At 71.6% G+C, this 56,861-nt stretch carries 50 protein-coding genes (2 of these 50 only partly in view); 18 read left to right on the plus strand and 32 right to left on the minus strand.

The annotated features are described in order from the left end of the window. The 4 genes from OG254_RS21690 to OG254_RS21705 form a co-directional block, all read right to left on the minus strand. Positions 1-90: the start of a GNAT family N-acetyltransferase gene (locus OG254_RS21690; protein WP_405584215.1), read on the minus strand. Its footprint begins 783 nt before the window's first position; 90 of the gene's 873 nt are visible here — the first part of the coding sequence; it begins with the start codon at positions 88-90; the stop codon falls past the left edge of the window. Between the two features lie 87 nt (positions 91-177). After that, complete coding sequence (locus OG254_RS21695) at positions 178-792, minus strand: GNAT family N-acetyltransferase (protein WP_405584217.1); 615 nt, start codon at positions 790-792, stop codon at positions 178-180. 24 nt (positions 793-816) lie between these two features. Then, positions 817-1,224, minus strand: coding sequence for a Zn-ribbon domain-containing OB-fold protein (locus tag OG254_RS21700; protein WP_405584220.1), 408 nt, complete (start codon positions 1,222-1,224; stop codon positions 817-819). Between the two features lie 16 nt (positions 1,225-1,240). Continuing rightward, positions 1,241-1,690 (minus strand): DoxX family protein, encoded by a 450-nt coding sequence (locus tag OG254_RS21705; RefSeq protein ID WP_351191032.1) that lies wholly within the window; start codon positions 1,688-1,690, stop codon positions 1,241-1,243. Between the two features lie 179 nt (positions 1,691-1,869). Here OG254_RS21705 and OG254_RS21710 point away from each other — a divergent pair, with 179 nt between their 5' ends. Then, positions 1,870-3,483, plus strand: a complete 1,614-nt coding sequence (locus OG254_RS21710; RefSeq protein ID WP_405584224.1) for a subtype B tannase — start codon at positions 1,870-1,872, stop codon at positions 3,481-3,483. A 49-nt stretch (positions 3,484-3,532) separates the two neighbouring features. On the opposite strand, the gene OG254_RS21715 is transcribed toward OG254_RS21710, so the two are convergent. The 3 genes from OG254_RS21715 to sigJ form a co-directional block, all read right to left on the minus strand. Further along, positions 3,533-4,216 carry an HNH endonuclease family protein gene (locus tag OG254_RS21715; protein WP_405584227.1) on the minus strand — a complete coding sequence of 228 codons (684 nt, stop codon included), beginning with the start codon at positions 4,214-4,216 and terminating at the stop codon, positions 3,533-3,535. A 167-nt stretch (positions 4,217-4,383) separates the two neighbouring features. Beyond that, positions 4,384-5,598 carry an NAD(P)/FAD-dependent oxidoreductase gene (locus OG254_RS21720; RefSeq protein WP_405584230.1) on the minus strand — a complete coding sequence of 405 codons (1,215 nt, stop codon included), beginning with the start codon at positions 5,596-5,598 and terminating at the stop codon, positions 4,384-4,386. Between the two features lie 136 nt (positions 5,599-5,734). Then, on the minus strand, positions 5,735-6,682 hold the full coding sequence (gene sigJ / locus OG254_RS21725; protein WP_405584232.1) for an RNA polymerase sigma factor SigJ: 948 nt from the start codon (positions 6,680-6,682) through the stop codon (positions 5,735-5,737). Between the two features lie 198 nt (positions 6,683-6,880). Here sigJ and OG254_RS21730 point away from each other — a divergent pair, with 198 nt between their 5' ends. From OG254_RS21730 to OG254_RS21750, 5 genes are all read left to right on the plus strand, one after another. Continuing rightward, the gene (locus OG254_RS21730) at positions 6,881-8,293 is read left to right on the plus strand and encodes an NAD(P)-binding domain-containing protein (RefSeq protein ID WP_405584235.1); all 1,413 of its coding nucleotides are present in this window, start codon (positions 6,881-6,883) and stop codon (positions 8,291-8,293) included. A 159-nt stretch (positions 8,294-8,452) separates the two neighbouring features. Further along, the gene (locus OG254_RS21735) at positions 8,453-9,940 is read left to right on the plus strand and encodes a flavin monoamine oxidase family protein (protein ID WP_405584237.1); all 1,488 of its coding nucleotides are present in this window, start codon (positions 8,453-8,455) and stop codon (positions 9,938-9,940) included. Between the two features lie 132 nt (positions 9,941-10,072). Then, complete coding sequence (locus OG254_RS21740; RefSeq protein WP_405584240.1) at positions 10,073-12,298, plus strand: acetate--CoA ligase family protein; 2,226 nt, start codon at positions 10,073-10,075, stop codon at positions 12,296-12,298. A gap of 1 nt (position 12,299) precedes the next feature. After that, the gene (locus OG254_RS21745) at positions 12,300-13,130 is read left to right on the plus strand and encodes an enoyl-CoA hydratase/isomerase family protein (protein WP_405584243.1); all 831 of its coding nucleotides are present in this window, start codon (positions 12,300-12,302) and stop codon (positions 13,128-13,130) included. Positions 13,131-13,185: 55 nt separating this feature from the next. After that, positions 13,186-13,788, plus strand: a complete 603-nt coding sequence (locus tag OG254_RS21750; protein WP_405584246.1) for a flavin reductase family protein — start codon at positions 13,186-13,188, stop codon at positions 13,786-13,788. A gap of 29 nt (positions 13,789-13,817) precedes the next feature. On the opposite strand, the gene OG254_RS21755 is transcribed toward OG254_RS21750, so the two are convergent. Beyond that, positions 13,818-15,128 carry an MFS transporter gene (locus tag OG254_RS21755; protein ID WP_405584249.1) on the minus strand — a complete coding sequence of 437 codons (1,311 nt, stop codon included), beginning with the start codon at positions 15,126-15,128 and terminating at the stop codon, positions 13,818-13,820. Between the two features lie 71 nt (positions 15,129-15,199). Here OG254_RS21755 and OG254_RS21760 point away from each other — a divergent pair, with 71 nt between their 5' ends. Beyond that, positions 15,200-16,285, plus strand: coding sequence for a GlxA family transcriptional regulator (locus OG254_RS21760; RefSeq protein ID WP_405584252.1), 1,086 nt, complete (start codon positions 15,200-15,202; stop codon positions 16,283-16,285). Here OG254_RS21760 and OG254_RS21765 read toward each other — a convergent pair. The 4 genes from OG254_RS21765 to OG254_RS21780 form a co-directional block, all read right to left on the minus strand. Next, complete coding sequence (locus tag OG254_RS21765; protein ID WP_405584255.1) at positions 16,193-17,446, minus strand: MFS transporter; 1,254 nt, start codon at positions 17,444-17,446, stop codon at positions 16,193-16,195. The two genes, OG254_RS21760 and OG254_RS21765, sit on opposite strands and share 93 nt — an antisense overlap. Positions 17,447-17,589: 143 nt before the next feature. Then, positions 17,590-18,639, minus strand: coding sequence for a Zn-dependent alcohol dehydrogenase (locus tag OG254_RS21770; protein ID WP_405584258.1), 1,050 nt, complete (start codon positions 18,637-18,639; stop codon positions 17,590-17,592). Beyond that, positions 18,639-19,784, minus strand: coding sequence for an acyl-CoA dehydrogenase family protein (locus OG254_RS21775; RefSeq protein ID WP_405584260.1), 1,146 nt, complete (start codon positions 19,782-19,784; stop codon positions 18,639-18,641). Before OG254_RS21775 ends, OG254_RS21770 begins: the two co-directional genes overlap by 1 nt. Positions 19,785-19,916: 132 nt before the next feature. Then, complete coding sequence (locus OG254_RS21780) at positions 19,917-20,831, minus strand: SDR family NAD(P)-dependent oxidoreductase (RefSeq protein WP_405584263.1); 915 nt, start codon at positions 20,829-20,831, stop codon at positions 19,917-19,919. A 97-nt stretch (positions 20,832-20,928) separates the two neighbouring features. Between OG254_RS21780 and OG254_RS21785 the strand changes: the two genes are divergently transcribed. Then, a complete protein-coding gene (locus OG254_RS21785; RefSeq protein ID WP_405584266.1) occupies positions 20,929-21,855 on the plus strand; it encodes a cyclase family protein in 927 nt (308 codons plus the stop codon). A gap of 412 nt (positions 21,856-22,267) precedes the next feature. Here OG254_RS21785 and OG254_RS21790 read toward each other — a convergent pair whose 3' ends face one another. From OG254_RS21790 to OG254_RS21800, 3 genes are all read right to left on the minus strand, one after another. Further along, positions 22,268-22,729 (minus strand): ATP-binding protein, encoded by a 462-nt coding sequence (locus OG254_RS21790; protein ID WP_405595117.1) that lies wholly within the window; start codon positions 22,727-22,729, stop codon positions 22,268-22,270. Between the two features lie 508 nt (positions 22,730-23,237). Further along, positions 23,238-24,116 (minus strand): acyl-CoA dehydrogenase family protein, encoded by an 879-nt coding sequence (locus OG254_RS21795; protein WP_405584269.1) that lies wholly within the window; start codon positions 24,114-24,116, stop codon positions 23,238-23,240. A 3-nt stretch (positions 24,117-24,119) separates the two neighbouring features. Next, positions 24,120-25,253 carry an acyl-CoA dehydrogenase family protein gene (locus OG254_RS21800; protein ID WP_405584272.1) on the minus strand — a complete coding sequence of 378 codons (1,134 nt, stop codon included), beginning with the start codon at positions 25,251-25,253 and terminating at the stop codon, positions 24,120-24,122. Between the two features lie 124 nt (positions 25,254-25,377). On the opposite strand from OG254_RS21800, the gene OG254_RS21805 reads away from it, so the two are divergent. Then, positions 25,378-26,883: a class I adenylate-forming enzyme family protein gene (locus tag OG254_RS21805; RefSeq protein WP_405584274.1), complete on the plus strand. Its 1,506-nt coding sequence runs from the start codon at positions 25,378-25,380 to the stop codon at positions 26,881-26,883. Between the two features lie 21 nt (positions 26,884-26,904). Here the strand turns inward: OG254_RS21805 and OG254_RS21810 are convergent, their stop codons facing one another. After that, positions 26,905-27,417 carry an EF-hand domain-containing protein gene (locus OG254_RS21810; protein WP_405584277.1) on the minus strand — a complete coding sequence of 171 codons (513 nt, stop codon included), beginning with the start codon at positions 27,415-27,417 and terminating at the stop codon, positions 26,905-26,907. Positions 27,418-27,589: 172 nt separating this feature from the next. Further along, the gene (locus tag OG254_RS21815; protein ID WP_351190996.1) at positions 27,590-27,970 is read right to left on the minus strand and encodes an STAS domain-containing protein; all 381 of its coding nucleotides are present in this window, start codon (positions 27,968-27,970) and stop codon (positions 27,590-27,592) included. Between the two features lie 358 nt (positions 27,971-28,328). Here OG254_RS21815 and OG254_RS21820 point away from each other — a divergent pair, with 358 nt between their 5' ends. Further along, positions 28,329-28,913 (plus strand): sigma-70 family RNA polymerase sigma factor, encoded by a 585-nt coding sequence (locus OG254_RS21820; protein WP_405584281.1) that lies wholly within the window; start codon positions 28,329-28,331, stop codon positions 28,911-28,913. Positions 28,914-29,047: 134 nt separating this feature from the next. Further along, entirely contained in the window at positions 29,048-30,301 is a 1,254-nt protein-coding gene (locus tag OG254_RS21825) for a maleylpyruvate isomerase N-terminal domain-containing protein (protein ID WP_405595119.1), read from the plus strand. Positions 30,302-30,409: 108 nt separating this feature from the next. Here the strand turns inward: OG254_RS21825 and purU are convergent, their stop codons facing one another. Together purU and OG254_RS21835 are read right to left on the minus strand one after the other, a co-directional pair. After that, on the minus strand, positions 30,410-31,291 hold the full coding sequence (gene purU, locus OG254_RS21830; RefSeq protein WP_147999917.1) for a formyltetrahydrofolate deformylase: 882 nt from the start codon (positions 31,289-31,291) through the stop codon (positions 30,410-30,412). A gap of 90 nt (positions 31,292-31,381) precedes the next feature. Next, complete coding sequence (locus OG254_RS21835; protein ID WP_351190990.1) at positions 31,382-31,882, minus strand: SCO4402 family protein; 501 nt, start codon at positions 31,880-31,882, stop codon at positions 31,382-31,384. A gap of 117 nt (positions 31,883-31,999) precedes the next feature. Here OG254_RS21835 and OG254_RS21840 point away from each other — a divergent pair, with 117 nt between their 5' ends. Beyond that, the gene (locus OG254_RS21840; RefSeq protein WP_405584284.1) at positions 32,000-33,307 is read left to right on the plus strand and encodes an ABC transporter substrate-binding protein; all 1,308 of its coding nucleotides are present in this window, start codon (positions 32,000-32,002) and stop codon (positions 33,305-33,307) included. A 6-nt stretch (positions 33,308-33,313) separates the two neighbouring features. Here OG254_RS21840 and OG254_RS21845 read toward each other — a convergent pair whose 3' ends face one another. Both OG254_RS21845 and OG254_RS21850 read right to left on the minus strand, forming a co-directional pair. After that, the gene (locus OG254_RS21845; protein ID WP_405584286.1) at positions 33,314-35,059 is read right to left on the minus strand and encodes a hypothetical protein; all 1,746 of its coding nucleotides are present in this window, start codon (positions 35,057-35,059) and stop codon (positions 33,314-33,316) included. A gap of 201 nt (positions 35,060-35,260) precedes the next feature. Then, positions 35,261-36,646: a transcriptional regulator gene (locus tag OG254_RS21850; RefSeq protein WP_351190986.1), complete on the minus strand. Its 1,386-nt coding sequence runs from the start codon at positions 36,644-36,646 to the stop codon at positions 35,261-35,263. Between the two features lie 317 nt (positions 36,647-36,963). Here OG254_RS21850 and OG254_RS21855 point away from each other — a divergent pair, with 317 nt between their 5' ends. From OG254_RS21855 to OG254_RS21865, 3 genes are all read left to right on the plus strand, one after another. After that, entirely contained in the window at positions 36,964-37,626 is a 663-nt protein-coding gene (locus OG254_RS21855) for a bifunctional DNA primase/polymerase (protein WP_351190984.1), read from the plus strand. A gap of 106 nt (positions 37,627-37,732) precedes the next feature. After that, a complete protein-coding gene (locus tag OG254_RS21860; RefSeq protein WP_405584290.1) occupies positions 37,733-38,506 on the plus strand; it encodes an ABC transporter ATP-binding protein in 774 nt (257 codons plus the stop codon). Next, positions 38,503-40,095: a transporter gene (locus OG254_RS21865; RefSeq protein ID WP_405584293.1), complete on the plus strand. Its 1,593-nt coding sequence runs from the start codon at positions 38,503-38,505 to the stop codon at positions 40,093-40,095. The genes OG254_RS21860 and OG254_RS21865 overlap by 4 nt, the downstream gene beginning before the upstream one ends. Positions 40,096-40,265: 170 nt before the next feature. Here OG254_RS21865 and OG254_RS21870 read toward each other — a convergent pair whose 3' ends face one another. Next, the gene (locus OG254_RS21870) at positions 40,266-41,153 is read right to left on the minus strand and encodes an alpha/beta fold hydrolase (protein ID WP_405584296.1); all 888 of its coding nucleotides are present in this window, start codon (positions 41,151-41,153) and stop codon (positions 40,266-40,268) included. A gap of 687 nt (positions 41,154-41,840) precedes the next feature. Further along, the gene (locus tag OG254_RS21875) at positions 41,841-42,533 is read right to left on the minus strand and encodes a metal-dependent transcriptional regulator (protein WP_055635287.1); all 693 of its coding nucleotides are present in this window, start codon (positions 42,531-42,533) and stop codon (positions 41,841-41,843) included. A gap of 251 nt (positions 42,534-42,784) precedes the next feature. On the opposite strand from OG254_RS21875, the gene OG254_RS21880 reads away from it, so the two are divergent. Beyond that, positions 42,785-43,540, plus strand: a complete 756-nt coding sequence (locus OG254_RS21880) for an SIS domain-containing protein (RefSeq protein ID WP_405584300.1) — start codon at positions 42,785-42,787, stop codon at positions 43,538-43,540. Between the two features lie 111 nt (positions 43,541-43,651). On the opposite strand, the gene OG254_RS21885 is transcribed toward OG254_RS21880, so the two are convergent. The 3 genes from OG254_RS21885 to pdxH all read right to left on the minus strand — a co-directional run bounded on the left by OG254_RS21885 (position 43,652) and on the right by pdxH (position 46,698). After that, on the minus strand, positions 43,652-45,097 hold the full coding sequence (locus OG254_RS21885) for a PAS domain-containing protein (RefSeq protein ID WP_405584303.1): 1,446 nt from the start codon (positions 45,095-45,097) through the stop codon (positions 43,652-43,654). Positions 45,098-45,265: 168 nt separating this feature from the next. Further along, positions 45,266-45,676, minus strand: coding sequence for a RidA family protein (locus OG254_RS21890; protein ID WP_405584305.1), 411 nt, complete (start codon positions 45,674-45,676; stop codon positions 45,266-45,268). 332 nt (positions 45,677-46,008) lie between these two features. Beyond that, entirely contained in the window at positions 46,009-46,698 is a 690-nt protein-coding gene (gene pdxH / locus OG254_RS21895) for a pyridoxamine 5'-phosphate oxidase (RefSeq protein ID WP_351190970.1), read from the minus strand. Between the two features lie 324 nt (positions 46,699-47,022). Between pdxH and OG254_RS21900 the strand changes: the two genes are divergently transcribed. Together OG254_RS21900 and OG254_RS21905 are read left to right on the plus strand one after the other, a co-directional pair. Continuing rightward, entirely contained in the window at positions 47,023-48,123 is a 1,101-nt protein-coding gene (locus OG254_RS21900) for a citrate synthase 2 (protein WP_405584308.1), read from the plus strand. 313 nt (positions 48,124-48,436) lie between these two features. Then, complete coding sequence (locus OG254_RS21905; protein WP_405595121.1) at positions 48,437-49,828, plus strand: serine/threonine-protein kinase; 1,392 nt, start codon at positions 48,437-48,439, stop codon at positions 49,826-49,828. A gap of 38 nt (positions 49,829-49,866) precedes the next feature. Here OG254_RS21905 and OG254_RS21910 read toward each other — a convergent pair whose 3' ends face one another. The 6 genes in view from OG254_RS21910 to OG254_RS21935 are tightly spaced (at most 55 nt apart) and all read right to left on the minus strand, a layout consistent with a single transcriptional unit that may run on beyond the window. Next, a complete protein-coding gene (locus OG254_RS21910; RefSeq protein WP_405584311.1) occupies positions 49,867-50,490 on the minus strand; it encodes a TetR/AcrR family transcriptional regulator in 624 nt (207 codons plus the stop codon). Beyond that, positions 50,478-51,212, minus strand: coding sequence for an enoyl-CoA hydratase family protein (locus OG254_RS21915; protein WP_405584313.1), 735 nt, complete (start codon positions 51,210-51,212; stop codon positions 50,478-50,480). Before OG254_RS21915 ends, OG254_RS21910 begins: the two co-directional genes overlap by 13 nt. After that, the gene (locus OG254_RS21920; protein ID WP_405584316.1) at positions 51,209-52,807 is read right to left on the minus strand and encodes a 4-coumarate--CoA ligase family protein; all 1,599 of its coding nucleotides are present in this window, start codon (positions 52,805-52,807) and stop codon (positions 51,209-51,211) included. Before OG254_RS21920 ends, OG254_RS21915 begins: the two co-directional genes overlap by 4 nt. A 40-nt stretch (positions 52,808-52,847) precedes the next feature. Continuing rightward, positions 52,848-53,981 (minus strand): acyl-CoA dehydrogenase family protein, encoded by a 1,134-nt coding sequence (locus tag OG254_RS21925; protein ID WP_405584318.1) that lies wholly within the window; start codon positions 53,979-53,981, stop codon positions 52,848-52,850. Positions 53,982-54,036: 55 nt separating this feature from the next. Beyond that, positions 54,037-55,878: an acetyl/propionyl/methylcrotonyl-CoA carboxylase subunit alpha gene (locus OG254_RS21930; RefSeq protein ID WP_405584320.1), complete on the minus strand. Its 1,842-nt coding sequence runs from the start codon at positions 55,876-55,878 to the stop codon at positions 54,037-54,039. A gap of 5 nt (positions 55,879-55,883) precedes the next feature. Next, positions 55,884-56,861: the 3' portion of an acyl-CoA carboxylase subunit beta gene (locus OG254_RS21935; RefSeq protein WP_405584323.1), read on the minus strand. Its footprint extends 621 nt past the window's final position; the window shows 978 of its 1,599 coding nt (coding positions 622-1,599); the start codon falls outside the window, past its right edge; it ends in the stop codon at positions 55,884-55,886.

Genomic DNA, 56,861 nt, shown 5'->3' on the forward strand with positions numbered 1-56,861 from the left:
GTGCAGATCGGGGCGTGAGCGCAGGAAGCCACCGGCGTGGGCGAGGAAGCCGCTGAGGTCGTGGGTGCATTGCCAGTCGTCCGGGCGCATACCCCATGATCCCGCGCTCGGGCGGGAGTTGTGCACGCTTTTCCGCCGCGGACACCAAGCCGATACAAGAGCGCACGCTCAAGGCGGCTACGGGTTGACGTCCGGATCCGTCGCCAGCCGCGCGTGCAGGTGCATGTCCCGGTACGCGTCGTGCCGCCCCGCCTCCCACATCGCGTCCCGCAGGGTCCCCTCGTAGCGGAATCCGCAGTGCTCGGCGACGCGGCAGGAGGAGTCGTGCCCGACGGCGTGGTCGAGTTCGAGGCGGTGCAGGCCGAGGCCGTCCGGCTCGGCGAGGGCCCAGCGGGTGGCGAGCGCGAGGGCGTGGGTGGCGACGCGGCGGCCGCGGGCCTCGGGGAGCACCCAATAGCCGACGCGGGCGGAGCTCATGACCCGGTTGACGACGTTGACGCCGACGTGTCCGAGGGGTGCACCGGTCGCCGCGTCGGTGACGCAGTACGCCGCCGAGGTGCCGTTCGCCGTGTTCTCGGCCGCGATGCGCAGGGAGTCACGTGCGCTGTCGAGGTCGGTGGTGATCTTCAATGGGGTGTTCCAGCGCCGGAATTCCGGATCCGTGCGCCCTTGGAACCAGGTCTCGACGTCGGCCTCGGAATCCGCGTCCCAGGGACGCAGACGCAGGCCGTGACCGTACAGGTCGGGCAGGGGGTGGGGGTGGAAACGGTGCGGGCCGCCGGCGAGGGTCATGGGCCCATTGAAGCCACCTGACGATCAGCTCGGAACCGGTTCGGCCCGGAACACCGGCACCCCGCCCCGGAAGGCGACCTCCAGCTCCATCCCGGCCCGCAGCCGCCCAGCGTCCGCGCACTCCACGATCTCGGTCATCATGCGGGGCCCTTCGGCGAGATCGACGACGGCGGCCACGTACGGGGTGCGCTGCCCGAAGGGCGGCAGGTCGTTGCGGTGCACGACGGACCAGGTGTAGAGGGTGGCCCGGCCGCTCGCGGGCTCCCAGGTCACGTCCTCGCTCCAGCAGTGGGGGCAGAACTCGCGGGGGTAGTGGTGGGCGCGCCCGCAGGTGCCGCACCGCCGGACGAGCAGCCGCCCGTCCGCCGCCGCGTCCCAGTACGTCCGCGTGAAGGCGTCGGCCTCCGGAACGTCGTACCGCTGCTCGGTCATCGGATCCGCACCGCCCTCATCGGAAGAGCCCCAGCGCGCTGTCCACCGACCACGACTGCCAGGACATCCCGAACAGCGCGACGACCGAGATCAGCGCCATCATCGAGTTCTGCCCCTGCTCGGCCCAGTCGTGGATCATCAGGACGAGGTAGAGGACGTTGAGCAGCAGCCCGCCGACGAGGGCGACCGGGGTCAGGAACCCGAGCACGAGCCCGAGTCCCAGGGCCAGTTCCGCGTACAGGACGACGTATGCCATGGTCCGCGGCCGGGGCGTGACGACGACCTCGAAGCCGGACCGTACGGCGTTCCAGCGGTGCTTGCCCGCGACGTCCGCCGCCCAGGCGATGCCCGCTCCCTCGAACCAGCTCTTCTTGTCCTTGTGCCGCCAGCTCTCCAGCCACCACAGCCCGAGGCCTATGCGGAGCACGGCCAGCCATTCCGCACCTGTGAGCCAGATCGCGTCCATGGATCTGACGGTACGTCAGATAAAGGGGACCTGACAATCGCCTGGCAGTCGTCTGGCCATCGCCTGTGCATCCGCGATGAGTCCACGATGAGTCCACAGAATTGTTGGCAATCTTGTCCGCACTCCGGCTAGGTTCGCAGACGCAAGCCGAGGACGCCGAGGAGCCGAGGGAGCCGGACGTGAAGCACAGGCAGGTCAAGCGCAGGAGCGTGGTCCTGGGGATCGGGGCGAGCGCCGGGGTCGCGGCGGTCGGGGGCATCGCCTTGACGGCCCGGGCGTCGAGCGACACGAGCGCTTCGGGATCCTCGTCGGCGGCCTCGTCGACGTCCTCGTGGGACGCGCTGGTCTTCGACAAGGACGCCTACTCGACGCTGACGACGGCCATCACCGACGCCGACGGCACCGACCACGAGGTGGAGTACCGCTTCTACAAGGCGGTCACCTATGTCGCCAAGCCGGTCGACGAGACGTACCAGAGCCTGAACGTCAGCGTCCCGGTGAAGATCGACGGCACGGCGGTGGACGCGACGCGCGCGCCGATCCTGTTCGCCAACTCGGTCGGCGGCTACATGCCGTCGTCGGTTGCGGACGCGACGGGTGTCGGCGGGGGCGGGGCGACGGGGATGCCGGGTGGAGGAGCGCCGAGCGCGTCGCCGTCGAGCAGTACGGGAACTACGGGAACCGGCATGGTCAGCCTCCCGAAGCTGGGGCTCGCGGCCGGCTACGTGGTCGTCGAGCCCGGCGCCCGCGGCCGTTCGCTGGTCGACTCCGGCGGCACGTACTACGGCGTGGCCCCGGCCGCGATCGTCGACCTCAAGGCGGCGGTCCGCTACGTGAGGTCCAACAAGGGCCGCATACCCGGCAACGTGGACCGCATCGTCTCCTCCGGCACCAGCGCGGGTGGCGCCCTGTCCTCCCTGCTCGGCGCGTCCGGCGGCAGCCCGCTCTACGACACGCTCCTCAAGGAGATCGGCGCGGCCGACGCGAGCGACGCCATCTTCGCGACCGGCGCCGGGTGCCCGATCACCGACCTGGAGCACGCGGACGGCGCCTACGAGTGGAACTGGGGTGCCAGCAAGACGAGTTCCGGCTCGCTGGTGGACCGGACGGTGTCGAAGGAGTTGCAGTCGCAGTTCGCGCAGTACCAGGCATCGCTGCGGCTGAAGGGTCTGAACGGCTTCGGCGCCCTGACGGCCCGCAACTACGACGAGTACCTGGTCAAGCAGTACATGGAGCCGTCGGCGACGCGCTACCTGGCGGCCCTGTCAGACTCGGACCGCGAGTCGTACCTGGCCGCGAACACCTTCATCACCTGGTCCGGCGGCAGGGCGGCCTTCGCCTGGGCGGACTTCCTCACGCACGTCGGCGCCCGCAAGAAGTCGATGCCGGCCTTCGACGCGTTCGACCTGTCCGCGGGCGAGAACAACCTCTTCGGCAAGGGCACCACCAAGGCCCGCCACTTCACCCTCTACAGCCTCCGCCACGAAGGCGGCAGCAGCGCCCGCCTCGACAGCGACCTCCCCGAGACGCTGCACCTGATGAACCCGATGCCCTTCCTTACGCACAAGCCCAACCCCCACCGCACCAAGCACTGGTGGATCCGCCTCGGCACGAAGGACTCCGACACGTCCCACACGGTCTCCGCCAACCTCGCGGCCGCCGCCCACACCCTCGGCGACGAGGTCAACCACCTCTACTACTGGGACGAGGGCCACGGCGCGAACTCGGACCCCGGCGACTTCATCAGGTGGATCGCAAGCATCAGCAACTACAAGCCCAGGAAGACGACCTGACCCACCCCCCTCAAGGTGGGGCGGGCCGGCTGCCGGCGGGGTCGCAGGCCTACGGTGCGGGCTCGTAGGTGACGGTGGTGGTGGGGCAGGCCTCCGCGAGTTGGGTGAGGGCCTCGCGCTCGGCGGCGTCGGCGGTCAGGCCCCAGCGGAGTTTCGTCGAGATCCACTCCGCGGCGTAGTGGCAGGCGACCTCGACGGTCGGGGGCAGCCACTCGGCCGGGTCCTGGTCGGCCTTGCTGCGGTTCGAGGCCGCGGAGACGGCGACCAGGGACGGATTGACGGCGAGGTCGTTGGCGTACGACTCACGTCGCTGCGCGGTCCATTGGGACGCTCCGGAGTCCCACGCCTCGGCGAGCGGCACCATGTGGTCGACGTCCAGGGCGGATGCCGAGGTCAGCCACTTGGAGTCGTAGTACGACCACCAGCGCCCGCCCGAGAGCTTGCAGCCGGGCAGGACCTCGGGTCGGTCGACCGCCTCGGCGAGCAGCACCTCCGCTCGGGTGTTGCAGCCGTCGCTGGGGATCCGGCCGGCGTTCCAGTGCTTGAAGCTCGTGCGCTCGTAGCCGTCCCTCACCTCCGCGGCGACGGGGAGGAGCTGGACCGAGGTCGTCATCGGGACCGTGTACGTGTCGAGGGAACGATCCTGCGCGTGGGCGGAGGCGGGGGCGGGTGCCGCGAAGGGCACGAGAAGGAGTGCGGCCGTCATCGCGGCTCGCCTGATGTTCTTGATCACACATCGTAGGATTGACCGCCTATAACTCGTTCGAGGGATTCAACTCGAACGAATGAGCCATGTGGATGCGTGAGTTCACCGGACAGGTGAGCCACGAGACGCCCGACCGGCGTTCGGGCGCCCGGCCCGCCCCCTTGCCCGCCCGGGCGCCCGCTCCCCCGCGATGGTCACGCCGCCGTCCTGACCTCCGAACCCTTGCGCACCGGCTCGGTCACGACACGGCGCCGCCGGGCCAGGGTGCCGACCGCCGGGTTGGCCACGCCCCATGCCGCGCCCTTGCAGATGAGTTCCTTGTAGGCGGCGGCGAGTCGTCCCGTCAGCGCGGCGCTGACGGCGCGGTCGTCTGCGGTGACGTACTGGATGAGACCTTCCTTGCGGCCCAGCGAGATGCACTGGTTGAAGTAACGCACCGGCGTGGTCGGCACCTTCGCGCCGGTCAGCCGGGCCGCGATCGCGTCGGCGGCCTGCCACGCGGTCGGGACGCCCGAAGCGCACGACATCCGCAGCGGCTTGTCGCCGGGGCCCATCACCATGGCCGCGTCGCCGATGGCGTACACCTCGGGGTGCGAGACCGAGCGCATGCTCCGGTCGACGACGATCTGGCCGGTGCCGGTGACCTCCAGGGTCGTGGCCTGCGCGACCGGGTGGACGGCGAAGCCGGCGGTCCAGACGGTCACCGCGGCCGGGACCGACGTGCCGTCGGCGGTGGTGACGTGGTCGGCCTCGACTGCTGCGACGGCGGTCTCCTCGTGCACCGTGATGCCGAGGTTGTCGACGACCTTCCGCAGGTGCCGGCGCCCCTTGGGCGAGAGCCAGTCGCCGAGGCCGCCGCGCACGGCGAGGGCGACGTCGAGGTCCGGGCGGGCCTCGGCGAGCTCGGTGGCGGCCTCCACGCCGGTGAGACCACCGCCGACCACGACCACGGGCTGTCCGGCGTCCAGCCCGGCCAGGCGTTCGCGCAGGCGCAGTGCTCCCGGGCGACTGGCGATCTCGTAGGCATGCTCGGCCGTGCCGGGCACGCCGTGGTCGTTCCAGCCGCTGCCGAGGGCGTACACGAGGGTGTCGTACTCCAGCTCCTCGGCCTCGGCGGCGTCGGCGGCCTCGTTCGCGGCGCCCACGGTGACCGTCCGGCGGTCGGCGTCGACGCCCGTGACCTTGCCGAGCTTCAGTGCGACGCCGGTCCCCGCGAACATGTCGCTGAACGGCCGGGGCTTGAGCGACTGGCCGACCGCGAGCTGGTGCAACCGGACGCGCTCGACGAAGTCGGGCTCGGCGTTGACGAGGGTGATGGCGACATCGTCACCGTGCAGTCGCTTGGCGAGGCGTCCGGCGGCGGTGGCTCCGGTGTAACCGGCCCCGAGGACGACGATGCGGTGCTGCATGTCCGTGCTCCTGTCTTGAGCTCTTCAGCGGATTCGCCCCTTGAACCGGGCAGCCCACCGATCCCTGACAGGTAGGGGATGTGAAGCACGTCACATCACAGGGCTCACCGCACGCCGGCACCCCTCGACCTGACGATCAGAACGCGCTGAGCAGCAACGGCTCCCCGTGGTCCTCCGCCGCCCAGACCCTGGTCGCCCGTTCGAGCTTGTCGGGGTTGACCTGGTTACGGAACCCGGCGATGCCCTCGGCCGTGACCTCCAGGCACATGACGCCGATGACCCGGCCGTCGAGCACCGCCAGGATGGCAGGGTCGCCGTTGGCGAACGAGCCGTAGATCTGCGGCGAACCGCCGGTCAGCGCACGCTTGGCCTCGCTCGGCTTGAACAGGCCCCGCATGAACTTCGCGACCGCGACAGCACCCTCGAACGCCTTCGCGCGGGCCGGGATCTTCCCGCCGCCGTCGCCGATCGCGATGGCGTCCTGGGTGAGCAGCCGGACGAGCGGCTCGGTCCTGCCGCTGGTGGCGGCCGCGAGGAACTCGTCGACGATCCGCCGGGCGGCGGCCTCGTCCACCTCGGTGCGGGCCCTGCCCTCCGCGACATGCTTCTTGGCGCGATGGAAGATCTGCTGGCTGGCGGCCTCGGTGAGGTCGAGGATCTCGGCGATCTCCCGGTGCGGGTACTCGAATGCCTCCCGCAGCACGTACACCGCCCGCTCGCTGGGGGACAGCCGCTCCAGCAGGGCGAGTACGGCGTACGAGACCGACTCACGCTGTTCGACGGTGTCCGCCGGACCGAGCATCGGGTCCCCGGCGAGCAGCGGCTCGGGGAGCCACTGGCCGACGTAGGTCTCGCGCCGCACGCGGGCCGAAGTGAGCTGGTTGAGGCACAGGTTGGTGAGAACCTTCGTCAGCCATGCCTCGGGGACCTCGACCCGGTCGACGTCGGCGGCCTGCCAGCGCAGGAACGTCTCCTGCACGGCGTCCTCCGCCTCGCTCGCGGAGCCGAGGAGGCGATAGGCGATGGCCTCCAGGCGGGGCCTGGACGCCTCGAACCGGTCCACGTCGCTCATGGTCAGGGCCATGAGGCCGGATCCTAACTCCCGCGGCACCCGTCGCATCAGGGCGGCATGTCCGGACTCGCGCCAAGTCCACGCCACTCCCACAACCAGGAGACCTACGTCACACATCTCACCCACCCCTCCCACAGCCGTGATCGATCCGCAACCAATTCCGGGCTTGACCGAGACCCATCAACCGACCACGTGATTACGCTCCGAACCATGGCCGACACCCCCCAACACCCGCACCAGAACGCCGCGGACGAGACGGCCGCGAACGAGCCGACCCCGGACCGGGCGGACCCACACCAGCCGACTGCGGAGCGGTCCGTCGTGGACGCGTCGGCCCCGGGGCGGCCCGTCGCAGACCAGCCCGTCGCGGAGCCGCCCGTCACGGGCGAGCCCCTTGCTGAGCAGCCCGACGCGGACCAGCCGACCGCGGAGCGCCCCGCCACCGGCCACCCCTCCACCGACCGCCCCGTCTACGTCATAGGCGGCGGCCCCGGCGGACTCTCCGTCGCGTACGCACTGCGCGCCCAAGGGCTGCGCGCAGTCGTGCTGGAGAAGTCGGACCGGGTCGGGGCCTCCTGGCGGCGGCACTACGACCGCCTCCATCTGCACACCACCCGGCGGCTGTCGGCCCTGCCCGGCCTGCCGATGCCGCGCCGGTTCGGGCGCTGGGTGGCCCGCGACGACGTCGTGCGGTACCTGGAGAAGTACGCCGAGCACCACGACCTGGAGATCGTCCCCGGCGTCGAGGTCTCCCGCGTCGAGCCCGCGCCCGACGGCACCGGCTGGCTGCTGCGTGCCACCGGCGGACGTGAACTGACCGGCGCCGCCGTCGTCGTGGCGACCGGCCACAACCACACCCCACGCATACCGGACTGGCCCGGACGGGACACCTACACCGGCGAGTTCCTGCACGCGGGCGCCTACCGCAACCCGGCGCCGTACGCCGGCCGCGACGTCCTCGTCATCGGCGTCGGCAACACCGGCGCCGAGATAGCCGTGGACCTGGCCGAGGGCGGCGCCTCCCGGGTGCGGCTGGCGGTGCGGACCGTGCCGCACATCGTGCGCCGCTCCACCGCCGGGTGGGCCGCCCAGTTCACCAGCGTTCTCGTACGGCGGCTGCCGGTCCGCCTCGTCGACCGGCTCGCCCGGCCCATGGCGAAGCTGAGCGTGCCGGACCTGTCGGAGCAGGGGCTGCCGCGCCCCGACACCGGGCTCTACAGCAGGGTCAGGGAAGGGGCGATCCCGGTTCTCGACGTCGGTCTGATCGACGCCGTGCGCAAGGGGCGGGTCGAGATCGTGGCCGCCGTCGACGGCTTCGAGGACGAGAAGGTCGCCCTCGCCGACGGCACCCGCGTCTCCCCGGACGTTGTCATCGCGGCCACCGGATACGTCCGTGGACTCGAAGGCCTCGTCGGCCATCTCGACGTACTGGACGCCCGAGGCAGACCTGTCGTCCACGGCGCCCACACCACGAAGCATGCGCAAGGCCTCTACTTCCAGGGCTACGTCAACCCCATCAGCGGCAACCTCCGCGAGATGGCGATCGACGCGCAGAAGATCGCCAAGGCCATAGCCGGTGACCGCGACGGCAACCGACAGGTCTCCCGGCTGCCGATGACGTAGACCCCCTCAACTCTCTTACATAGATCTCCTGTTACTTACGAGTCAGAAGTTGCGGGAGAGCTGTACCGCGCCGCCGCACGGAGCCAGAATGTGAGCCCTGTTCAACTTTTCGGCTCCACTTTCCGGCTCCACTCCCTCTCGCTACGACGGAGGACGCACGTGGCACGCGAAAGACACCTCTCCCGCCGCTCCCTTCTCGGCGGCGCCGCCGGCGCCGCGGCCCTTACCGCCACCACCGCCGGTGCCGCCTCGGCCGCCGCCACCCGCGAGGTCGAGGCCGACGTCGCGATCGTCGGCGCCGGCCTCGCCGGACTCACCGCGGCCCGCGACCTGGTGGCCGCCGGCAGGTCGGTCGTCGTCCTGGAGGCCCGCGACCGCGTGGGCGGCCGGGTGGTGGGCCTGAACCTCGTGGGCGGCGGCGTCACCGAGGGCGGCGGCGAGTTCATCGGCCCCACCCAGGACCGCATCAGGGCGCTCGCCGACTCCCTCGGCGTGCAGACCTTCACCACCTACAACACCGGCAACAACCTCCTCCACAAGGACGGCAGGAAGACCCCCTACGCCACCGACGGCATCCTCGGCTCCGTCCCGCCCATCGACGCGGCCGGGCTCGCCAACGCCGCGATCGTGCAGGCCAAGCTCGACGACCTGGCCAAGGAGATCCCGGTCGACGCGCCCTGGACCGCGGCGAAGGCCGACGAATGGGACCGGCAGACCTTCGAGACCTGGCTGCGGGCCAACGCCGTCATCCCCTCCGCCAAGTTCCTCTTCGACGTGGCCTGCACGTCGATCTTCTCGGCCGAACCCCGCGAACTCTCCTTCCTGTTCGTCCTCTTCTACATCGCCGCCGCCGGCAACACGTCCCACCCCGGCACCCTGGAACGCCTCACCGAGACCGCGGGCGGCGCCCAGGAACTGCGCTTCGTCGGCGGCTCCCAGCTGGTGCCGGTCAAACTCGCCGCCACACTCGGCGACCGCGTCGTGCCGAACGCCCCGGTGCGCACGATCGCCAGGTCCGGCGCCGAGTACGTCGTGACGGCCGACGGCATCACGGTCACCGCCAAGAGGGTCGTCGTGGCCGTACCCCCGCCCCTCGCCGCCCGCATCACCTACGACCCCGTCCTCCCGGCCGCCCGCGACCAGCTCACCCAGCGTCTGCCGATGGCCTCGGTCGGCAAGGCCATCGCGGTCTACGACACCCCCTTCTGGCGCGCCGACGGACTCAACGGCCAGGTCGTCAGCGACACCGGCGTGATCAGCTCCACCTTCGACAACTCCCCTCCTGACGCCTCCTACGGCGCACTGATGGGCTTCATCGAGGCCGACGAGGCCCGGCGGCTCGACGCGGCGAGCGAGGCCGAGGTCAGGGCGGCCGTGCTGAAGGACTACGTGACGTACTTCGGCGAGAAAGCGGCCTCCCCCACCTCCTTCGTGCTGCAACGCTGGAACAACGAGGCCTACACCCGCGGCGGCCCCGTCTCCATCGCCGCCCCCGGAGTCCTGACCCAGTACGGCCCCGCCCTGCGCGAGCCGGTCGGCGGCATCCACTGGGCCGGGACGGAGACCTCCACGTACTGGATGGGCTTCATGGACGGGGCGGTGCGGTCGGGTGAGCGGGTGGCGAAGGAGGTGCTGGCGGTGCTGTGAGCGCGCGCCGCGGCATCATCCCTGCACGGCTCCCGTTCAACTTTGCGTGCACAACCGTTCCTGACTTGGCGTCAGTTCGCTTAATCTGACACTGCGTCAGTTAATCGCTGTCACACAGGAGCGGGCGGACCGATGCTTGGATCAACCCACGGCACCCTCACCACCGACTCCCGCCGGGCCCGGGTCATCGCCTGTGGCGAGCAGCCCGGGCCCGCCGTCCACGGCCGGCCTGCCGAGCCCGACGATCTCGACGTCAGCGGCCGTCCCCTCTATGCGGACGTGCCCGATCTGGACCGCCTCTTCCGGCCCGAGTCGGTCGCCGTGATCGGCGCCTCCGACGCCGAGGGCCGGCCGAACACCGGTGTCACCCGCCAGTTGATCGCCTGGTCCGAGCGGGTCGGCGCCCGGCTCCACCCGGTGCACCCGAGCCGGCCGTCGGTCTTCGGCATCCTGTGCGCCCCTTCCGTCGCCGACCTGCCCGAGCAGGTCGATCTCGCTGTGCTGCTGGTCGCCGACCCGCTGCCGGTGATCGAGGAACTGGCCGAGACCAAGGTGAAGTTCGCCGTCGTCTTCGCCTCCGGGTTCGCGGAGATTGGTGAGGAGGGGGCCGCCGCACAGGACCGGCTCACCGCCGCCGTCCAGCGGTCCGGGATGCGGCTGCTCGGCCCCAACACCAACCTCAACGCCTTCGAGCGGTTCCGCGACGACCTCGACGGCCCCGCGATCGCCCTCATCACCCAATCCGGCCACCAGGGCCGCCCCGTCTTCGCCCTCCAGGAGCTCGGCATCCGGCTGTCCCACTGGGCGCCCACCGGCAACGAGGCCGACCTGGAGAGCGCCGACTTCATCTCCTACTTCGCCGAGCGGCCCGAGGTCGGCGCCATCGCCTGCTACGTGGAGGGCCTCAAGGACGGCCGCGCCTTCCTGCTGGCCGCCGACCGCGCCGCCCGCCGCAAGGTGCCCGTCGTGGCCGTCAAGGTGGGCCGCACCGAGACCGGCGCCCGCACGGCCGCCTCACACACCGGCAAGCTGACCGGCGCGGACGCGGTGGTGGACGCGGCGATGCGCCAGTACGGCGTGATCCGGGTCGACGGCCTCGACGAACTCCAGGACACCGCCACCCTGTTGGCCCGCGCCCGGCCGCCGCGCGCCGAAGGTGTCGTCGTCTATTCGATCTCGGGCGGCACGGGCGCGCACTTCGCGGACCTGGCGACCGAGGCGGGGCTGCGGCTGCCGGCGCTGTCGGAGGCCAAGCAGGCCGAGCTGCACCAGTGGATACCCGAGTACCTGAGCGTGGCCAACCCGGTCGACAACGGCGGTCATCCCGTCGGCGACTGGCGCGGCCGGAAGATCATCGACGCGATCCTCGACGACCCGGAGGTCGGGGTGCTGATCTGCCCCGTCACCGGCCCTTTCCCTCCCCTCAGCGACCGCCTCGTCCAGGACCTGGTGGACGCAGCCGAGCGGACGGACAAGCTGGTCTGCGTGGTGTGGGGGTCGCCGGTGGGCACCGAGCCGGCCTACCGCGAGGTCCTGCTCGGCTCCTCGCGCGTGGCCACCTTCCGCACGGTGGCGAACTGCATCACCGCAGTGCGCGCCTACCTCGACCACCACCGCTTCGTCGCCGGCTACCGCTCCCCCTTCGACGAGGCCCCGCGCGCCCTCTCGCCGTCCTACCGCAAGGCGCAGGCACTGATGCGCCCGGGTCAGCAGCTGAGCGAGCACGCGGCGAAGCAGCTGCTGCGGGCGTACGGAATCCGGGTCCCGCGCGAGCAGTTGGTGACCAGCGCGGCGGCGGCCGTACGGGCCGCAGGGCTGGTGGGCTACCCCGTGGTGATGAAGGCGTCCGGCGCGCGGATCGCCCACAAGACCGAGCTCGGCCTGGTCAAGATCGAGCTGACCTCGGCCAGCCAGGTCCGCGACGCCTACCGGGAGTTGACCGACATCGCCCGCTACGAGGACGTCTCCCTGGACGGCGTCCTGGTCTGCCAGATGGTCGAGCGGGGCGTCGAGATGGTCGTGGGCGCCGCGCACGACGAGCTGTTCGGACCGACCGTGACGGTCGGGCTCGGCGGGGTGCTCGTGGAGGTGCTGAACGACACCGCCGTACGTGTGCCGCCCTTCGGGGAGGAGCAGGCCCGGGACATGTGCGCCGAACTGCGCGGGCGGGCCCTGCTCGACGGGGTCAGGGGGCGGCCCCCGGCGGATCTCGACGCGCTCGTGGAGGTCGTCCTGAGGGTGCAGCGGATGGTGCTGGAGCTCGGGGACGATCTCGCGGAGCTCGACATCAACCCGCTGATGGTGCTGCCCAGGGGGCAGGGCGCGGTGGCGCTGGACGCGTTGGCGGTGTGCCGCTGACATGTCTGATTCCCCCCGTGTGCCCGGCAATTCAGTGAACCCAGTGGATTCATTGGTACTGCACGCCACTGACAATCAGGTCTGCCGCATCACCCTCAACCGCCCCGAGGCCCTCAACGCCATCACCCCTGACCAGCGCGAACGCCTCATCCAACTGCTCGCGGAAGCCTCCGCGGACCCCGCCGTACGGGCCGTCGTACTGACCGGAACGGGCCGTGGTTTCTGCGCCGGGGCGGATCTGCGGGGCGGGTCAGCGGCCGGTGAGCGGGTGCCCGGCGATGTCGCCCGGACGATCCGGCTCGGCGCCCAGCGGCTGATCGCGGCCGTGCTGGACTGCGAGAAGCCGGTGATCGCCGCCGTCAACGGCACGGCGGCCGGCCTCGGCGCGCATCTGGCGTTGGCCTGCGACCTCGTACTGGCCGCGGAGTCGGCACGGTTCATCGAGGTGTTCGTACGACGCGGCCTCGTCCCCGACGGCGGCGGCGCCTATCTCCTCCCCCGCCTCATAGGCCCGCAGCGCGCCAAGGAACTCATGTTCTTCGGCGACGCGCTCGGCGCCGCGGAGGCGGAGCGGCTGGGCCTGGTCAATCGGGTGCTCCCGGACGGTGAGTTGGACAAGACGGCCCGCGCGTGGGCCGAGCGTCTCGCCACCGGCCCGACCCGCGCGCTCGCCCTCACCAAACAGCTCGTGAACGCCTCGCTCGACTCCGACCGGGCCACCGCCTTCGCGGCGGAGGCGACGGCGCAGGAGATCAACATGACGACCGAGGACGCACGGGAGGGAGTGGCGAGCTTCGTGGAGCGACGCGAGCCGAGGTTCCGTGGCCGCTGATGTGGCGTTCCGGGGCTTCACTTCTGACGGAGTGTCAGTTTCAATGGATTTCGTGATGGGACACGCAGGAATGGCGGCCGCCGCCGTCCGCTACCTCAGGTCGGCCGACGCGCCGCCCGTAGCCGCCCTCCCCCGCCCGGAGCTGCGATGCGTCGGCGAGGACGAGCGGGCACCGATCCCGCAGGCCGACTTCCGGCGGGTGCTGGGGCACTTCGCGACCGGCGTGGTCGTTGTGACGGCACCGGCAACCACTGACGACCCGCAGGCCGGCTTCGCCTGCCAGTCCTTCTCCTCCCTCTCCCTCGACCCGCCCCTGGTCGCCTTCATGGTCGGCCGTACGTCGACGAGCTGGCCGCGCATCGCGCGCGCGGGCGTCTTCTGCGTGAACGTCCTGAGCGCCGGCCAGGGCGAGTTGTGCCGCGCCTTCGCGGTGAGCGGGGCGGACAAGTTCGCGGGGGTGGCGTACGACGCGGCCCCGGTGTCCGGATCCCCCCGCCTCGCGGGCACGCTCGCGTGGATCGACTGCACGATCCACGCGGTGCACACGGGCGGCGACCATCTCATCGTCGTGGGCCGGGTGGACGCCCTGGGCGGCGAGGACGCCCCCGACGGGCCGCTGCTCTTCCATCGGGGGCGGTTCGGCCGGCTGGAGGGCTGAGCACCCGCCGGCCCGGTCGGCGGGTGCCGTCAGGATGCGGCGAGGGCGGGCACCGGACGCCGCCGGATCACCAGCGCCATCAGCGCCGCCGCGGCGCACAGCGCCCCGGACGCGTACCAGACCATGTCGTACGTGCCGAAGACGTCCCGCGCGACCCCGCCGAGGAAGGCGACCAGCGCCGCGCCCACCTGGTGGGAGGCGAGGACCCAGCCGAAGACGATCGCGCTGTCGTCGCCGTAGTGCTCACGGCACAGGGCGACGGTGGGCGGGACGGTCGCGACCCAGTCGAGGCCGTAGAAGACGATGAAGAAGAGCATCGACGGGTGGACGCTCGACGCGAGCAGCATCGGCAGGAAGAGCAGTGAGATGCCGCGCAGGGCGTAGTAGACCGCGAGCAGACGGCGCGCCTCGAAGCGGTCGGTGAGCCAGCCGGAGGCGATCGTGCCGACGACGTCGAAGACGCCGATGACCGCGAGCAGCGAGGCGGCGGCCGTGATGGGCATGCCGTGGTCGTGGGCGGCGGGCACGAAGTGGGTCTGGATGAGGCCGTTGGTGGAGGCGCCGCAGATCGCGAAGGTGCCGGCCAGCAGCCAGAAGGGGCCGGTGCGGGCCGCCGAGAAGAGCACCGTCACCGCCCGGCGTGCGGCGCCCCGCGCGGGCGGCGGCTTGGGTACGAACTCCTTCGCGCCGTAGGGCGCCAGACCCACGTCGGCCGGGTGGTCGCGCAGCAGCAGCCAGACGAAGGGGACGACCGCGAGGGCCGTCAGGGCGACCGTGACGACGGCCGGGCGCCATGTGTACTCCTCGACCATCCAGGACAGCAGGGGCAGGAAGATCAGCTGGCCGGAGGCCGAGGCGGCGGTGAGGATGCCGGTGACCAGGCCGCGCCGCTCGGTGAACCAGCGGTTGGTGACCGTGGCGGCGAACGCCAGCGCCATCGAACCGGTGCCGAGTCCCACCAGCAGGCCCCAGCACAGCAGCAGCTGCCAGGCCGCCGTCATCCAGTACGTCAGACCGGAGCCGACCGCGATCAGGGTCAGGGCGGCCGCGACGACCCGCCGGATGCCGAAGCGGTCCATGAGGGCGGCGGCGAAGGGGGCGGTCAGGCCGTACAGCGCCAGGTTGATCGAGACGGCGGCCCCGATCGTGCCGCGTGACCAGCCGAACTGGTCGTTCAGCGGGTCGATGAGCAGCCCCGGCAGGGAGCGGAAGGCGGCCGCGCCGAGGATCGTCACGAAGGCGACGGCGGCGACGAACCAGGCGCGGTGGATGCGGGGACGACGCGGCCCCTTCGGGGACGGGTCCGCGGTGGCGGCGGCGGCTTCGGTTGTCTGCGTCACGACAAAGAGCTTCGGGCCTGCGCCGTCGCGGATCCATTGGCCCGAAGGACAGCATTCGTTAGGATCGGGCCATGAGCAGTGAGCCGGAGCACCGCGAGGGTCAGCGCAAGGGTGAGGCGAGCGGGCGTGAGCACCTGCACCACGGTCCGCCGGAGTTCCGCCCGCACCGCGTCGTCGTCCTGGCGCTGGACGGACTCCTCCCCTTCGAGCTGGGCATCCCGCACCGGATCTTCGGCCGCCCCAAGGACGCGCTGGGGCGGCATCTGTACGAGGTCGTGACCTGCTCGATCCGGCCGCCGGGCCCCGTCAGCACCGACGCCGACTTCGCCATCCAGGTCGAGCACGGCCCGCAGACCCTGGCCACCGCCGACACGGTGATCATCCCGGCGTCGTACGAACTCGGCCCGGTCTTCGAGGAGGGCGTGCTCACCGACGAACTGGCCGCCGCGCTCGCCCACATCCGCCCCGGCACCCGCCTCGCCTCCATCTGCACCGGCGTGTACGTCCTCGCCGCGGCCGGCCTGCTCGACGGGCGCCCGGCCACCACGCACTGGGCCGACGCCGAGCGCTTCCAGCGGCTGTTCCCGCGCATCGAGGTCGACGCGGACGTGCTCTTCATCGACGACGGCGACCTGCTGACCTCGGCCGGGGTCGCGGCGGGGATCGACCTGTGCCTGCACATGGTGCGCCGCGACCACGGCACGGCGATCGCGACCGACGTGGCCCGCCGCACCGTCGTACCGCCCCACCGGGACGGCGGCCAGGCGCAGTACATCCACCGCCCGGTCCCCGACCCGCAGCAGTCGTCCACGACCACGGCCCGCGCCTGGGCCCTGGGCCGGCTCCACGAGCCCATCCAGCTGCGCGACATGGCCGACCAGGAGTCCATGTCGGTGCGCACCTTCACCCGCCGCTTCCGCGAGGAGGTCGGCATCAGCCCAGGCCAGTGGCTCGCCCAGCAACGCGTCGAGCGCGCCCGCCACCTCCTGGAGTCCACCGACCTCTCGGTCGACCAGGTGGCCACCGCCGCGGGCTTCGGCACGGCCCAGTCGATGCGACAGCACCTACAGGCGGCACTCGGGGTCACACCCACCAGCTATCGGCGCACCTTCCGCGCCGGCGGCAAGCCCGACCTGCAGGTCCCCAGCCGTTCGTGAGCCGTCCCGACGGGCCTCTCCCCACCAGCCGATCGCGGTCAGGAGCAGGGTCAGCGCCACACCGGCCAGGACGGCCGTGGACGGCGCGACCACCTGAAGCAGGCCGCCCGCGAGGGAACCCGTCGCCGCGTAGCCCGCGCCGGCGGCGGCATACAGCACGGAGTAGCCGGCGGCCAGGGCGCTCGGCGGCAGGGCATCGCGCAGGGACAGGTTACGGGTGATCAGCGCGCCCGCCTCGACCATTCCGGCGAGGAAGAGGACGACCGCGATCCCGGCCGCGCCCGGTATCAGCGCGACCAGGGCCACGAAGGCCGCCATGCCGATGATCAGCACCGCACTGCGCGTGTGAAGCCGCCCCGGCCAGGACCGCAGGCCGTACAGGAACGCCCCGAGCCCCGCCCCCACGGACATGCCCGCCAGTATCGGCCCGGACCAGCCCACGCCGATGCCGCGCTGCTCCAGCAGTGCGGGCAGGGTGAGTTCGGCCAGGCCGAGCAGCGTGATGCTGGCCGCGCCCGTGACGTAGACCGGCCAGGCCTGTATCAGCACCCGAGCCCTCACCCGGCCCGCCTTCCCGCCCTCGCCGTCCTTGGCCCAGCCCGCGGGCAGCAGCCAGTGACCCGCGACCGACGACGCCATGCAGGCCGCCGCGAGGAGCAACGGCACCCGGGGCGCCACCCCGAGGGCGAGCCCGGCGACGGCGACCGGGGAGACCGCCCACACCCCGGCCATCAGCATCGACTCGGCGGACAGCGCCTGCGCCACCGCGCGCTCCGGCACCAGCGAGGTCAGCAGCGCACGCTGGCCTCCCGCGGCTGCGGAGGGAGCGGCCCCGGCCAGGAACGCGAACGCCCCCAGCACGACGGCGGGCGAGTCGGCGAAGATCCCGAGTCCGGTGAGCCCCACGGTCCCGCCCGCGAGCCCGACGACCAGATGGCGCCTGCCGCGTGCCGGGTCCAGCCGCATCCCGAGGACCGGGGCACCGATGATCTCGCCGAGCACATAGACGGCCGCGAGCGTCGCGCCCAGGGTGTAGCCGCCGGGCCGCTCCCGCACCAGGAACACCAGCGCCAACGGCGTCATGGCGACCGGCATACGAGCGGCGACGGCGGTGCAGGCCCAGACCAGGACCTGCTTGGAGGCGACGTCTCGATAGGTCATGCAAATGACGGTAGGTGCCGCCACCGACAACACGGCAGCCATTTTCCGGGCCTGTGGATAACCCGCCGCGAGACCTCGACGCGGGACCTCGACACGGGACCCCGCCGCGAGACCGTCGAGGCGGCCCGGACGCCCCCGAGACCTCAGAAGGTCAGCACCCCGCGCGCCACCTTCCCCGCCTCCGCGTCCGCCGCCGCCCTCTCGAAGTCCTCCACCGGGTACGTCTCCGTCACCAACTCGTCCAGCATGAGCCGCCCAGCCCGGTACAGGTCGGCGTACAGCGCGATGTCCCGCTGCGGGCGGGACGACCCGTACCGGCAGCCCAGGATCGACTTGTCCAGGTACATCGAGGAGACGAGGAAGGACGCCTCGGCCGTGGCCGCGGGCACACCGAGGAGTACCGCCTGCCCGTGGCGGTCCAGCAGGTCGACGGCCGCCCGGATCAGCTCGACGCGCCCCACGCACTCGAAGGCATGGTCGGCCCCCGTCGGCAGCAGGTCCCGCACCCCCTCCACCGACGTCAGGAAGTCCGTCGCCCCGAACTGCCGCGCCACCGCCTCCTTCGCCGGATTGGCGTCCACCGCCACGATCCGCAGCGCGCCCGCGATCCGGGCCCCCTGGATGACGTTGAGCCCGATCCCGCCGGCGCCGATCACGACCACCCGGTCCCCCCGGTCGACGCGCGCCCGGTTCAGTACAGCCCCCACGCCCGTGAGCACCCCGCATCCGATCAGCGCGGCGGACGGCAGCGGAATGTCCTTGGGGATCCGGACCGCCTGGACCGCCTTCACCACCGTCCGTTCCGCGAAGGCGGAGTTGGACGCGAACTGGAACACCGCCTGCTCACCGCGCCGGAACGGCCGCCCCGGTCGCCCTATGGCCTGCCGGCACATGGTCGGCCGCCCCCGGTCGCACTCGGCGCACGTACCGCAGTTGGCGAGCGTGGACAGCGCCACATGATCCCCGGGCTCCACATGGGTGACACCCACACCCACCGCTTCCACGACTCCCGCCCCCTCATGGCCCAACACCACAGGAACCGGGAAGGGTATGGTCCCGTCCACCACGGACAGGTCGCTGTGACACAGCCCGGCCGCCGCGATGGACACCAGCACCTCACCCGGCCCCGGATCCCGCACCTCCAGATCGTCCACGACCTCGATCCGCTTGCCGTCGAACATCACTGCGCGCATCAGACGACCCCCTTGGGCTCCCTCGGCAGACCGAGCACCCGCTCGGCGATGATCGTGCGCTGAACCTGGTCCGAACCCCCGTAGATCGTGTCGGCGCGGGAGAACAGGAACATCTGCTGCGCGGCGTCGAGTTCGTACGGCGTCGAGGGCGCCCACTCCCGCGGCCCCACGCTCGCCACCGCGCCGCGCACCTGCACCGCCAGCTCCCCGAGCCGCTGATGCCAGCCGCCCCACAGCAGCTTGGCCACGCTCGGCGCTCCCTCCTCGCCCGAACTCCCCAGTGTCCGCAGGGCGTTCCACCGCATCACCCGCAACTCGGCCCACTGCCGCACCAGCCGCTCCCGTACGACGGGATCCGCCACGGCACCGGACCGCACGGCCGTCTCCACGACCCGCCCCAACTCCGCCGCGAACCCGATCTGCTGGGCGAGCGTGGAGACCCCCCGCTCGAACCCGAGCAGACTCATGGCGACCTGCCACCCCGCGCCCTCACCCCCAACGACGTGCTCGGCGTGCGCGCCGTCGAAGAAGACCTCATTGAAGTCACTGGTGCCGGTCATCTGACGGATCGGCCGCACCTCGACGCGCCCCGGCTGGTCCATCGGAACCAGCAGAAAGCTCAGTCCGTGATGGCGCCGGGATTCCGGCTCGGTGCGGGCCAGCACGAAGCACCAGTCCGCCTCGTGGGCGAGGGAGGTCCAGATCTTCTGCCCGGTGACGCGGTACGTCCCGTCCGAGGCCCGCTCGCCCTTCGTACGCACCCCCGCGAGGTCCGATCCGGCCCCGGGCTCGCTGTACCCCTGGCACCACAGCTCCTCGCCGACGGCGATCGGCGGCAGGAAGCGCGCCTTCTGCTCCTCGCTCCCGTGCGCGAGCAGGGTCGGGGCCAGCAGCTTCTCCCCGATGTGCCCGGACCGCGCCGGCGCCCCCGACCGCGCGTACTCCTCGGCCCACACGACCTGCTGAGTGAGCGTGGCGGTCCGGTTCCCGTACCCCCCTTCCCCCCACCCGAGCCCAATCCACCCGGCCTTGCCGAGGGTCCGCTCCCACAGACGCCGATCCTGCGCACCCTCGCCATGCTCGGAGAGCCACGCCCGGGCCTCCGCCCGGAACGCGTCATCCTCGGCACTGAACCCAAAGTCCACTGACGTCTCCTCACATTGCCGGTCGGATCCACCCCCCTCAGGGGCGCGGGGCTGCATCGATCTGCGGCTCCGCCGCGTGGGCGCGACCAGCCACGAACAACCAGCAGCCGCCAACCCCCGACACCCCCCGAGCTATTGGGCGTTCGGCCGAGCCCCCTCCCGAGCCGCCCTCTCCATCCCCTCCACCCGAGCAAGCATGGGCATCGGATCCACCCCCACGGACCCGGGCAGTACCTCCGCGATCCGCTCAGGCGTCCAAGAACCGTCGGCATAGGCAGAGCGCAGCTCCCGCGGCTGCGCCCACACCGCGATCTTCGGCCCGGCGACGGTGTACACCTGCCCCGTCACCCCGTACTCCCGAGCCGCGTCCGACAGCAGGTAGACGACGAGCGCGGCCACATCCTCCGGCTCCCCGATCTCCGCCAACTCCATGGGCACGTTGGCCGACATCCGCGTACGAGCGACCGGCGCCACCGCGTTGGCGCTCACCCCGTACTTGTTCAGGCCCAGCGCAGCACTCCGTACGAGCGAGATGATCCCGCCCTTCGCCGCGCTGTAGTTGGCCTGCGAGACCGACCCCTGGTGATTGCCGCTGGTGAACCCGATCAAGGTCCCCGCCCGCTGTTTGCGCATCACGGCGGAAGCCGCCCGGAACACGGTGAACGTCCCCTTCAGATGAGTGGCGACCACCGGATCCCACTCCTCCTCGGTCATGTTGAACAGCATCCGCTCCCGCAGGATCCCGGCGACGCACACGACCCCGTCGATCCGCCCGTAGGCCGACACCGCCGTGTCCACGATCCGCTGTCCGCCCGCCATCGTGGACACGTCGTCGGCCACGGCGACCGCTTCGCCGCCCGCCGCCTCGATCTCCTTGACGACGGCCTCGGCGACCTCGCTCGTGGGCGAGACCCCGTCCACGGACACCCCGTAGTCGTTGACGACAACCCGTGCCCCCTCGGCCGCGGCGGCCAGCGCCACCGCCCGTCCGATGCCCCGTCCGGCGCCCGTCACGGCGACGACCTTGCCTGCCAAGAAGTTCCCCACGTCCCGGCCCCTTCCCGCAGTTTCTGACGGTCCGTTAGATTCGCCTCAGATTCTACGACCCGTCAGATACACGGAGACAAGCCCCCGGGGAGGACCGATGTCACTGCCGGCCGCGTTCCACGAGATCGCCAAGCGCGTGAACAACTGGGGCCGTTGGGGCGCCCACGACGAGATCGGCACCCTGAACCTGATCACCGACGCGGTGGTCCGCGAGGCGGTTACCTGCGTCCGTACCGGCCGTCGCGTCCCGCTCGCGCTGCCCCTGCAACAGGACGGCGTGCAGACCGGGATGATCCCCGGCCGCGTCAACCCCCTGCACACGATGGTGCAGATCAACCAGGAGCTGTTCGGCCCCGGAACCGTGGCGTGCAGCGACGACGCCGTGACGATGGGCCTTCAGGCGGCCACCCACTGGGACGCGCTCACCCATGTCTCGCACTCGGGCCGGCTCTACAACGGCCGCCCCGCCGACACCGTCACCCCGCACGGCGGCGCCGAGTTCAGCGGCATCGACAAGGCGCGGCACATCGTCTCGCGCGGGGTGCTGCTGGACGTGGCACGCGCGCGCGGCGTCACCCGGCTCGACGGCGGACACGCGGTCACCCCGGAGGATCTGGAGGCGGCCGAGGAACTCGCGGGCACGCGCGTGCGTGCCGGCGACATCGTGCTCGTACGGACGGGGCAGATCCAGGTGTATCTCGCCGGCGACAAGCACGCGTACGGCTATCCCTCGCCCGGCCTGTCGATCCGTACGCCGGAGTGGTTCCACGCGCGCGATGTGGCGGCCGTGGCGAACGACACCCTCACGTTTGAGATATTTCCGCCGGAGACAGATGATTTGTGGCTGCCCGTGCACGCGCTCGACCTGGTGGAGATGGGGATGCTTCAGGGGCAGAACTGGAATCTCGAAGAGTTGTCCACAGCCTGTGGACAAGAGGGCCGCTACGCGTTCCTGTTGTCGGCGATGCCCGAGCCGTTCGTCGGCGCCACCGGGACTCCCGTCGCACCCGTGGCGGTGCTCTGACCTCCGGCGAGGTCGGCTGGCGGCGCGGCTCCCCCAGCTCTCGGCGGTGCCCGAAGGGGAGGTGCCCCCATCCGCCCCGGGCACGACACCGCGCGCCGCCATCCGACTCCGGCGTACCCGCCCCGGTCTCTCCTGGCCCCGGGAGAGACCGACGCCGATCCACGACCCACGCTCGGCAAGGGCTCCCGTCACCGAAGTCCTCGTCGTCCCCTCACGGCGAATCGCTGACCACCAGCGTGATCAGGCGTGCACGCCGAGTCAACACCCACTCGGGGATTTGTTACTTACGCCCTATTTATCGAAGCCGCGCACAGAAGCATGCCCGGGCGCACCGATGCTTACCCGAGCCAAGGAGACAGCGCTTTCTGCAACCGTGCACCGAAACCGGCGCAGTTGCCGCGGCGTGCGCCCGTCACACCGCCTCGTACGCGAGCCCTTCGTACGCCGACGACCCGCTCCCGTACGCCGAAGCGGCGCCCTCCGACTCCGCCTCACGGTCCAGTTCGCACCAGATCCGCTTGCCGCCCCCCTCGGAGCACCAGCCCCAACGGTCGGCGAGGCCGTCGACGAGGGCGAGGCCCCGGCCGCCCGTGGCGTCACCGTCGACACACCGGGGCACGGGAGCACGGCCGCTGCGGTCGGCCACTTCGAGACGGACGGTGGCGGCGTCCTGCGCCGCGCCCGGCAGGGAGAGCCGCAGCACGGCCGGACAGCCGGTGTGCACCACGGCGTTGGTGACCAGTTCGGACACGAGCAGGATCAGCGTTTCGGCGAGCGGCTCGTCGGCGCCTATACCGGACCCGGCGAGCCGCGAGCGGGCCCACCGCCGGGCTCGCCCCACCTCAGCGGGGTCGGGCCGGATCTCCAGCTGCACTTGAAGCACCTGCACCGCTCACACCATCCGAACCGGCGGACACAAAGCCCCGCGCCTCACGAGGGCCACGATCCTAGCCATTCTTTTCATGACCAGATCAATGGCCGGAGCCAGGGTCACGGAACGTGAATCCCTTAGCTGACAGCATGGTTGACGTACAGTCACCCCAACAAGCGCTTCGGGCATATTCCAGCGTGAAGGAGTACCCGTGCGGCATACTGTGCGACGCTTGTTTCGGGGAGTCGAACAGGCGGGGACGAAGCGCCCTCCCGCCTTGCGAGCAACGGCGCGCACCGCCGGATCCGGAGCCGCCTCAAGGGCAACTCCGGCATGGCTCGTACTCGGAACCACTCGCATCTCACACAAGGTACCGGAGCGGACCGCCGACTCCAGGCCGTGACGAGTCACACGTAGGACACAACCCGATATCAACGCTCCGTAATTCCGGTATGCCACAATCCGCGACATCCGTTCAGGGGCCGTCGGCGACATCGCAGACCAGGGGCCTTCAGGCCGAATCGGCGAGAAGTTCGGCCGCCAGCCTCTCCTCACTCTCCGTAGCGTCGCTCGTACGGTGCGTTCGCACCCATGCGCGCTTCAGATGCAGATGGACCTCGAACTCCCAGGTGAATCCCATGCCGCCGTGCACCTGGAGGCAGTCGCGGGCGCTGCGCACGGCGGCATCGTCGGCGAGCAGGCGCGCGGTGTCGATGTCGGCCGGGTCGGCGGTGACGGCCGCCGCGTAGACGGCGGCGCGGGCGGTCTCCGTGCGCACCAGCATCTCCGCGCACAGGTGCTTCACCGCCTGGAAGGCCCCGATCGGCCGCCCGAACTGCTCGCGTGTCCGGGCGTGTTGCGCGGCGAGTTCGCACGCGCATGTGGCGCTGCCCAGTTGTTCGGCGGCGGTGAGGAGTACGGCGGCGGGGTCGACGTACGAGGCCACGGGAACCCGGTGCAGCGGCGTCAGCGGATCGACCGACCGCAGCGGTACGGCACCCGCCGCATCGCCCCGCACGACGTCCGCCTCCGTCAGCCACTCCGCCAGCCCGCACCCGCCGGCGTCCGTCACGACCGTCTCCCCGGCGGCCGCGCCCGGCACCTCTCCCGCCGCGAGGTGGGTGGCCACGAGCGGCCCCGGCAGCAGCGCACGCCCCGCCTCCTCGAAGGCCAACACCGCCTCGGGCAGCCCGAGTCCGACGCCGCCGCGCGCCTCGGGCAGCCGTAGCGCGAAGAACCCGGCCGTGCCGAGCTCGCGCCACAGCACCCGGTCCAGGCGGCCGGGCTCCGCCAAGGCAGCCCTCAGCTCCTGCGGGCCGAAGCGCCGCGTCAGCAGCTCCCGCACACCGGCGCGCAACGCCCGCTGGTCCTCGGTCAGTTGGAAACGCATCCGTCACCGCCCCTTCGGCAGCCCGAGAATCCGCTCGCCCACGATGTTCCGTTGGATCTGCGAGGTCCCCGCCGCGATGGTGTACGCCAGCGAGGACAGCCGGTCGAGCATCCACGGGCGGTCGAGGTCCAGCGAGGCCGGTCCCAGCACCTCGGCGGCGGCGTCGTAGAGCTCCTGGCGGGCGTGCGAATACCTCAGTTTGAAAACCGAACCCCCGACGCCGGGTACGCCGCCGGTGGCCTCCGCCTCGCTCACGTTCCACTGCGTCAGCCGCCACAGCGCCCGGAACTCGGCGTTCAGCCGCCCGAGCCCGCGGCGCAGTGCGGGGTCGTCCCAGCGGCCGTTCGCGCGGGCCTCGGCGGCGAGTTCGCGCAGCACGCGCCGGCAGGCGACCACCTCGCCCACGAACGCGGTGCCGCGCTCGAAGGACAGGGTCACCATCGTCACGCGCCAGCCGTCGTTCTCGTCGCCGACCCGGTTGGCGACCGGCACCCGCACCTCGTCGAGGAACACCTCGGCGAACTCGGCCGATCCGGCAAGGGTCTTGAGCGGCCGCACGGTGATGCCCGGCGCGTCCATGGGCATCGCCAGCCAGCTGATGCCGCGGTGCTTGGGCGCGTCCGGGTCGGTGCGCACCAACAGCTCGCACCAGTCGGCCACTTCGGCGTGCGAGGTCCAGATCTTGGACCCGCTCACCACGTAGTGGTCGCCGTCCCTACGCGCGCGTGTGCGCAGCGCCGCGAGGTCGGATCCGGCGTCCGGTTCGCTGAAGCCCTGGCACCAGGCCTCCTCCCCACGCAGGATCGGCGGCAGCCACCGCTCCCGCTGTTCGGCGGTGCCCTCGGCCGCGATGGTGGGCCCGGCGTGCAGCAGGCCGACGAAGTTCGCGCCCACATAGGGCGCGCCCGCCTTCTCGGTCTCCTCCAGGAAGATCAGCCGCAGGGTCGGGGACGCGTCCCAGTGGACGTCGCCGTACCCGGCGTCGTGGAGCATGCGCTGCCAGCCGAGATCGTAGACGCGCCGCCCCGGCCAGTCGTCGGGGGACGGCTTGGGCGGCAGCGTGGGGAGCGCCTTGGCCAGCCACTCCCGCAGTCGCGCCCGGAACTCCTCCTCTTCGGGCGTGTACGTGAGATTCATCCACCACCTGCCTGACGGTCCGTCAGATTCCTTCGCAGGCTAACCCCGCACCCCTGGACCGGCAAGGCGCCGAGTCCTACGCTCTCCGCACGATCTGACACACCGTCAGCACGAGGGGGATGTCATGAACGACACCGCGCACGCCCTGAGTTCCTCCCGCACCCTCTGGGACCTGCTCGCCCGCCGCGCCGACCGCACGCCCGACCGTCCGGTCCTCCTCCAGGACGAACGCTCCGTGTCCTTCGGCGAGCTACGCGCGCGTGCCGAGCGGGTGGCGGCCGGCCTGTACGACATGGGCGTACGCCCCGGCACGGTCGTCGCCTGGCAGCTGCCCACCCGCATCGAGACGGCCCTGCTGTCCTTCGCGCTGGCCCGCGTCGGCGCCGTGCAGTCGCCGGTCATCCCCTTCTACCGGGACCGTGAAGTCGGCTTCGCGCTGCGGGAGTCGAAGGCGGAGTTCTTCGCGGTGCCGGGGGTGTGGCGGGGCTTCGACCACACCGAGATGGCGCGGCGCCTCGGCGCGAAGGGGATCTTCGAGGCGTACGACGCCCTGCCCGACGGCGATCCCGCGGTCCTGCCCCCGCCGCCCTCCGAGGGCACGTCGGTGCGCTGGATCTACTGGACCTCGGGGACGACCTCGGACCCCAAGGGCGTGCTGCACACCGACCGCTCACTGATCGCGGGCGGCTCCTGCCTGGGGCACGCGCTGCGGCCCACGTCCGCCGACGTCGGCTCGATCGCCTTCCCCTACGCCCACATAGGCGGCCCCGACTACATGGTGATGGTCCTGCTGTACGGCTTCCCGGCGGTGCTGTTCGAGCAGTTCGCCCTGCCGGACGCGCTGGAGGGCTACCGCAGGCACGGCGTCACCATCGCGGGCGGGTCGACGGCGTTCTACTCGATGTTCCTGGCGGAGCAGCGCAGGCAGCCGGACGGCGCGAAAGCCGTCCCCTCGCTGCGGCTGCTGGCCGGCGGCGGGGCGCCGAAACCGCCGGAGGTCTATCACGCCGTGGTCCGGGAGATGGGTGTGCAGCTGACCCATGGATACGGCATGACCGAGGTGCCGATGATCACGATGGGGGCGCCGGGCGACACGACGGAGAACCTCGCGACCACCGAGGGCAGGCCGCCGGAGGGGATGGAGATCCGGATCGTGGAGGGCGAGGTGCGGCTGCGCGGGGAGGCGGTGTGCCGGGGGTATCTGGATCCGGCGCAGACCGCGGCGGCCTTCGACGAGGACGGCTTCCTGCGCACCGGCGACCTCGGGCATCTGACGGGCAGCGGGCATCTGGTGCTGACCGGGCGCCTGAAGGACGTGATCATCCGCAAGGGCGAGAACATCTCGGCGAAGGAGATCGAGGATCTGCTGCACCGGCATCCGGCGGTCGGGGACGTCGCGGTCGTCGGGCTGCCGGATCCGGAGCGCGGGGAGCGGGTCTGCGCGGTCGTGGAACAGCCGGCGGGGGCGCAGAAGCTGACGCTGCAGGCGCTGACGTCGTATCTGCGCGGGGAAGGGCTGTCGACGCACAAGCTGCCGGAGCAACTGGAGGTGGTGGACGCCCTTCCGCGCAACGAGACCCTGCGCAAGGTGCTCAAGTACAAGCTCAGGGAGCGGTTCTCGGGAGCGTAGGGCCCGGCGTGGGACGGCTGATCACTCGGGGACGGTGAAGTAGCGCGCGAACGCCGTCACGATCTCGGACTCCGCCACCTTGCCGTCGCGGTCCGCGTCGAGGGTGGCGGCGGCCGCCTGGGCGATCTCCTGCGGCACACCGAGGCAGACCAGCACGCGCGCGGTGTCGGTGACGGTGGCGGCTCCGTCACCGTCGGGGTCGGCCACGGCGAGGGCGGCGTGCAGGAAGGGGCGGGCGATCTCGCCGAACCGTTCCGGGTTGTCGCGCAGCCGCTTGACCGCGCCGTTGACGAACTCCTCGCGGGTGATCCGCTGGTCGCCGTCCCGGTCCGCTATCCCGGCCATGCCCTGCCAGAACGCCTCGGCGCCGATGTACAGGGCCTGTCCCTTGTCGGAGCGGGCGGCGGTGCCGAACTCGGCGAGCACCGCCTTGGCGGCCGCGCTGAAGTCCAGCCGGTCGATGTAGCCGTTGCCGTCCTGGTCGAAGGTGGCGAACCGGGCGGCGATCCTGCGCTCGTACTCGCTGCTGACCATGTCTTATCGGGCCGCCTTACGTCGTGGGGTGCATCTGCCACGGAGCGTACGACGCCGGAGGCCGTCCCGGCGCGGGAAAGGGGCCGTTGTGCCAAGACCGGGGGAATTTTGGGACAACGATGTGGCACAGCCGTACGGACCGGCTCACTCCGAGCGCATCGCGGGCACGTGCTCAGGCCGACAGCGGGCCGGCCTCTTCCTTGACCGCCGACGCCAGGTCGGGATGGACGTCGAAGAGCCGGCGTACCCCCAGCGCGCCGAGGACCCGGTTGACGTGGGACCCCTCCACCGCGCCCTGTGCCGGGAGTATCAGCCGCAGGCTGCCCTGGCAGGAGCGGATCAGACGGCGGGCGGCTATGAGGACGCCGACGCCGCTGGAGTCGCAGAAGAACACGTCGGACAGGTCGAGGACGAGACTGTGACGCCCCTCGGCCACCACGTCGTGGATGTGCTGGCGCAGCCCCGGCGAGGTCACCAGATCCAGCTCGCCCGACACCTGGAGCACGGCCCAGTCGCCCCGCTCGCCGCCGGTCACTTTGAACGTCACCACCATGCCCCTCGCTCGCTGAAACGGAAGCGATTCCTACGCTTCCTTGCAGCGCGGCTGCCCAGCGGCTGTTCCCTGAAACACCCTCCAGAAAACGGTCACCGATCAGGAAAGGCTTGTTTCCATCGCATTCGATCCTGTTCGATCGTGTCTGATCAGGCGGCGACCGGGTAGCCGAGCGATGCGAAGCCTCCCGTCACGCGCGCGGGAGGCCCTCTACCACGAGTGCGAGGTGTGTCACCAGCCATGGCTCTGCAAGGGGCGCACTTTGCGACAAAGGGGCGTGCGCGTCCGACCGTGCCGACTACATTCAGGGTGACGGCACACGCACGCTGGACCCGGACGGACCGGTGAGGGGGGCCTTATGGCGAAGAAGGACGCACCGCCCCGCTGGGACCGCAAGATGCAGCAGCGACTGGCGCGCGGCGAGGCGGCCGCGCTCGGCGAGCTCTACGACCGCTTCGCCTCGCTCGTGCACGGCCTCGCCCACACCGTGCTGGGCGACGAGCGCGCCGCCGACCGCATCACCCGCGACGTCTTCGCCCATGTCTGGGAGCACCCGGACAGCTACGACCCCAAGCAGGGCCCGCTGCGTTCCTGGGTCGCCACCCTGACCCACCGCCTCGCCGTGCAGCGGCTGCGCGCCACCGAGACCGCCGCCCTCGCCCAGGGCGGCCAGGGCTCCACGGAGGAGCTGGAGCGCAAGGTGCGGCACGCCTCGGTCGCCGCCCGCGCCGACTACATCGTCCAGGCCATGCCCGTACCGCTGCGCGCCGCCCTGGAGCTGGCCTACTTCCAGCGCCGCGACTACCGCCAGACCGCCGCCGACCTCGGCGTCACGGAGGACGAGGCCCGCCGCCGGCTGCGCCTGGGCCTCCAGCTGCTGTCCACGGCCCATGACGCCGCAGCCGCCCCGGGGGCACCGCCGGGATACGGAGGTGCGGCGTGAACGAGGCCGGGCGCTTCGAGGCGTATGACAACGATGACGACAAGAAGCGGCACGACGACCCGCCGCAGGGCGACGCACATCACAAGGACCAGGAGGGCAACGGCCCCGCGGACGGAACCCGCGCGGCCGACGGCATGAACAGCAGCGGCAACGGCGACGACCAGCACCCCTCGACGAAGCCGGACCGGCCGCCCCGCATACCCCTGCCCCGCGCCTCCGTCGAGGACACCGGACGCCCACTGCCCGACGCCGTGCCGCGGCCCGCCCCGCTCGTCCTGGACCACCGCGTGCTGAAGTCACTGCTCGGCGCGTGGGCGCTGGCCGCCTGCTCACCGCAGGAGACGGAGGCCGTCGAGGAGCACCTCGGCGACTGCGGCTCCTGCGCGGACGAGGCGCGGCGGCTGCGCGAGGCCGTCGGCCTGCTGCACCCCGCCGAGAGCCTCGACCTCGACCCTTCCTTGCGCGCCCGCGTCCTGCAGGGCGCGCTGGAGCGGCGCCCGCCGCGCATCCCGGTGCCCGCCTGGGCGACGCCGTACGACGCCGAGACGGCGCGGCTCGACGCGCTGCTCCAGGACTTCGGGGACGCCGAGTGGCACGCGCCCGTGCGGCTCCGATGGTTCCGCGGGGACGAGCCGACGAGCCGTCGTACGACCGTCGCCGGGGTCATCGCCCATCTGCTGACGGTCGACGGGCTGGTGGCGGTCGCGCTCGGCCTCGCGGACCCGATGGGCGACGTGGCCGTGGACCGGCCGACCCCGTCCGCGCGCACGGAGGCCTACTGGCGGGCCTCGCACTACCCGCCGACGCGCGCCGTCCGCGCACCCTGGCGGGAGCAGACCCACGACCTGGTCCGCACGGTGTCCTTCACGGGCGGCGCCACCGGCAAACTGTCCGTGCCCTACGGCGACTTCGAGCTGCCGCTGCACGACGCGATGCTGGACCGCGCCTTCGAGTGCTGGGTGCACGCCGAGGACATCGCCGACGCGGTGGACTACCCGTACGACGCTCCGTCCGGCAGCGATCTGCACCACATGGTCGACCTGGCGGCCCGCATGCTCCCCACGGTGCTGGCCGCGCGGCGGCGCGCGGGGCTGGCGACGCCGTCGGCGACCCCGCACCGCCATCTGGTGCCTGCCGGCGAGCCCGGCCGCAGCCTGCGCCTGGAGATCGAGGGGTCGGGCGGTGGTGAGTGGCTGATCCCCCTGGACTCTCCGGCCGCCGTCGGCTCCGCCGAGCATGAGGTGGCACATGTGGCGCTGGACGGCGCGGAGTTCTGCCGGCTGGCCGCGGGCCATGTGTCTCCTGCGGAGGCCGCGGCGGGGCAGGTGGGGGATCGGGAGGCGATCAGGGATGTGCTGTTCGCGGCGGCGAGCTTGAGCCGGATGTAGGGGGCGGTTGGGGGTTCGGGGGCGGCTGCGGGTGAGTCGTGGTTGCTCGCGCAGTTCCCCGCGCCCCTTGAGTAGGCGCAGTGCACCTACCTCTTAGGGGCTGAGCTGCTAGGCGAACACAACCGTCCGTCGCCCGTTCAGCAGAATCCGCCGCTCCGCATGCCACTTGACCGCCCGAGCCAGCGCCTGGCACTCCACGTCCCGCCCGATCGCGACCAGCTGGTCCGGCGTGACGTCGTGCCCGACCCGCTCGACCTCCTGCTCGATGATCGGCCCCTCGTCGAGGTCGGCGGTCACATAGTGCGCCGTCGCCCCGATCAGCTTGACGCCCCTGGCGTGAGCCTGGTGATACGGCTTCGCACCCTTGAAGCTCGGCAGGAACGAGTGGTGGATGTTGATGATCCGCCCGCTCAGCTGCTTGCACAGGTCGTCCGAGAGGACCTGCATGTAGCGGGCCAGCACGACCAGCTCCACGCCCTCCTCGCGCACGATCTCCAGCACCTGCGCCTCGGCCTCGGACTTGTTGTCCCTGGTCACCGGGATGTGGTGGAAGGGGATGTCGTACGACCCCACGAGCTCGGCGAATTCGGTGTGGTTGGACACCACGGCGGCGATCTCCACCGGCAGCGCCCCGATCCTGGCGCGGAACAACAGGTCGTTCAGGCAGTGCCCGAACTTGCTGACCATCAGCAGGACGCGCATCTTCTCCTCGGCCCGGTGGATCTGCCATTCCATCTGGAAGGAGTCACCGATCGCCGCGAAGCTCGCCCGCAGCTTGTCCAGGGTCACCGGCGACTCCGCCGAGAAGTGGACGCGCATGAAGAACAGACCCGTGTCGTGGTCGCCGAACTGCTGGCTGTCCTCGATGTTGCAGCCGGTCATGAAGAGGTAGCTCGACACGGCGTGCACGATGCCCTGCTTGTCCGGGCACGACAGGATCAGGACGTACTGCTCGGCCGGGGCCGCGGCTCGGGTGGACTGCTCGTTCATGCAGCACAGGGTCCCATATCCGGCGCCCCGGGCGGACAGCCGTCCCGTAACCCGGACCGCCGCCCGGACCCGGCGGGCCGGCAGGACGCCTTACGCGGACCGCGTCATGATCCGCAGCACCTCGAGCGTGCGCGGCGGAGCGTCCGGTTCGTCGCCGTCGGCCGTGGCCATCCGGACGTGCGCGTCCCGCGCCGCCCGCACCGCCTCCGGCCACTGCTGGTTCTCCATGTACGCGGAGACCGGCGCGTCCGGGCCGACCTGGTGCATGATCCGCAGCACCCGCAGCACGGCGGTGTCGACGAGCGCCGCCTCCTGCGAGTCCCGGAATATCGTGCCGACGTACTTCTCGGCGGACCAGTTGTCCAGCCAGGTGTCCTCGACCAAGCGGTACACGGCGTCGGTGACGTCCCCGTATCCGTCGACACCGGCTAGCCAGACGTCGCGCTGGAACACCGGATCGGAGAGCATGTGCAGCGCGGAGCGCACATTGCTGCGCCAGCGCCACCACGGCATGTCGTTGAGTGGCATGCCGCCCATGGTGGATGAGCGACGGCCGCGACGGGAAGAGCTATCCGAACCTTGCACGGTCACCGATCGTACGTTCCCGTTCATTCGCGCATCACCCGCCCCCGTAATTCACCTTCTGGTCACCTTTGGATAACCAAGAGTCACGCGCAGGTTTGTTGTGTGGCGGAATCGTGCGGGTCTATGACCGGCAGGCCACGCATGCGCAGCACGCTCCTTCCCATGATCACCAAGCGGCCCGTCAGAGCCACCGCTCGCTCGGCGGCAGCCCTGGTGGCGTGTGCGTCACTCGCCGTCGGATGTGGTGTCATCCCCGGTACCACGGGGGGTTCCGGGGACGACACCATCACCGTCATGACCTGGGCCCCTGACGGCACCAAGGCGACCAACAAGCCCGGCATGCCGGCCTTCGCGCAGGCGTACGCCCGCTGGATCAACGCCCACGGCGGCATCAAGGGCCGCAAGCTGAAGGTCCTCACCTGCAACGACCACAACGACAGCGTGGCCGCGGCCAAGTGCGCCGACCGCGCGGTCGAGGAGAACGTCGTCGCGGTCGTCGGCTCCTACAGCCAGTACGGCGACACCTTCCTGCCCTCCCTGGAGGGCGCGGGCATCCCCTACATAGGCGGCTACGGCGTCACCAACGCCGAGTTCACCAGCCCGCTCTCCTACCCCGTCAACGGCGGCCAGCCCACGCTCCTGGCGGGCCTCGGCAAGGAGCTGGCCCGCGACTGCGGCCCCGTCGCGCTGGTACGGCCCGACACCATCGCGGGCGACGAACTGCCGCCGCTGCTCAACTCCGGCCTCAGGGCGGGCGGGCACTCGACCTCCGACGACCAGCTGGCCGACGAGGACGCCACCTCGTACGACAGCCAGTCGGAGCGGGCGCTGAACTACTCCACCGCCGACTTCTCCGACAAGGGCTGCGTGGTGCCCGCCCTCGGCGACCGCACCAGCACCTTCATGGACTCCTTCCGGCGGGCCCGCGACGAGTACCCCGGCGTGCGCACCGCCACCGTCCTCGGCAGCGTCGACCAGACGGTGATCAACGCGACCGGCGGGGCGACGGTGTACGACGGGTCGTACATCACCGGCTGGTACCCCGTCGCGAGCGACCCGCGCTGGGACGGGATGAAGAAGGTCATCAGCGAGCAGGCCTTCGGCGACAACCGCATCGATGCCGCGGACGCCGGAGTGCAGACCACGTGGATCGCGTACACCGTGTTCAAGCGGGTCGTCGAGTCGCTCGGTGACGGCGACGTGACCGCCGACTCCGTGCGGGGCGCCCTGAACGGCGGCCTGAAGGTCTCCACGGGCGGCCTGACGCCGACCCTCCAGTGGAAGTTCCAGGACGTCCTGGCCGCCGTCGGCTTCCCCCGGCTGGTCAACCGCGCGGTGACACTCCAGGTCGTCCGCGAGGGCCGCCTGGTGGCGGCCCGCAAGAGCTTCATCGACGTGACGAAGACGCTCCAGAGCGCCGACGTGAACTGACCCGCCCTACAGCTGGGTCGGCTGGCGCTCCGTCAGGCCGTACTTCTCGGCGATCGAGTTCCACAACTGCGCGGCCGTCTTCTTCTGCTGGCTGGCGGTGCCGCTGGCCCGGTTGCCGGCCTGCTGCTGGCCGGTGGAGCGGGCCTCGCCCTTCTTGCACAGCTTGTTGTTGGCGGAGACCTGGTCGGCCCACGCCGCGTAGTGGTTGTCGGCGGACGCCGACGCCTGCCAGGCCTTGGTCAGCGCCGTGGTCAGCTCCGCGTGGTTCGGGAGCTGGTCGACGGTGAGCTTGGACAGGTCGGTGACCAGCTGGTTGCGCTGCCGGGCGGCGTCGCGCAGGTCCTGGGCGGCCTTGCCGAGGTTGTCGCAGGACTTCACGTCGCCGACCGCGTTGATCACCGCGGTACGGCTGTCACCGCTGTCGGCCAGCAGCTTGTCCAGGGCGGTCGCCTGCTGCTCGGCCGGGTCGGCGGAGGGCGAGGCGGAGTTATCGTTCGCCGGGGCGGTGGCGGAGACGGGCAGGTTGTCGTCGCTCTTGTCGTCGTCCCCGCCCCCGCTGCCGATCAGCGCGCCCGCGCCGATGCCGAGAACGGCGATACCGACACCGACGGCGGCGATGAGCGGCAGCCGCGATCCCGTACGACCGCCGCGGCCGCCCCGGCCATCGTCGTCATCGCCCCGGCCGTGCCCGCCGGGCGGGAAGAACGCCGGCTCGTGCGGGTTCTGCTGCTGCGGCTGGGGCTGCTGGAAGCGCGGCATGTGCTGGGTCGCCCCGGCCGGGGCCGCGCCCGCGGGCTCGCTGCGGAAGAGGTTGTCGAAGTCGGAGAGCGGCTGGCGCTGTCCGCCGCCCGGCTGGTCGGTCACGGGCGGGATGTACTGCGTGGCGTCGGCGTCGCCCCCGGCGGCGGGCGGCATCGGACCGGCGCCGCCTGCAGGTCGGGCCCGCCCCAGCACCTGGGTGCTCTCGCTGGACACCTCGGGCGGCAGCGCCCCCGGTCCCACCGGCGGTATGTACTGCGTCGCCCCCTCGTCGGCCGCGGGCGCGACGACGGGCGGTATGTAACGGGTGGCCTGTTCGTCCGCGCCCATGGGGACGGCGGGAACCGGCGGTATGAACTGAGTGGCGCCTTCGTCGGCGGGCGGCAACGGGGCCCCGAAGCCACCGGCGGGCGGCAGGGCTACGCCGTGGCCGGGAGCGCCGTAAGCGTCGGCCCCGCCGGGCGGGAGGGCACCGCCCTGCGCGTGCTGCCCCTCGGGCGGCATCGGCGCGGCCTGCGCACCGCCCTGCCCGTACGTCGGCTGCGGCGCCGGCATCGGTGAGCCGGCCGGAGCGCCATGGCCGTACGACGGCGCACCGGCCGCCGGACCCTGCGCGCCCCACGGGGCCGACGACGGCGACTGGTACTGCTCCTGCTGGGGCTGCTGGTAGTGCTGCTGCTCCTGCTGAGGCGGCTGGTACTGCTGCTCCTGCGCGCCCCACGCCTGTCCGGGCTGCGCGCCCCAGGCCTGGCCCGGTGCGGCGGGCTGCGCGGGCGCGTTCTGCTCGGGTCCCCACGGGGTGCCCCAGGCCTGGCCGCCCGGCGGTGCCGAGGGCGGGGGTGCGGTCGGCGGCGTGGCCGGGACCGATGTCGGCTGACCGCCCTGCCCGCCCGTCATGCCCGGCAGCAGCGGCTCACCACCGTCGGAGGGCAGCACGATGCCTTCGCGCGCGGGCCGCGCCGAGGGCTCCTCGCTCCGTCCACTCTGCGTCACCGGGACTCCTACCAATGGGGGACCTTGTGAATCGTCGGCTCACGCTACCGGCTCCGCCGAGCGGGGTGCCACGCAGCCCGGGACCTGACCGGGTCCCTTGTGACCGCGCTAACACTCCGGTCCCCCTCCCCCTATATCCGTCCCCCCTTCCCCGCCGACGCCTTCATTTCCCTGCCGTTCACGCCCAGGTATCCCGTGGTTTCACGCCGCCGTCTGAAGGTCCAATCGCGCCCCGAACTCCCTGACCACGGGCTCGTCCCGGAACGGCTCCAGTCGCTGCTGGAAGTCCTCCAGATACTCGGCGCCACGGTTGGACCGCAGGGTCTCCAGGAGCTCGACGGCCTTCAGCCCGGTGTGGCAGGCCTGTTCGACCTCGCGCTGCTGCACCTGCGCTGTGGCGAGCAACACATATCCGATGGCCCGGCGCCGCGCTTTCGTCTCCGGAAGCCCGGCCAGCGAGTCCTCGGCGCACCGCGCCGCCGCATCGGCCTGACCCAGATCACGGTGGCAGTGGGCCAACTCGTCGGCGAGGTAGGCCTCGTCGAAGTGCTTGATCCACGCCGGGTCGTCCCCGGACTCGGCGTCCGCCGACTCCAGCGCGCCCACCGCCCGCCCGGACGCCAGCTGGGTGGCCCGCGCGTCGCCCATCAGCGCATGCCCTCGCGCCTCGGCCGCATAGAACATGGCCTCCGCGCGCGGGGTCACGCGCCCCCGCGCCCCTTCCTGCGCCGCCCGCGCCAGCTGCGCGATCTCCCGCGGGTTGCCGAGCTGCGCGGCGAGGTGGCTCATGGAGGCGGCCAGCACATACCCGCCGTACCCGCGGTCCCCTGCGGCCTGCGCGAGCCGCAGCGCCTGGATGTAGTACCGCTGGGCGAGCCCCGGCTGACCGGTGTCGACGGCCATGTACCCGGCGAGCTCGGTCAACCGCGCGACGGCGGCGAAGAGTTCCCGCCCGATCGCCTCCCGGTACGAGCCGGCCAGCAGCCCGGAGACGACGCTGTTGAGGTAGTGCACGACGACCGGGCGCACATGCCCGCTGCCGTACTGGTGGTCAAGGTCGACCAGCGCCTGCGTCATCGCGCGCACGGCCTGCACGTCGGACTGCCCCACGCGCGGCCCCGCCGAGCGCGCCACCTGCGAGTCCGGGGACGAGATCAGCCAGTCGCGGCTGGGCTCGACCAGCGCGGACGCGGCGACGGACGAACCGGACAGGAAGTCCCGCCGCCCGACGTCGCTGCGCCACAGCTCGCAGACCTGCTCGATGGCCCCCAGTACCGTCGGCGAGAACTGGAGGCCGACACCGGACGCGAGATTCTTGCCGTTGGCCATCCCGATCTCGTCGATCGTGACGGTACGGCCCAGTTTGCGGCCGAGCGCCTCGGCGATGATCGCGGGCGCCCGCCCCCGCGGCTGCTGTCCGCGCAGCCAACGGGCCACGGACGTCTTGTCGTAGCGCAGATCGAGGCCGTGCTCGGCACCGCACATGTTGACCCGGCGGGCCAGCCCGGCGTTCGAGCAGCCCGCTTCCTGGATGAGCGCCTGCAGCCGTTCGTTCGGCTGTCGCGCGACGAGAGGCCTTGCGGCCATGGCGTACCCCCTGTGGCTGCGGTGCCTGCCCACGCACCGAGTTGACGTTCTTCGAGCGCCGAATCCGGCTCGGGGGCACTGGCTGTGCACCGCAAGGTTCCGGCCGTGAAGATCAATGCCCCGTCGACATACCGAAAATGCGAGGCTTGCGAGGATTGCCGGGGTAAAGGCGGAAGCCGACCCCACAGTGGGCTACCCAGCTCCGGACACGGATCCTCCCGCGCGCCCCCACACATGCACCCATGCGCCCCAGATGAGGAATCAATGCTCCTCCCCCGCGCGCGCTACGGCCGTAACCGGAGGTGGGTGCGGGAGTTGTGTTCAGCGTGGAAGAGACGATCCCGGCCACCGAAGCCGCACAGATTCCGAAGCAGCGCGGCGAAACGCTGCTGGAGACCGCCGTTCGCTATGCCGAGGAGCGTCACTGGGACGTGTTCCCCGGGACCTGGTTGGAAGCCGTCGAGGGTGTGCAGTACTGCTCCTGTGGCGACGCCGACTGCCCCGCGCCCGGCGCGCACCCCGCGCGCCCCGACTGGGCGACGCAGGCGACCGGAAGCGCGACCGTCGCCCGCCGGATGTGGCAGAAGCACCCCACCGCGTCGATCCTGCTGCCGACGGGGCGCACCTTCGACGCGATCTCCGTCCCGGAGACGGCCGGGTTCCTCGCGCTGGCCCGTATGGAGCGGATGGAGCTGTCGCTGGGGCCGGTGACGTTGACGCCGGATCGCCGGATGAACTTCCTTGTGCTGCCGGGTGCGTCGGTGAAGGTTCCCGAGCTGGTGCGCAAGCTGGGGTGGTCGGTCGGGTCGCTGGATCTCGTGGCGCTGGGTGAGGGCGCGTGGGTGGCCGGGCCGCCCACCCGGTTCGGGTCCCGTGGGGCCGTGCAGTGGGCCTGCCGGCCGACGCCGGCGAATCGGTGGCTGCCGGATGCGGAGGAGTTGATCTCGCCGCTTGCCTATGCGTGTGGGCGGGACCGGTAATTCGGCGGCTGCGGGTCGTCCGTGGTTGCTCGCGCCCACGCGGCGGAGCCGCATAGCGATACTGCCCCGCGTTCCTGGGTGGGCTACCTGAACGTAGGGTTCATGCATGACGTCAGCCGCCGTACGCGTGCGTGGGCTCTGGAAGCGGTTCGGGCAGCAGGTTGCTGTCGCTGGGATCGATCTGGAGTTGCCCGCAGGGAAGTTCATCGGACTCGTGGGGCCCAACGGGGCAGGGAAGACCACCACCCTCTCCATGGTGACCGGGCTGCTCCGGCCCGATCAGGGGTCCGTCGAGGTCGTCGGGCATGACGTCTGGCGTGACCCCGTCGAGGTGAAGGCGCGGATCGGGGTGCTGCCCGAGGGGCTGCGGCTCTTCGAGCGGCTCTCCGGGCGGGAACTGCTCGCGTACACGGGGCGATTGCGCGGACTCCCCGGGGCCGAGGTCGACAAGCGGGCCACCCAGCTGCTCGACGTACTCGATCTGGCGGGGGCCCAGCACAAGCTGGTCGTCGACTACTCGACCGGCATGCGCAAGAAGATCGGGCTCGCGGCCGCGCTCCTGCACAATCCCGAAGTGCTGTTCCTGGACGAGCCGTTCGAGGGCGTGGATCCCGTCTCCGCGCAGACCATCCGCGGCGTCCTGGAGCGCTACACCGCCTCCGGCGCGACCGTCGTCTTCTCCTCCCACGTCATGGAACTCGTCGAGTCGCTGTGCGACTGGGTCGCCGTCATGGCCGCCGGACGCATCCGGGCCCACGGCCCCCTCACCGAAGTGCGCGGCGAGGCCCCCTCGTTGCAGCAGGCGTTCCTCGAACTCGTCGGCGCGAACGGCCGCGACACCGCCTCCGACCTCGACTGGCTGGGCGGCGGGGCGCGATGAGCACCGACGTGACAGGGGTCTTCGTACAGCTGAAGCTGTCGCTGCTCAAGAACGGACTGCGGCAGTCCGCCGGCCGCCGGGCCGCCTACATCGCCTCGGCCGTGCTGGTCCTCCTCTTCGCCGCGCTGCAACTCCTGGGCCTGATCATGCTGCGCGGCAACGCGCACGCCGACTCCGTGGTCGTCATCCTGGTCGCGGTCCTCGCGCTCGGCTGGGCCGTGATGCCGCTGTTCTTCCCCGGCGGGGACGAGACCCTCGACCCGACCCGCCTGGTGATGCTGCCGCTGCGCCCCCGCCCCCTGGTCCGGGCACTGCTCGCGGCCTCCCTGGTCGGCATCGGCCCCCTGTTCACGCTGTGCCTGTTCGCCGGTTCGGTGATCGCGCTCGCGCACGGGGTTGCGGCCTACGTCGTCGGCGTCATCGCGGTCGTGCTGGCCCTGTTGGTGTGCGTGGCGCTCGCGCGGGCGGTGGCCGTCGCCAACATCCGGCTGCTGACCAGCCGCAAGGGCCGCGACCTCGCGGTGCTGAGCGGGTTGGTCATCGCGGTCGGCGCGCAGGTCGTGAACTTCGGTGCGCAAAGGCTCGGTTCCTCGGGCCTCGCCCAGCTCGATCCGGCGGCGGACGTGCTGCGCTGGGTGCCACCGGCGTCCGCGTTCGGGGCGGTGAAGTCGGTCAGCGACGGGGAGTACGGGATCGCGCTGCTCCAACTCGCGCTGAGCGCGGGCGCGTTGCTGGGCGTGATCGCCGTCTGGTCCCGTCATCTGACCCGGCTGATGACGTCACCGGACGGCTCCACGCTCCAGGCGGTCACCGAGTCCGCCGTACGGGAACGCACCTCGACCGGGCTCGCCCGGCTCCTGCCGGCCGGCCGCACCGGCACCGTCATGGAGCGCACTCTGCGCTATGTCTGGCGTGACCCGAAGACCAAGGCGGCCTGGGTGACCTCGCTCGCCATCGGCCTGATCGTGCCGCTGTTCAACGCGTTGCAGGGCACCGGCTCGATCTACTTCGCGTGCTTCGCCGCCGGGATGCTCGGCATCCAGATGTACAACCAGTTCGGGCAGGACACGTCCGCGTTCTGGATGGTCGCCATGACGATCTCGTCCCCCCGGGACGCCTACGTCGAGCTGCGCGGCCGGGCCCTGGCGCTGCTGCTGATCACCCTGCCGTACGCCGCCCTGGTGACCGTCCTGACGACGGCGCTGCTCGGTGACTGGCCCAAGCTGCCCCAGGTGCTGGGCCTGTCGCTCGCCCTCCTCGGCGCGATGCTGGCGACCGGCGCATGGACGTCGGCCCGCTTCCCGTACTCCATCCCGCAGGAGGGCTACAAGAGCGTCGCCCCCGGTCAGGCGGGCCTGGCCTGGATCTCGATCTTCGGCGGCATGATCGCCGCCGCCCTGCTGTGCGCCCCCGTCATCGCGGTGACGATCTGGCTGAACGTCAGCGAGGGCGGGGACGCCTGGACGTGGCTGCTGCTGCCGGGCGGGGTGGCGTACGGGGCCGCCATCACCCTGCTGGGCCTCCGGCTGGCGGCACCGAGCACGGCGGCCCGCCTTCCCGAGATCCTGACGGCAGTGAGCAAGGGGTAGCGAGCCCTTTCGGCATACGGCTGTGCAGCGCCGGTCAGGGGCGCGGGGCCGTGTTCGATATGCGGCTCCGCCGCGATGGGGGTCCCCCCTGCTCGAGCGAAGCCGAGAGCTTGGGGGAGCGACAAGCCCCCCACAACCCGCAGCCGCCATTGGCCAAGAGGGCACCGAGCTCACAGGCGCCCGGCCTCACCCGCAGCCCGCACCGCCTCGAGGAAAGGCTCGATAGCGGCGCGCCAGCCCTCGGGCTGGTCGTAGTGCACCAGGTGCCCGGCGTCGGCCACCTCCGCGTACTCCCCTCGCGGAAGCACCCGCACCATCTCCTGAGCCTCGGCACGCCCCAGCTCCCCGTCCAGCCCGCGCACGACCAGCGCGGGACACTGCACCTGCGCGAGTTCCTCCCAGTGCGCGTCGTACACCCACGTCTCCCGGGACCGCAGCATCTGGTCGGGCTCGAAGACCGGCCGCCATCCGTCCTCGCACTCGTGCATCACCTCGGCGTAGAACTCGCCGCGCGCGCGATTCGGGCGCTCGACCCACGGGTCGTCCTCCCCGAACCACTTGCGTACGTCGGCGAGCGTGGCGAAGGGCACGGGCCACGCCTTGAACCAGTCCGACCACTCCCGCTGCGAGGCCGCGCCCAGCGCCGACGCCCGCATGTCGCAAATGATCACGCCGCGCACCAGATCGGGCCGCTTGGCGGCCAACTGCCAGGCGGTCAGCGCGCCCATGGCGTGACCGACGAGGACGGCCGGGGCGAGACCGAGCTGTTCGAGGGCGGCCTCGGCGTCGTCGACGTAGGCCTCGCGCGTGAAGGCGGCCTGCTCGGGCTTCTCGCTGCGGCCGTGGCCGCGCTGGTCCAGGGCGACAGCGCGGTGCCGCTCGGAGAGCCAGCGGGCGGTGGAGGCCCAGTGCGAGGCGCGGCCCATCAGGCCGTGCAGTAACAGGACGCCGAGCGTGCCGTCGTGTTCAGTGGCAGCGTCGGTCTTGGGAGGGTCGCCGAACTCCCAGGCCGCGAGACGTACGGCCCCGGTCCCGGTCACGTCGATGCGCCGCGCCATTGGTCTGGCACCCCCCTAGCTCCGCTCGGACCGCTCGAGTCGGCCGGTCCTGTCATCAGCGTCCTGCTTGCCGCGCCTGCCGTATCTGCCCTCGCCCACGTGAGCACCGCGCGCCACCTGCGCCGCACGCGTCGTCGGTGCTCTCGTCCGCGATGTGCATGTCCTGTGTGTCTGACGTGATCTTATGCGCACACTCCTGAAGCGCACGTTCCGCGTAACCCGTCACCCCGAAGACTATCGAACTCCTATTCGAAAAATCGGGCTGTGCGGGCAACACCCCTCATTCGAGTGACCCTCTCCCAGGATTGATCGCCATCGTCGAGGGGAGACCTTCACCGGGAGGCGGACCGATCGGGGAAACCGGTCCGAAGGGGATGACCCTGGGAGCTCGGGGCTCCGGGTCAGCACAGGGGAGGACAGGCCCCGGCGCCACACGGCGCCGGGGCCCTCTCCACGTTTCCGGCACATCCTCGCGCCCCCCTCCCCGGCCGGACGCATCACTGTCGGTCACGACCAAGAGCCCTCAGGTCATATGCCTCACGCGACAGCCTCGCACGCGAATCCGCCGGGCGCTGTGATTCCGCGCACTGAATCTTGGAATGCAAAAGATCGGCGGGTCGCCACAACTCCCGCTCCCTTACCGGGAATTACACGGAAGAGAAACGCGGGATGGACAGCCGGCCCGGCTCAGCGCTTGGCGACGAACACATGCGAGGCGACGTCCGCCTCCAGCTCGGCCGCCTCACCACCGCTGCCCACCAGCACACCACCCGCGGACTCGGTCACACTCACCACCGAGCCGGGCTGCACGCCCGCCCGGCGCAGCGTGTACATCAGCTGGGCGTCGGTCTGGATCGGCTCACCGATCCGGCGCACGACGACCGTCTTGCCCTCGGCACCCGGGTCGAGGTCCGCCAGCGAGACCATGCCCTCGTCCAGGAAGGGGTCGGCGCCGTCCTTCTCGCCGAGCTCTTCCAGGCCCGGGATGGGGTTGCCGTACGGCGACTCGGTCGGGTGGCGCAGCAGCTCCAGGACCCGCCGCTCCACGGCCTCGCTCATCACGTGCTCCCAGCGACACGCCTCGGCGTGCACCTGCTCCCACTCCAGCCCGATCACGTCGACGAGCAGGCACTCGGCGAGGCGGTGCTTGCGCATGACGCGGGTGGCCAGCCGCCGCCCCTCGTCCGTGAGCTCCAGATGACGGTCGGACGCCACGGACACCAGCCCGTCACGCTCCATCCGCGCCACCGTCTGGCTCACGGTCGGTCCGCTCTGGTCCAGCCGCTCGGCGATCCGGGCGCGCATGGGGACCACACCTTCCTCCTCCAGCTCGAGGATGGTGCGGAGATACATCTCCGTGGTGTCGATCAGTCCGGACATACGTGCCCCTCGATTAGCTCTGCGATTAGCTCAGCCGGAAGCGAGACAGCTCCACGGCGCGTGCGCTGGCCCTGCAGTCAATTCTGCCGGATACCACTGACAACCGTGCCGAGCCGTTGAAACCGAGGGGTTGTCCGGCACGGCGACCCCGCACAGGCGTCAAAGGCATACACACCGTATTGACACCGCACTGGTCCAGACCGCACGGTGATCCGCAACACACCCGCACCCGCCACCCCGGAGGGCCCCGCATGAGCGACAGCACGCCGGCCGACACGTTCTTCGACGCCGCGATCGGCCTGCTCCAGCGGGTCCGTGCCGAAGAGGCCGGGAGCATCGAGGCAGCCGGCACCCTGCTCGCCGACACGGTCGCCGCCGACGGCCGGCTCTTCGCCTTCGGCGCCGGTCACTCCTCGCTGGCCGCCCAGGACATCGTCTACCGCGCGGGCGGCCTCGCCCTGATGAACCTGCTCGTGGTCCCCGGTGTCGTGGGCGTCGACGTCATGCCCGCCACCCTCGGCTCCGCCCTCGAACGCGTCGACGGTCTCGCGAGCGCCGTCCTGGACAGCTCACCCCTGCGCTCCGGCGACGCCCTGGTGATCATCTCCCTCTCCGGCCGCAACGCCCTCCCCGTCGAGATGGCCATGAACGCCCGCGCCCTCGGCGTCAGGGTCATCGGCGTGACATCGGTGGCGTACGCCTCGGAAACGAAGTCCCGCCATGTCTCCGGCACCTACCTCAAGGACCACTGCGACATCGTCCTCGACTCGAAGATCGCGATCGGCGACGCGGAACTCACCCTCGACACGATCCCGGCCCCCTTCGCGCCGGCGTCCACCGTCGTCACCACGGCCCTCCTGCAGGCCGTCATGGCCACAGCGGCCGCCTCCCTGGCCGCCCGCGGCATCGAGCCCCCGCTCCTGCGCTCGGGCAACGTCGACGGCGGCCACGACTGGAACAGCAGGGTGTTCGAGCAGTACAGCGACCGGATCTTCTACCGGCACTAGGACCTGTCCGGCGGATCAGGCCGACTGCAAGAAGCGGCGCCTCACCAGCGCAGGTGAGCCCAGCGACCTCGGCATGATCCGCCAGCCCGGCACTAGGGCCCGGCCGCGTCCTCAGTCCCGGTCCACGACCCCCGCCAGATCCAGCGCGGAAGCGATCCGTACCGCCACGTCCTCCGCGTACACCGCGTCGCCGCGGCCGAACGCGGTCCGCCCGGACCCGCGCAGGAACGTCACGACGCCCAGCGTCCGGCCCCGGCTGCGCAGCACCGCGCACAGCACGTGCACCGCGTCAGCCGGCCACTGCCGTGCCACGGCCCACTCGCGCGCCCGCTCCGCCGACAGGTTCCCCGCGTCGGCGCGCACCGACCCGGCCCGCGCCACGCAATTCAACGCCGGGTGCCCCTCCGCGTAGCGCACGGGCAGGCCGGCCTCCCCGCCGAGCCGGCTCGGGCCCGGCGCCCCGGAGGGCGTCACGGCGGCCCGGACGAGCCGTACGGGATCCGCGGCCTCCCCGCCCGCCGCCGTCTGATCGGCCACCGGCCCGCCCGCGACCCGGTCGATCAGCGCGTGATCGGCGAACCCGGCCAGCGCGAAGTCCAGATGCACCGTCGCCGCCTCCGCGGGGTCCTCGCACTCGGCGGCGGCCCGCGCGGCGCGGTGCAGCTGATTGGCCCGGAAGCGCAGCAGCGCCGCCTCCTGCTCGGCCTGCTTGGCGTCCGTCACGTCCTGGAAGAGCCAGCCCACGCCCAACGGCACGGGCTCCTCCGCGAGCGGCGAGGCCAGCCGGACGAAACCGCACCGCCAGCAGCGGCGCCGCTCGCCGTCCGGCGTGCGCACACTCACCCAGATCTCGGCGGGCGCGGGCGGCGCGCCCTCGGCCAGCACATGGGTGAGCGCGCTCTCCAGCTCCTCGACCCCCTGCGCGAGCAGCTCGCCCAGGGGCCGCCCCAGCACCGACGTACGCCCGATACCCAGCGCCCGGGCCGCGTGAGCGTTCACAACGGCCGGTCGCAGATCCGCGTCGACCAGCACGACACCCCACGACGCGTCCTCGAACAGCGCCTCGCTGAGCGCGATCGACCGCTCCAGATCGATCTGCGCGTGCACCTCGCTGAACGCGCAGTACACCCCGGCGGGCTTCCCGTCCGGTCCGCGCACCGCCGCCGACTGGGTCCGTACGAGAACCCGCCCGCCGTCCTTCGTCAGCAGGGCGAACTCGTGCACCTGACGTCCGGGAGCGTGCATGGCGGACATCAGCCGCTCCTCGACCTCCTCGGCGTCGGCCTCGCGCACCGCCCACCCTGCGAACCCGTGCCGACCCACGGCCTCGGCCGCGGTCCATCCGAGGATCCGCTCCGCCTCGCGGTTCCAATGGGTGACGACGCCGTCCCCGTCGAAGGCGCACAGGGCAGCGTCCATCCCGTCCAGCAGCGCGGCCAGCAGATCGGACCCGCCTGCCGAACCTTCCGAACCACCCGACAAACCGTCCGGACCGTCCCGCTCGGGTTCGTCCGGCCCCAGCTCGTCGGTGGTCCCACTACGCCGGGAAGCACTCACCTGGACCCCCTGCCAAGCTGCGTCCGCACGTACGACGCGTCGGTTCGCTCACTCGCAATCATCTAACTGGAACGTGACCCAGCACACACCGAGTTCCCCAAGATTGAAGGAATCGTTGTACGAGCCGCCGCGCGGTCACCGGCGCGATGCGAAGGATCAGGCAAAAGATCAGGCATCAGACCCGCTTCCCTTGCGTGCGTAGACCTCGATCTCGAACTTCATACGAGGGTCGGCCAGCCCGCACACCATCATCGTCGCCGCAGGTCGCACATCCCCGAAGTGCTGTCGCAGGACGGGCCAGCACGGCTCGAAGTCCTCCCGTTCGGGCAGCAGGTACCGCACGCGGACCACGTCGGCGAACGAGCACCCCGCCTCCTCGAGCGCGGCCCCCACGTTCCGCAGACACTGCTCGGCCTGCTCCACCACGTTCTCGGAGATGGTCATCGTCGCGTAGTCGAACCCGGTCGTGCCCGACACGTGCACCCAGTCCCCGTCGACCACGGCACGCGCGTACCCGATCTGTTCCTCGAAGGTCGAGCCACTGAGGATCGCCCGCCGCCCCACCTGCTGGTTTGTCATGCACGGAACGCTAGAGGAGCGGTGCCGGCAGGTCCACGGAAAAAACGGTTGATCGGAGGCGGGCCGGTTCCTAATGTGTGGTGCACACGAGAAGGGAGGTGGTTCGGCAGATGTATGAATACCGGACGCGTGAGGTGGCTGCGGGCTAGCGGCCCGTCACCCCACCCAGTGCGGTGCCGGACCAGCATGTGAGAGACGCATGCAGCCGGCCCAATCCCAGCAGTCACCCGACCCGCGAGTTCGCCGGCACGTCCGGCCGGCTCCTCCGCCACTGGCGCAGGGACCCGAGCTCGCGGGTCGTCTGCGTGTACGGACCTGCGCGGCGGCCCCGCTCACGGACTGAGCCGCTCCACCCGCCAGCCCCCGTCCTGCTCCGCCACGTACCGCAGCCGGTCGTGCAGCCGGTTCTCCCGCCCCTGCCAGAACTCCACCGTCTGCGGGGCCACCCGGAAGCCGCCCCAGTCCGGCGGCACCGGCACCTGCTCCCCCTCGGGATAGCGCGCGGCCAGCTCGGCGTACGAGGCGTCCAGCTCCGCGCGCGAGGCGATGACCGACGACTGGGAGCTGGCCCAGGCGCCGAGCTGGGAGCCGTGCGGGCGGGTGCGGAAGTAGGCGGCCGTCTCGTCGCGCCCGGTGCGCCGCGCCACGCCCGTGACGATGACCTGGCGGGCCATCGGGTGCCAGGGGAAGAGCAGGCAGACGTACGGGTTCCCGGCGAGGTCGCGGCCCTTGTGGGAGCCGTAGTTGGTGAAGAAGACGAAGCCGTGGTCGTCGAACTGCTTCAGCAGCACCGTGCGTGAGCTGGGCCTGCCCTCGGCGTCCGCGGTGGAGACGATCATCGCGTTCGGCTCGAAGAGGTGGGCCTCGGCGGCGGCCTGCTTGAACCAGCGCGCGAACTGGGCCACCGGAGTGGCGGCCAGACCGGCCTCGGCGAGCCCCTCGGCCCGGTAGTGCTTGCGCATCGCGGCGGGGTCGGGGACGGGCTCGGCGGGATCGAAGGCGACGGCGTCTCGGTCGGTCACGCGGTCATCTTGCCGTATCCGAACGAGCACCGTCGGGCACGGTGTCCTTCGTCACTAGATGGCACTCAGTGCCGCAAGGGCTCCCCAATGGTGGCACTCAGGGTTATCGTTTCGATGCCGTTCCGGTTGGATGACCGCCAGCCGCACGGGGCATCACAGGGGTACGCCCCGGACCGCGAGTCCGCCGAGGCCCGGAGTCCCGCAAGCCCGGAATCCGAGCCCGTGACCGTGGATCCACCCGGGTGTGCGCCGTCTCCGCCGACTGTCATGTGGTCGTTCCACCCACAAACCCCATCCGTCGCACACATCACGAGGAGCCGCCTGATGTCCGACTTCGTACCCGGGCTCGAAGGAGTCGTCGCGTTCGAGACGGAGATCGCCGAACCGGACAAGGAGGGCGGCGCTCTCCGATACCGGGGCGTCGACATCGAGGATCTGGTCGGCCACGTCTCGTTCGGCAACGTCTGGGGGCTGCTCGTCGACGGTGCCTTCCGGCCCGGACTGCCGGCCGCCGAGCCCTTCCCGATTCCCGTGCACTCCGGCGACATCCGCGTCGACGTCCAGTCCGCGCTCGCCATGCTCGCCCCCGTGTGGGGCCTGAAACCCCTCCTGGACATCGACGAGGCGCAGGCCCGCGAGGACCTGGCCCGGGCCGCCGTCATGGCTCTGTCCTACGTCGCCCAGTCCGCGCGCGGGCAGGGCCTGCCGATGGTCCCGCAGAGCGAGATCGACAAGGCCCAGTCCGTCGTCGAGCGCTTCATGATCCGCTGGCGCGGCGAGCCCGACCCCAAGCACGTGGCCGCCGTGGACGCCTACTGGACGTCCGCCGCCGAGCACGGCATGAACGCGTCCACGTTCACGGCCCGCGTCATCGCCTCCACCGGCGCCGATGTGGCCGCGGCGCTCTCCGGTGCCGTAGGGGCCATGTCCGGTCCGCTGCACGGCGGCGCGCCCTCCCGCGTGCTGCACATGATCGAGGAGATCGAGCGCACCGGCGACGCCGAGGCCTATGTGAAGCAGACCCTCGACAACGGCGAACGCCTCATGGGCTTCGGCCACCGCGTCTACCGCGCCGAGGACCCGCGCGCCCGCGTCCTGCGCCGCACCGCCCGTGAGCTCGGCGCGCCCCGCTTCGAGGTCGCCGAGGCTCTGGAGAAGGCGGCCCTGGCGGAGCTGCACTCCCGCCGTCCGGACCGGGTCCTGGCCACGAACGTGGAGTTCTGGGCCGCCATCGTCCTGGACTTCGCGGAGGTCCCGGCGCACATGTTCACGTCGATGTTCACGTGTGCCCGTACGGCGGGCTGGTCGGCGCACATCCTGGAGCAGAAGCGCACCGGCCGCCTCGTGCGCCCCTCCGCACGCTATGTGGGCCCGGGCACGCGCGACCCTCGCGAGATCGAGGGCTACGCCGACATCGCGCACTGAGCCCCCGCAGGCGCCCGCACCCCTCCGGCGGGCCGGACGTCACGCGGGGCCGATTCCGCCCCGCGTGATGCCGCCCGGCGCCCCGCGCCGGCGGCCCACGGGCCCGCGCGAACCATGCCTCTCAAGATCGCATACGGACCGTCACTGATCCGCTCCGCCAGTATGCTGGAGCGGCTGCGGCATCCCACCATCACCCGTCCCTACGTGGTGAGTTACGGCCTGCGGCGATCAAGACCTCTTACGGCATGGGGATGGGGAACAGGTGCTGATAGCGGGCCGCTACCGGCTGGGCGAGTCGATCGGGCGCGGTGGGATGGGGGAGGTCTGGCGGGCCTACGACGAGAGGCTCGGCCGGCACGTGGCCGTCAAGCTCCTGCTGCCCCAGGACTCCGACCCCACCGCCACGTCCCGGTTCCGGCTGGAGGCGCAGACCGCCGCGCGGATCGACCATCCGAACGTGGTGGGGGTACGGGACTTCGGCGCGTACGAGAACCGGCTCTTCCTGGTCATGGAGCTCGTCGAGGGCGACAGCCTCGCCCGGCTCCTGACCCACTCCGGCGCGCAGCCCGCCGAGCGCGTGGCCCGGATGGCCGCCCAGGCAGCCGCGGGACTCGCCGCCGCACACCGGCAGGGCATCGTCCACCGCGACATCAAGCCCGGGAACCTGCTGCTGGACGCCGACGGCACCCTCAAGATCGGTGACTTCGGGATCGCCCGCTTCATGGACGACCCCGGCGCGGCGCTCACGGCCACCGGGCAGATCGTCGGCACGAGCCTCTACCTCGCGCCCGAGCGGGCCCTGGGTCAGCCGGCCGGCCCGCCCTCCGACGTCTACGCGCTGGGCTGCGTGCTCTACCAGCTCCTCACCGGGCGCCCGCCGTTCCACGCCGACACCGCCGTCGCGATCCTCCACCAGCACCTGGACGCCGCCCCCGTACCGCCCCGCGACCTGGGCGTGGCCGGCCTGCCGCCCGCCTTCGAGAACTACCTCCTCGGCCTGCTGGCCAAGGAGCCCGAGCACCGGCCCGCCGCCCAGCAGGCCGCCGACTGGTTCGCCGAGGGCGCCTGGCAGGGCCGGGCCGAACCGCTCCCCGACGCGACGACGCCGTCCCGCCCGTCGACGGCCGCAGCCGCCGGTCCCGACCGGATGGGCGGGACCAGCAACCCGACCACCTACGCGCTGCCGTCCGCGCAAGGCTCCCCGCCGCCCCCCGGCGGACCGGGCCGCTCCCACTCCCGGGCCCGCACCCACTCTTCGGGCTCCCGGGCGCGCACTCACTCGCCGGGCTCGCGGTCCCACACCCACTCGCCGAGCTCCGGCTCCCGCTCCCGGTCCCGTCCCCGGTCCCGTCCCCGGGCCGGCACACGGCAAGTGCTGGTCACGGTCGCCGCGGCGGCGCTCTTCGTCGCCGCGATGCTGCTCGGCATGCTGTGGTTCTCCCCCGACAACGCGTCCGCGGAGAGGACGAAGTCCGACACCGCGCCCAGCCCGACCGCCTCCGCCTCCGTGTCCTCCCTGGACTCGTCTCCGTCGCCGATCACCTCGCCGGGCCCGGCGACGCAGACGAGCGCCGATCGCAAGGCGCAGGACGACGGGGAGCGGGAACGCACGAGGCGCGAGCAGGAGCAGCGGGAGCGGCAGAAGCAGCAGCGCGAGACGCAGCAGGACGACGGGGACCACGACGAGAGCGACGATGACGACTGAGACGGAAGCGATTGAGACGCGAGCGGCTGACGGCGCCGTCAGTCCAGCGCCTCGTCCAGCAGCCGCGCCCACTGCGCCACGACGCGTTCCCGGCGGCCCGCGTCGTCGGTGAGGAGGTTGGCGAGGCCCAGGCCACGGGCCATGTCCAGCACTCCCTGGACGGTTTCGCGGGCGCCTGGGCGGGACTCGTCGACGCCGAGCAGGTCGACGGCTATCCGGTGCGTCTCCCGGCCGACCCGGGCCTCCAGTTCGGTGACCCGGGGGCCGAGCTGGTCCTCGTTCGAGGCGGCCACCCACAGGTGCAGGGCCGCGCGGAACAGCGGGCCGGTGTAGAGGTCGACCAGGGCGGACACGACGGCCCTGCGGTCGCCCGCAGCGCCCTCGGGGAACAGGGCGCGCAGGGCCGTCGAGCGTTCCTCGGCGACGTACTCGACCGCCGCGGTGAAGAGGTCCTCGCGGGTCGGGAAGTGGTGCTGGGCCGCGCCTCGGGAGACGCCGGCGCGTTCGGCGACGACGGAGACCGTGGAGCCCGCCCAGCCGTGTTCGGCGAGGCAGGCCACGGCGGCTTCCAGGAGGCGCTGGCGGGTGGCGCGGCTGCGGTCCTGCTTGGGCACGCGGTCCACTCGGTCCGCACGGTCGCCGACTGTGCTCACACCACCCATTCCGCATCCCGTCGTTCGAGGAAGGCTGTCATCCCCTCGCGGGCGTCGGCGCAGGAGAACAGCCGGGCCGAGAGCGCGGTCAGGTCGGCCGCGTCCTGGTCGAAGGTTTCCAGCACCTTAGCCGTGAGCAGCGCCTTCGTCTCGGCCAGGGCGGCGGGGGCCGCCCTGCGCAGGCCGTCCAGGACGGGTTCCAGTACGGCGTCGACGTCCTCGCCCTGCGCCGTCAGCAGGCCGATGCGGGCCGCCTCGGGCGCGGTGAAGCGCTCGCCGGTGAGGTAGTAGCGGGCGAGGGCGCGGGGGTCGGTGCGCGGGATGATCGGCAGGGAGATCACCGCGGGGGCCACCCCGATGCGGACCTCCGTGAAGGCGAAGGTCGCCTCGTGGGAGGCCGCCGCGATGTCGCAGGCCGTGAGCAGGCCGAGGCCGCCCGCGCGGACGTGGCCGGTGACGCGGGCGACGACGACTTTGGGCAGCTCCACGATCTGCCGGAGCAGCGCCACCAGGCCGTCCGGGTCCGGCGGGTCGCGCAGGTCGGCGCCCGCGCAGAACGTGTTGCCGGTGTGGGTGAGGACGACAGCGCGTACGTCGGCGTCCTTGGCGCAGTCCGTCAGCGCGTCGGCCAGCTCGCCCACCAGCGACGCGGAGAGCGCGTTGCGGGTGGCCGGGGAGTCGAGGCTGAGGGTTTGAACGGCACGCTCGCGCGTGCGGCCGATCAACGTCATGTGCTCTCCTTGGGCGCGCGCATGCTCTCTTTGGGCGCGCGCAGTTCGCGGCGCAGGATCTTGCCGGAGGCGGCCCGCGGGACGCCGTCGATGAAGGTGACCTGGCGGACCCGCTTGTAGGGGGCGACGCGTTCGGCGACGTACATCATGACCTCGCCCTCGGAGAGGTCGGTCGCGGACTGTTGGCGGACCACATAGGCGTGCGGCACCTCGTTTCCGTCGTCGTTATAGGCGCCGACCACAGCCGCGTCCGCGATGCCGGGGTGGGTGAGCAGGAGTGCCTCCAGTTCGGCGGGGGCCACCTGGAAGCCCTTGTACTTGATGAGCTCCTTGACGCGGTCCACGACGAACAGCCAGCCGGCGGCGTCCACATGTCCCACGTCACCGGTGTGCAGCCAGCCTTCGGCGTCGATCATCGCGGCGGTGGCGTCGGGGCGGCCGAGGTAGCCCTTCATGACCTGGGGGCCGCGGATGAGGATCTCGCCGGACTCGCCGACACCGAGGTCCTTGTCGGGGTCGTCGAGGGAGACGATGCGCATCTCGGTGCCGGCTATGAGCCTGCCGACGGTTCCGGCGGGCGCGTCGTCCATGGCGGCGAGCGGGACGACATGGGTGCCGGGGGACAGTTCCGTCATGCCGTACGCCTGGCCGACCGGCGGCAGGCCAAGGCGCTGCGAGCAGGCGGCCGCGAGCTGGGCGTCCAGGGGCGCCGCGGCGCTGATGATGTACTTCAGCGACGACAGGTCGTACTGCTCGACCAGCGGGTGCTTGGCGAGGGCCAGCACGATCGGCGGGGCCACGTACAGGCCGGTGATGCGGTGGTTCTGGATGGCGGCGAGGAAGGTCTCCAGGTCGAAGCGGGGCAGGACGACGACCGTGGCGCCCACCCTCAGGGGCGCGTTCATCAGGGCGGTCAGGCCGTAGATGTGGAAGAACGGCAGCACGGCGAGGATGCGGTCGCCGGGGACCGCCGACACCGCGGGTTCGAGCTGGGCGAGGTTGGTGGCGATCTGGCGGTGGGTGAGCATCACACCCTTGGGAATGCCGGTGGTGCCCGAGGAGTACGGCAGCGCCGCGACGTCCGCCGCGGGGTCGATGGCGACCTGTGGCTCGGGGGCCGCGGAGGCCAGCATGTCGATGAGCGAGCGGTGTCCCGGCGCGCTGTCGCACACGAAGATCTCCTGCACGCCGCCCGCGAGTTCCGCGGCCCGGCGTGCGCTCTGCAGCAGCGGCGAGACGGTGACGATCCAGCGCGCCCCCGAGTCCCCCAGCTGCTTGGCGAACTCCTCGGGCGTGGCGAGCGGGTGCACGGTGGTGACGGAGGCACCCGCGCGCGTGGCGGCGTAGAACGCCGTGGGGAAGGCGACCGTGTTGGGGCTGTGCAGGGCGAGGACGTCGCCCTTGCGCACACCGGTCTCGGCCAGGGCGGCGGCGATGCGCCGGTGGAAGCGGTCGAGCTGCTCGTAGGTGAGGGTGGTGCCGTCCGTGCCGTCGACGAGCGCGGGCGTGTCCCCGAACTCGGCGGCCCGGCCCAGCACTGCCTCGTGGATGGGGAGTTCTACGGCCGGGACGTCTGCGTACTCGCTGCGGAACACGGTTCCTCCTCGCGACACGGTGCCGACGGGCCGCCGCCGGTCAGTACGACTTGGGCAGGCCCAGGGTCTGGTGGGAGACGTAGTTGAGAATCATCTCCCGGCTCACCGGAGCAATACGAGACACGCGTGCCGCGGTTATCAACGAGGCGAGCCCGAATTCGCGCGTGAGGCCGTTGCCGCCGAGGGTGTGCACGGACTGGTCGACCGCCTTCACGCAGGCCTCCCCGGCCGCGTACTTGGCCATGTTGGCGGCCTCGCCCGCGCCCACGTCGTCCCCCGCGTCGTACAGGTAGGCCGCCTTCTGCATCATCAGACGGGCCAGTTCGAGGTCGATGTGCGCCTGGGCGAGGGGGTGCGCGATGGCCTGGTGGGCGCCGATGGGGGCCTTCCAGACGGTGCGGTCGCGGGCGTACTCGACGGCCCGGGCGAGGGCGTAGCGGCCCATGCCGATCGCGAAGGCGGCCGTCATGATGCGTTCGGGGTTGAGGCCGGCGAAGAGCTGGAGCAGGCCTGCGTCCTCGTCGCCGACGAGCGCGTCGGCGGGGAGGCGTACGTCGTCGAGGGTCAGCTCGAACTGCTTCTCCGCGGCGCTCAGTTCCATGTCGATCTGGCGGCGCGTGAAGCCTTCGGCATCGCGCGGGACCATGAACAGGCAGGGTTTGAGGTTGCCGGTGCGGGCGTCTTCGGTGCGGCCGACGATGAGGGTCGCGTCCGCGATGTCGACGCCGGAGATGAAGACCTTGCGGCCGGTGAGGAGCCAGTCGACTCCGTCGCGGTGAGCCGTGGTGGTGATTCGGTGGCTGTTGGAGCCGGCGTCGGGTTCTGTGATGCCGAAGGCCATGGTGCGGGTGCCGTCGGCGAGGCCCGGGAGCCACTCTCGTTTCTGTTCTTCGGTGCCGAAGCGGGCGATCACTGTGCCGCAGATCGCTGGGGAGACGACCATCATGAGCAGGGGGCAGCCGGCGGCGCCCAGTTCTTCCAGGACGATGGAGAGTTCGGCTATGCCGCCGCCTCCGCCTCCGTATGCCTCCGGCAGGTTGACGCCGAGGTAGCCGAGCTTGGCTGCTTCGGACCAGAGGGCTTCGCGGTCGTAGGTGCGGCCGTGGCGCTTACCGAGGGCGGCTACTGCGGCTCGTAGGGCCTTGTGTTCTTCGGATTCGAGAGTGGTGGGCATGGGGCTCCTTCCGGGTGCCGGTTGTGGGTGGCTGGTCGCGCAGTTCCCCGCGCCCCTACGTTTCTTGCACCACCGCCAGCAATGAGCCGACCGCCACCTGCTGGCCAGGTACTACATGCAACGCGCTCAGCGTTCCTGTGGCCGGTGCTGTGATCTTGTGTTCCATCTTCATCGCCTCCAGCCACAGCAGGGGCTGTCCGGCCTCCACGGCCGTGCCCTCGGTCAGGCCGTCGGCGACGCGGACCACCGTCCCCGGCATGGGGGCCAGGAGGGAGCCCGGTGCGTGCTGGGTCGTCGGGTCGGGGAAGCGGGGCAGCGCGGTGAGGCGGGTGGCGTTGACGTGGATCTCGTCGCCGTACCGGGCGACCTCGAAGTTCCGTCGTACGCCGTCCACTTCGAGTACGACCAGGGCGGCACCGGCATGTACGACGCGCACCCCGTCCGCCTCCAGACCCGCGCGGGTGTGGCGATAGTGGACCTCGATCCCCTCGCCGGCCGTCTCGTAAGGCTTGCTCTGCGGCTGAGACGGCACGTTGCGGAAGCCGCCGAAGCGGGAGCGGCCGTGGGCGTCGGCGAGGGCCGCGGCCAGGGGGGCGTACGGGTCCGGAGCGGGCTCGGTGAGGTCGGTGAGGTGGCGGTCGTAGAAGCCCGTGTCCATGCGGGCGGTCGTGAACTCCTCGTGGCGCAGGGAGCGGACGAGGAGGTCCCGGTTGGTGAGGGGGCCGTGGATCGTCGAGCGCTCCAGGGCGCCGGCGAGTTTGCGGAGCGCCGCCGCGCGGGTGGGCGCGTGGGCGACGAGCTTGGCGAGCATCGGGTCGTAGTGGACGCCGATCTCGTCGCCGTCGGTGAAGCCGGTGTCCAGGCGGACGCCGGCGGGTACGGCGAAGCGGTGCAGGGTGCCCGTCTGCGGGGCCCAGTCATGGGCCGGGTCCTCGGCGTAGAGGCGGGCCTCGACGGCGTGGCCACGTGCGTGTGGCGGGGCGTCGGGGAGGGCGTGGCCCTCGGCGACGCGGAGTTGTTCGGCGACGAGGTCGATGCCGAAGACCGCCTCCGTGACCGGGTGTTCCACCTGGAGGCGGGTGTTCATCTCCAGGAAGTGCGCCTTGTCGCCGGCCACCAGGAACTCGACGGTGCCGGCGCCGACGTAGTCGACGGCGCGGGCGGCCCGTACGGCCAGCGTGAGCAGTTCGTCGGTGAGCTGCTCGGAGAGCCCGGGAGCCGGGGACTCCTCGATCACCTTCTGGTGGCGGCGCTGCAAGGAGCAGTCGCGGGTGCCGAGGGGCCAGACGGTGCCGTGGGTGTCGGCGAGGATCTGGACCTCGACATGGCGGCCGTTCTCGACGTACGGCTCGACGAAGACCTCGCCGTCACCGAAGGCGCTCGCGGCTTCGGAGCGGGCACTCTCCAGGGCGGCGCTCAGGTCCTGAAGACGGCGCACGATCCGCATGCCGCGCCCTCCGCCGCCCGCGGCCGCCTTCACCAGGACGGGAAGGTCGGCTTCGGTGACCTCGCCCAGGGGCGCAAGCCCCATCAGTTCCTTCGCGCGCGTCTTGGACGCCATCGCCTCGATGGCCTCCGGCGGCGGGCCGATCCAGACCAGGCCCGCGTCGAGGACGGCGCGCGCGAAGTCGGCGTTCTCGGAGAGGAAGCCGTAGCCGGGGTGCACGGCGTCCGCGCCGGAGGCGATGGCGGCCTTCACGATCAGGTCGCCGTCGAGATACGTGGCGGAGGGCGCCGCTCCGGGCAGTCGTACCGCCGCGTCGGCCACGCGCGTGTGCAGGGCGTTCGCGTCGGCGTCCGAGTACACGGCGACCGTCCGGATTCCCAACTCACCACAGGTGCGGAAGATCCGGCAGGCGATCTCGCCCCGGTTGGCCACCAGAACAGAAGTAATCATTCGCCTCACATCCGGAAGACGCCGAAGCCACCGCGCGCGCCCTCGTAGGGCGCCGTGTGGATGGCGGACAGACACATACCGAGGATGGTTCGGGTGTCGCGTGGATCTATGACGCCGTCGTCGTACAGCCGCCCCGACAGGAACATGGGCAGCGACTCCGACTCGATCTGCTGCTCCACCATGGCGCGCAGCGCGGCGTCCCCTTCCTCGTCGTACGGCTGTCCCTTCGCCGCCGCCGACTGCCGGGCCACGATCGAGAGCACGCCGGCGAGTTGCTGGGGGCCCATGACGGCCGACTTGGCGCTGGGCCAGGCGAACAGGAAGCGGGGGTCGTAGGCGCGGCCGCACATGCCGTAGTGGCCGGCGCCGTAGGAGGCGCCCAGGAGGACGGAGAGATGGGGCACGCGGCTGTTGCTGACCGCGTTGATCATCATCGCGCCGTGCTTGATGATGCCGCCCTGCTCGTACTGGCTGCCCACCATGTAGCCGGTGGTGTTGTGCAGGAAGAGCAGGGGGATGTCGCGCTGGTTGGCCAGCTGGATGAACTGGGCCGCCTTCTGGGACTCCTCGCTGAACAGGGCCCCCTGGGCGTTCGCCAGCACGCCGATCGGGTAGCCGTGCAGGGCCGCCCAGCCGGTGGTCAGGCTGGTGCCGTACATCGGCTTGAACTCGTCGAAGTCGGAGGCGTCGACGATGCGGGCGATGACCTCGCGCGGATCGAAGGGGGTGCGCAGGTCGCCCGGCACGATCCCCAGCAGCTCGTCCGCGTCGTACTTGGGCAGCGCCGCCGGGCCCGGATCGCCGTACGCCTTGCGGTGGTTGAGGCGGGCGACCACACGGCGCGCCTGGCGCAGCGCGTCCGGTTCGTCGACGGCGAAGTAGTCGGCGAGGCCCGACACGCGCGCGTGCATCTCGGCGCCGCCCAGCGACTCGTCGTCGCTCTCCTCGCCGGTCGCCATCTTCACCAGGGGCGGACCGCCGAG

This window comes from Streptomyces sp. NBC_01092, from assembly GCF_045039535.1.
Lineage (GTDB): Bacteria > Actinomycetota > Actinomycetes > Streptomycetales > Streptomycetaceae > Streptomyces.

Bases quoted from the DNA above. Each gene is read 5' to 3' on its own strand.
- OG254_RS21695 (WP_405584217.1), bottom strand. From the start codon at position 792: ATGACCCTCGCCGGCGGCCCGCACCGTTTCCACCCCCACCCCCTGCCC.
- OG254_RS21700 (WP_405584220.1), bottom strand. From the start codon at position 1,224: ATGACCGAGCAGCGGTACGACGTTCCGGAGGCCGACGCCTTCACGCGG.
- OG254_RS21705 (WP_351191032.1), bottom strand. From the start codon at position 1,690: ATGGACGCGATCTGGCTCACAGGTGCGGAATGGCTGGCCGTGCTCCGC.
- OG254_RS21720 (WP_405584230.1), bottom strand. From the start codon at position 5,598: ATGCAGCACCGCATCGTCGTCCTCGGGGCCGGTTACACCGGAGCCACC.
- sigJ (WP_405584232.1), bottom strand. From the start codon at position 6,682: ATGGCCCTGACCATGAGCGACGTGGACCGGTTCGAGGCGTCCAGGCCC.
- OG254_RS21730 (WP_405584235.1), top strand. From the start codon at position 6,881: ATGGCCGACACCCCCCAACACCCGCACCAGAACGCCGCGGACGAGACG.
- OG254_RS21740 (WP_405584240.1), top strand. From the start codon at position 10,073: ATGCTTGGATCAACCCACGGCACCCTCACCACCGACTCCCGCCGGGCC.
- OG254_RS21745 (WP_405584243.1), top strand. From the start codon at position 12,300: ATGTCTGATTCCCCCCGTGTGCCCGGCAATTCAGTGAACCCAGTGGAT.
- OG254_RS21750 (WP_405584246.1), top strand. From the start codon at position 13,186: ATGGGACACGCAGGAATGGCGGCCGCCGCCGTCCGCTACCTCAGGTCG.
- OG254_RS21760 (WP_405584252.1), top strand. From the start codon at position 15,200: ATGAGCAGTGAGCCGGAGCACCGCGAGGGTCAGCGCAAGGGTGAGGCG.
- OG254_RS21765 (WP_405584255.1), bottom strand. From the start codon at position 17,446: ATGACCTATCGAGACGTCGCCTCCAAGCAGGTCCTGGTCTGGGCCTGC.
- OG254_RS21770 (WP_405584258.1), bottom strand. From the start codon at position 18,639: ATGCGCGCAGTGATGTTCGACGGCAAGCGGATCGAGGTCGTGGACGAT.
- OG254_RS21785 (WP_405584266.1), top strand. From the start codon at position 20,929: ATGTCACTGCCGGCCGCGTTCCACGAGATCGCCAAGCGCGTGAACAAC.
- OG254_RS21795 (WP_405584269.1), bottom strand. From the start codon at position 24,116: ATGCGTTTCCAACTGACCGAGGACCAGCGGGCGTTGCGCGCCGGTGTG.
- OG254_RS21800 (WP_405584272.1), bottom strand. From the start codon at position 25,253: ATGAATCTCACGTACACGCCCGAAGAGGAGGAGTTCCGGGCGCGACTG.
- OG254_RS21805 (WP_405584274.1), top strand. From the start codon at position 25,378: ATGAACGACACCGCGCACGCCCTGAGTTCCTCCCGCACCCTCTGGGAC.
- OG254_RS21810 (WP_405584277.1), bottom strand. From the start codon at position 27,417: ATGGTCAGCAGCGAGTACGAGCGCAGGATCGCCGCCCGGTTCGCCACC.
- OG254_RS21815 (WP_351190996.1), bottom strand. From the start codon at position 27,970: ATGGTGGTGACGTTCAAAGTGACCGGCGGCGAGCGGGGCGACTGGGCC.
- OG254_RS21820 (WP_405584281.1), top strand. From the start codon at position 28,329: ATGGCGAAGAAGGACGCACCGCCCCGCTGGGACCGCAAGATGCAGCAG.
- OG254_RS21825 (WP_405595119.1), top strand. From the start codon at position 29,048: ATGAACAGCAGCGGCAACGGCGACGACCAGCACCCCTCGACGAAGCCG.
- purU (WP_147999917.1), bottom strand. From the start codon at position 31,291: ATGAACGAGCAGTCCACCCGAGCCGCGGCCCCGGCCGAGCAGTACGTC.
- OG254_RS21840 (WP_405584284.1), top strand. From the start codon at position 32,000: ATGACCGGCAGGCCACGCATGCGCAGCACGCTCCTTCCCATGATCACC.
- OG254_RS21850 (WP_351190986.1), bottom strand. From the start codon at position 36,646: ATGGCCGCAAGGCCTCTCGTCGCGCGACAGCCGAACGAACGGCTGCAG.
- OG254_RS21860 (WP_405584290.1), top strand. From the start codon at position 37,733: ATGACGTCAGCCGCCGTACGCGTGCGTGGGCTCTGGAAGCGGTTCGGG.
- OG254_RS21865 (WP_405584293.1), top strand. From the start codon at position 38,503: ATGAGCACCGACGTGACAGGGGTCTTCGTACAGCTGAAGCTGTCGCTG.
- OG254_RS21870 (WP_405584296.1), bottom strand. From the start codon at position 41,153: ATGGCGCGGCGCATCGACGTGACCGGGACCGGGGCCGTACGTCTCGCG.
- OG254_RS21875 (WP_055635287.1), bottom strand. From the start codon at position 42,533: ATGTCCGGACTGATCGACACCACGGAGATGTATCTCCGCACCATCCTC.
- OG254_RS21880 (WP_405584300.1), top strand. From the start codon at position 42,785: ATGAGCGACAGCACGCCGGCCGACACGTTCTTCGACGCCGCGATCGGC.
- OG254_RS21890 (WP_405584305.1), bottom strand. From the start codon at position 45,676: ATGACAAACCAGCAGGTGGGGCGGCGGGCGATCCTCAGTGGCTCGACC.
- OG254_RS21900 (WP_405584308.1), top strand. From the start codon at position 47,023: ATGTCCGACTTCGTACCCGGGCTCGAAGGAGTCGTCGCGTTCGAGACG.
- OG254_RS21905 (WP_405595121.1), top strand. From the start codon at position 48,437: ATGGGGGAGGTCTGGCGGGCCTACGACGAGAGGCTCGGCCGGCACGTG.
- OG254_RS21910 (WP_405584311.1), bottom strand. From the start codon at position 50,490: ATGGGTGGTGTGAGCACAGTCGGCGACCGTGCGGACCGAGTGGACCGC.
- OG254_RS21915 (WP_405584313.1), bottom strand. From the start codon at position 51,212: ATGACGTTGATCGGCCGCACGCGCGAGCGTGCCGTTCAAACCCTCAGC.
- OG254_RS21925 (WP_405584318.1), bottom strand. From the start codon at position 53,981: ATGCCCACCACTCTCGAATCCGAAGAACACAAGGCCCTACGAGCCGCA.
- OG254_RS21930 (WP_405584320.1), bottom strand. From the start codon at position 55,878: ATGATTACTTCTGTTCTGGTGGCCAACCGGGGCGAGATCGCCTGCCGG.